Genomic DNA, 56,162 nt, shown 5'->3' on the forward strand with positions numbered 1-56,162 from the left:
CAGGCCGGGCTCACCGTGGTGGCGGTCGACAACGTCCCCGGGGCCTCACGCCTCGAGGATGTCACCCTGCCGCGGGACTGCCTGCTGATCTTCGGGCAGGAGGGACCGGGCATCACCGCCGATGCAGTGGCCGGCGCCGGCGCAGTGGTGTCGATCGCCCAGTTCGGTTCCACCCGCAGCATCAACGCCGCTGTCGCCGCGGGTATCGCCATGCACGCCTGGATCCGGGAGCACGCTGATCTCGAGCGGGCCTGGTGAGGAGGCGCGGGGCCGCAGCAGCAGCCACACGGCGACCGCCGCGGTGAGCAGCAGGGCCGCCCCGACGCCGGAGGCGATCGCCAGGCCGTCGGTGAACGCGGTCTTGGCCGCGGCGAGCAGGCCGNCCGCCTGATCTGCGGGCAGTTCGTCTGCGGCGCGCAGGGCGCTGGGCAGTGAGTCCCGGGCGGTGGCGGCGACGTCGGCCGGGACGCCGGGTGCGATCACGACGGTGCGGTAGACGGCGGTGACGATCGACCCCAGCGTCGCGATCCCCAGCGCCATGCCGAGTTCGTAGGCGGTCTCGGAGACCGCCGCCGCCGAGCCGGCACGTTCCTTCGGCACGCTGGCCAGGATGACGTCACTGGCTACGGTGAAGGCCAGGCCGAGCCCGACGCCGACGACGAACAGCGAGATGCCGAGCGGCAGGTACGGCGTGACCGGCGTGAACAGTTGCAGCGACGCCATCAGCGCGGCCATCGCGACACCGACGAGCGCCAGCCCGGTGGTGAGTACCAGGCGCGGTGAGACGTACCGGACCGCCACCCCCGCGAGCACCCCGAACACGGTCGCGGTCACCGCGGCGGGCAGTTCGGCCAGGCCCGCCTTCAGCGGCCCGTAGCCGTGAACCAGCTGGAAGTACTGCGACAGGAAGAACACCAACCCGGACAGGCCGAGCACCGAGAGCAGGTTGGCGGACACCACGCCGGAGAACACCGGGTTGCGAAACAGTCGGACGTCGATCAGCGGCACCGGAAGACGCAACTGGCGCCGGACGAACAACGTCAGCGCAACGGCGCCGACGACGCCGGCCAGAACAGCGTCGATCCGCAGGCCGTGCGAGATGGCGGCGAACCCCTCCTTGATGCCGTAGACGACACCGAGCATGCCGACCATGGACAGCGCCACGCTGGGGATGTCCCACGGGCCCGGTTCGGGGTTGCGGTGTTCGGGCAGCAACACGACGCCGCCGACGACGAGCACCAGCATCACCGGGATGTTGATCAGGAAGACCGATCCCCACCAGAAGTGTTCGAGCAGTACCCCGCCGACCACCGGGCCCAGCGCGGCCCCTGCAGAGAAGGCCGATGCCCACACGCCGACGGCGATGCTGCGCTCCCGCTGGTCGGGGAACAGCCCGCGGATCAGGGCGAGGGTGGCAGGTGCCAGGGTGGCGCCTGCCATACCCAGCAGCGCCCGCATCAGGATCAGCATCTCCGGGGTCGACGAATACGCCGTGGCCACCGAGACGATCGCGAATGCTGTTGCGCCGCAGAGCAGCAGCCGCTTGTGTCCGATGCGGTCCCCGAGGCTGCCCATGGTGATCAGCAATGCGGCCAGTACGAACGAGTAGAGGTCGCCGATCCACAGGATCTGGGTGCCGGTGGCACCGAGGTCGGCGCTGATGAATGGTGTCGCCAACGCGAGGACCGTGCCGTCGACACCGATGAGCAGCACCGCCATGGTGAGGATGCCGAGCGCGAACCAGCGGCGGTTCATGAGGTCTGTACTCCGTGCAGTAGTAGGTCGGTGATGAGTCGGTCGAAGTCACGGTCGGCGACGCGTCCCGCGCGCACCGCCCACGCTGTGCCCTCGACCAAGCTGTAGAACGCCTCGGTGAGCCATGCCGCCGTGAGGTCTGGGCGGAAGTCTCCGTCGCGCTGTCCGCGCTGGAACAACAACGTGATCTCGCTGTCGATCTCCTGCCAGACGTCCAGCGTGTGGTCCAGGTCGAGTTCCTGGCTCTGGCTGTAGAGCAGGGCCAGGTAGGGCGACACCGGCCGGCACGCCGTGACCAGTCGGCGTAGCGCCTCTGGCGCCGGATCCTCGTGGAGGCGGGCAGTGCGCAGCACGTCGCCCATCTCGGCGATCGCGAGGCGTTCGAGCGCCTCCATCAAGGCGGCCTTGCCGGCGAAGTGCCGGTGCAGTGTCGCCCGGCTGACGCCGACGGCGGTGGCGATCTCGTCTTGAGTGGCGTTCGGGCGACGGCCGAGGAAGTCGGCCGCGGCGCGCAGCAACTCCTCACGCGTCGATGGCATGAAACAACTATAGCTCAGATGAGACAAAACTGTCTCATTCCGAAATGGCCGCAGTTGAGGCAGGATCAACACCATGGATCAGTTGTGGGCCAACCGCGCCGCCAGTGCGGAAGCGGCCGTCGCGAAGCGGCACCTCAAGAAGTTGTGGGGGCTGCCGGGCACCCAACTCGGAGTCGTGGCCTGGCCTGCCGCCGGGCAACACCGGCGTTTCGGCACCTGGCACTACTGGTGGCAGGCCCACCTGTTGGACAACCTCGTCGATGCCCAGGTGCGCGATCCCGACCCCGAACGGCTGAAGTCGATCACCCGGCAGATTCGCGGTCATCGACTGCGCAACCTCGGTTCCTGGGTCAACGACTACTACGACGACATGGCCTGGCTGGCGCTGGCACTCGAGCGGGCGGGCCGCGTGACCGGAGTGGGCCGGCCCAGGGCCCTCGACAAGCTCGCCGATCAGTTCCTCGGCGCCTGGGTGCCCGAGGATGGTGGCGGGATCCCGTGGCGCAAGCAGGATCAGTTCTTCAACGCCCCCGCCAACGGCCCGGCCGGGATCTTCCTCGCCCGCTACGAGGGCCGGTTGCGGCGCGCGCAGCAGATGGCCGACTGGATCAACGAGACCCTGATCGACCCGCAGACCCACCTGGTCTTCGACGGCATCAAAGCCGGCTCGCTGGTCCGCGCGCAGTACACGTACTGCCAGGGGGTGGTCCTCGGACTGGAAACAGAACTCGCCGTGCGCACCGAGGACGCCCGGCGCGCGGTACGGGTGCACCGGTTGGTGGCCGCGGTCGCCGAGCACATGGCACCCGACGGGGTGATCAAAGGCGCCGGCGGAGGCGACGGCGGATTGTTCAACGGGATCCTGGCACGCTATCTGGCGCTGGTGGGCACCTCGCTTCCTCGGCATACCGACGAGGACGAGAAAGCCTGTAAGACAGCGCGTTCAGTGGTTCTCGCGTCGGCGCGGGCCGCGTGGGAAAATCGCCAGACGGTCGAGGGCCTGCCGCTGTTCGGCGCGTTCTGGGACCGGGCCGCCGACATCCCGACGGCAGGCACCAAGGACGCGGAGTTCGCGCAAGATGTTGATGGCGCCGTCAACTCGTCGGCGATCCCGGAACGTGATCTGTCCGTGCAGCTCGCCGGGTGGATGTTGATGGAGGCCGCCCACGGACTCGATGCGCAGGAGGCGGAACCGGAGATCCACGTCGGTGAGTGAACTGCCGGCCCAGCGGGGGTTCCCGCTGCTGCCTGCACGGCTCAACCGCGGCAGCAAGGCCACCAAGACCACGGACAACACCGCGGCGGCGTTGCTGCTCGCGTTCACCGTCTTCGCCATTCTGTGGGCGAATTCACCGTGGGCGCAGAGCTATTCGGACTTTCTCGACACACACCTGGGTGTCACCGTCGGGGTCCACCATTTCGAGATGACGGTCAAACACCTCGTCAACGACGGGCTGATGACTTTCTTCTTCTTCATCGTCGGCTTGGAGGTGACCCGAGAATTCAGCATCGGCGAGCTGACCGACCGGTCCAGGGCCGCGGTTCCGGTGGTCGCTGCGGCCGCGGGCCTGATGATCCCGGCAGCGGTGTTCCTGCTGTTCAATCCCACCGGGGAGGACGCCCACGCATGGGGCGTGGTGATCTCCACCGACACCGCCTTCCTGGTCGGCGCATTGGCCATCATCAAACCCAAGTTCCCTGCCCGGGTGCGCATCTTCTTGCTCACCCTCGCCGTGGTGGACGACGTCGGAGCCCTGGTCGCGATCGCGCTGTTCTACTCCGACAGCATCCAGGTCGGTCCTCTGATCGTGGCGGTGACGCTGCTCATCGCGCTGGCGCTGGTGCGCTTCCTGCCGCCGGGCATGCGCGGGCCCGCATACGCGGTGTGTGGGGTCGCGTTGTGGATTGCCCTGTACCTGGCGGGAATCCACCCGACACTGGCCGGCGTTGCGGTGGCGCTGCTGATTCCGGTGTTCACCCCGGAACGTGGGCCTGTGGAGCGGGCCGTACATCAGATCCGGGCCTTCCGGCAGTCTCCGAACTCCCAATATGCCCGCGCGGCCAGCCGGTCTCTGCGGGACTCGATCTCGATCAACGAGCGACTGCAGACGACGGTGGGGCCCACGGTCTCGTTTGTGGTTCTGCCACTGTTCGCGTTGGTCAACGCCGGGGTGCGACTGGACGAAGAGAGCCTGTCGACGGCGCTGCAGTCACCGTTGACGTGGGGGATCGTCGCCGGTCTGGTGATCGGGAAGTTCGTCGGCATCACCGGAGCCACCTGGTTCATGAGACGCACCCGGTTGGGTGAGCTCGCGCCCGGGCTCACACTGCGCCGCGTCGCGGGCGGCGCGGCCCTGTCCGGGATCGGCTTCACCATCTCGCTGTTCATCGTCGACATCGCGATCTTCGAACCCGACCGCCAGGATCAGGCGCGCATCGGCGTGCTGGCGGCCTCGATGATCGCGTTCGCGCTGGGATGGACGATCTTCCGGGTCACCGACTGGTTGAGCCCGCCCGAACCGGTGGGGCTCAAGCTGCTCCGGCCGGTCGATCCGGAGCGCGATCACATCCGCGGCAGCGACGACGCGCCGCTGACCCTGGTCGAATACGGCGATTTCGAATGCCCGTTCTGCAGCCGGGCCACCGGAGCCATCGACGAGGTGCGCGCGCATTTCGGTGACGAGTTGCGCTACGTGTGGCGGCACTTTCCGCTCGAGCGGGCTCACCCTCGCGCCTTCGACGCGGCGCGGGCCAGCGAAGCGGCCGCCCTTCAGGGCCGGTTCTGGGAGATGGCGTGCGAACTGTTCGAGCATCAGGACGACCTGGAGTGGGCCGACATGTACCGGTACGCGGTGACCGCGGGGTGCGATATCGAGCAGTTCGATCAGGATGTGCGGGTGCACTCGTCGAAGGTGCTGCACCGGGTGACCGACGACGCCGAGGACGCCGAGGAGATGGATCTCAACGCCACCCCGACAGTCTTCGTGAACGGCAAGCGGCACATCGGGCCGTGGGACGCTGCCAGCCTGATCCGTGCGCTGGAGCAGGGGCGCTAAGTCGTCTCACCCGATTCCATGGGCGGTGTCGGGATACCCGCCTCCTTGGCGGCCTTGCGCCTGCGGTACCACTCGATGAGCATCGGCGTCACCGAGAGGATCACGATCCCGATGACGATGGGTTCGAGGAGGTTCTGGATCACTTCGAATCGGCCGAGCCAGTACCCAAGCACCGTCAGACCCACACCCCACACCACGGCGCCGACGGCGTTGTAGAGCGTGAACACCCCGTAGTTCATCTTCGCGGCGCCGGCGGTGATCGGCGCCAGCGTGCGCACGATGGGCACGAACCGGGCGATGACGATGGCGAACGGACCCCGCTGCTCGAAGAACAGGTGTGCCTCGTCGAGATACTTCTGCTTGAGGAACCGGGCGTTGGGCTTGAACATCGCAGTGCCGATGTTGCGGCCGATCCAGTAACCCACCTGGCCGCCGAGGACCGCGGCGATCGGAATGAACACCACCAGTTGCCAGAGCTGGAAGTTGGCGTCCACGGTGCCGTCCTGGGCGGCGGCGGCGGTACCGGCGGCGAGCATCCCCGCGACGAACAGCAGCGAATCGCCGGGAAGCACCGGGAACAACACCCCGGACTCGACGAACACGACGACGAGCAGGCCGATCAGCGCCCAGGTCCCGAAGTAGCTGAGGAGGTTGATCGGGTCCAGGAAATCGGGCATCAGCGCGAGAGTGTCGACGACCACGGGTTCCAAGGGTACCGGCGGGCGGTCTGGGTCCCAGAATCCGCTCGATCGCCTTAGGCTTGAGCATGCCCACTCACCAGGCCGTCCAGCTCGAATCCGCCAACGCTTCGCTCACCCTCGTCGAGGTCGACACACCGCACACGGCGTCCGGGCAGGTGCGCATCGCGGTCGCCGCGTGCGGTGTCTGCGGCACCGACCGTGAGTTCTACGCCGGCCACTTTCCCGGTCTGCAGTGGCCGCTCACGCTGGGCCACGAGATCGCGGGAACCGTGGCCGAGGTCGGGGAGGGTGTCGAGGACTTCGCGGTCGGCGACAGGGTGGCCGTCGGATGGTTCGGCGGCAACTGCAACCGTTGTATCCCCTGCCGTAAAGGCGCATTCATGCAGTGCGAACGCATGCAGGTCCCGAGCTGGCACTACCCGGGCGGCTACGCAGAATCGGTGACGGCGCCGGCCACCGCGCTCGCGCGGATCCCGGACGGGCTGTCGTTCGTCGAGGCCGCACCGATGGGCTGCGCAGGCGTGACCACGTTCAACGGGCTGCGCCACACACGTGCCAAGGCCGGCGACCTGGTCGCGATCCTCGGTGTCGGCGGGTTGGGTCACCTGGGCGTGCAGTTCTCCCGCGCGATGGGGTTCGAGACGGTCGCGATCGCCAGGGGCGCCGCGAAGGCCGAGGAAGCCACCCGACTGGGAGCGCACCACTACATCGACTCGACAGCGCAGGACGTCGCTGCCGAACTGAAGAAGCTGGGCGGTGCCGCGGTGGTGCTGGCCACCGCGAACAACGCGGCTGCGATGGCCGCTGCGGTCGGCGGCCTCGGCCCGGCAGGTGAACTCGTCGCCGTCGGGGTCACCCCGGAGAACTTGCCGATCAGCCCGCTCGACCTGATCAACTTCGGGCTGTCGGTGGCCGGTCACCCGTCCGGCACATCGCGCGACGTCGAGGAGACGCTGCACTTCGCGCTGCTGTCCGGGGTGCGGGCGCTCATCGAGGAGCGCCCGTTGGCGCAGGCCGCCGAGGCGTATGCCGCGATGGACGAGGGCCGCGCCCGCTACCGGATGGTCTTGACCGTGTGATGTGAGACCGCGTGCCGAGCCTCTGTCTGCCCCGCTGATGCCCGGAAATGCGGTGAGGGCCGCGCCGGTTGACCTGGCACGACCCTCACCGCAATCTCCGCCTCGCTAGGGCTCGATGCTCGACGACACGATGTTGATCACCGACACTGTCTCGTCGCCGTCGTTGACGACGTAGAGATGCTCGCCAACGGCGTCGATCGCCAACTCGCGTGGGATGTCTCCGACCGATATCTCGTCGACCACGGTGTTGAAGGTGGCGCTGCCGGGGGTGGTGTCGATGACTGTGACGGTGTCATCGAAGGCGTTGGTCACGTAGGCGCGCGTGCCGTCGGGGCTGAACGCCACGGACTGCGGACCGTTGCCGACGACGATCGGAGACCCGATGGCGGTGTTGTAGGTGGGACTGGTCGGGTCGGCGTCGATGACGGTGACGGTGTCGTCGAAGGCGTTGGTGACGAGGACCTGTAGTCCGTCTGGGCTGACGGCGATGCCGGAGGGGGAGTCCCCGACCGGGATCTCGGCGCCGATGCTGGTGCCGTAGCCGGCGCTGGTGGGGTCGATGTCGAATATGGCCACCCTGTTGGCGCCGGCCCTCGGGATGGCGATGTAGGCGCGGGTGCCGTCGGGGGTGATCGCCAGTGCCCTCGGTGAGGAGTTCGCGACGGTGATCGGGCTTCCGATCAGGGTGTGGAAGGTGGGGCTGGCGGGGTCGATGTCGAGCACGACCATGTCGAGGCTGGACTGGTTGAGGATGATGGCGCGGCTGCCGTCGGGGCTGAATTCGATGTCGGTGGGCCCGTCGCCGACCTCGATCGGATCGCCGACCACGGTGTTGTAGGTGGTGCTCGTGGGGTCGGTGTCGATGACCAGCAGGTGCCCGTTGCCGCCCACGACGTTGTCGTAGGTGACGTAGGCGCGCAGGCCGTCGGGGCTGACCTCGATCTCGCGCGGGTTATAGATGTCAAACGGAATAGTCTGCAGCACAGTGGGATTAGCTGGATCAGAGACATCGATGACGGTGACCGAGGCGTTGTCCTCGTTGAACAGGTTGCCGCCGTTGACCACGTAGACCCGGCTTCCGTCAGGCGTCACGCTCACCCCGTTGGGATTCTCGCCGACATCGACCGTGCCGATCACGGTATTCGGTGGGTTGGTGGTGACGGGGTTGACGGTGAGGGTCACGGTGGCGGCGGCGCTGACCAGGTCGCCGTCGGTGGCGGTGTAGGTGAAGGTGTCGCTGCCGGTGTAGCCGGTGTCCGGGGTGTAAGTGAACGAGCCGTCCGGGTTGAGCACGAGGGTCCCGTTCTCCGGGCCATCACCCAATGCGGCGGTCAGCGAGTCGGAGTCGGGATCGGTGTCATTGCCCAGCACGCCCGGCGCCCCGACGGTCAGCACGCCGTCCTGGTCGACGGCGTAGCTGTCCGGGGAGGTGACCGGCGCCTGGTTGTCGGGTGCGGGCAGCGGGGTGATGGGAACGCCGATGGTGTTGGTGGCGGTCAGGCCACCGGGGTCGGCGGCGACCACAGTGAAGGTGTCGAAGCTGACGGGTTCGCCGAACTCCGGCCGGGTGGCCGGGGTGTAGGTGTAGGTGCCCGCGGCGGCGTCGATCACGACGTTGCCGTTGTCGGGTTGTGCGGTGACGGTGTAGGTCAGCGGATCACCGTCGGGGTCGGTGAAGCCGAGTGTTGCGGTGGCGACACCGGTTTCGGCATCGACATCCCAGATGCCGGATTGTCCGGCGACCGGGGCTTGATTGCCGGGTTCGGGCAGGGCGGTGACCGGCACGGTGATGGTATTCGTGGCGGTGGCCTGGCCGTCGGTGGCGGTGACGGCGAAGGTGTCGGTGCCGTCGGGTTCACCGAACTCGGGTCGGGTGGCCGGGGTGTAGGTGTAGGTGCCGGCGGCAGCGTCGATCACGACGTTGCCGTTGTCGGGTCCGTCGCTGACGGTGTAGGCGAGGATGTCGCCGTCGGGGTCGGTGAATCCCAGGGTGCCGGTGACGGCGCCGGTTACGGGGTCGAGGGTGGGAGTGCCGGGGGTGCCGGCCACCGGCGCGTTGTTCTCCGGGTCGATCGGTTGGCCGTAGACGGTGTTGCCGTCACCGGGCCCGGTATCGGCGACCAGGTTGTTGCCCAACGCCAGTGCGTTGTTGTCGGTCCCGGGGCCCGCCGCCGCGATTGACTGCTGTCCCATGACGAAGGCGAAGTTGTCCTCGCCGGCGGCGGACGCCGAGTTGTTGGCGCCGACGGCAAGCGCGGTGCTGTCCTCCCCGGCGGCAGTCGCCGAACTTCCGGTCCCCTGGATGCGAGCGACAGTTCCGTCGCCGACTGCGGTGGCCACGTTGCCGTCTCCGACAATTATGGCCCGACCGCCCGTCGCCTCCACCGCGTTGCCGTCACCGTAGATGGCGGCACGGGCCCATTCGTCGGCCGCAGCGCTGGTGGTCGCAGCATTGCCGTCGCCGACTACTCGCACCGTTGCGGTGCCATCGTTCCCGTCGCTGCTGGCCACGCTGCTGTCACCGACAATCCGGGTCGACGCATACCCGTCCATGTCGGCGTTGGCGACGGCGTCGTTGTTGTCCCCGAACATGGTGATGCGGGCGTACGAGTCGTTGTCGGCACTGGCTGACGATGAACTATCGTCGGCACTCATCGTGATGCTGGCACGAGAGCCGCCTGTCGCGACTGCTGTGGCGTCGCTGTTGGAGCCGGTGAGCTGTATATATGCGGTGCTGTCGCTCTCGCTGGCGAGAGACACCGAGTTGTTGTTGCCGTAAACCGTTGCGCTGTTGCGGTTTCCGCTGGAGAGAGCATCGTTGCCGTCGCCGTTGATCCGCACTGAGCTGGCGTTTCCGTTGGTGACGTTGACGATGTTGTCGTAGCCGCGTACCCGGGCGAGGTTGAAATTTCCTGCAGAGGCGATGGCGGCACTTTCGTCGCCGTAGGCGCGTGCGGTGTTGAACCAGCCCTCGGCGGCCGTGGCGGTGCTGTCGTCACCGTTCACGCGGGCCTTGTTGAAGTTGCCGTCCGCGGTGGCGCTGCCGTCATCACCGTCCACGATGGCCATGCTGAACAGGCCGGTGGCGGTCGCGGTGCTGTTGGCGCCCCACGCGATGGCCAGTGAGCCGAAGCCCTCCGAAGTGGCCATTGCGGTGCCGCGCTGCACCAGTGACACCCCGCCGATCGAGATGCTGACGTCCTGGTAAGTGGCCTCGATCTCGCGGCGCACCCAGGCCAGCACGGCCAACAAGCCGGGGGAGGGCGCCGGCGCTGCGGGCGCGGGATTGGGAGCCGCGAACGGTGCGAGCGCGGTGGACAGCATGGTGGTGGCCACGCTGATGAACGTGCCGGGCTGGGTCTGAAGGGCCTTGGCCGGCGCCTCCTCCACCACCGTGGTCGCATCGTCGGCGGGCTCGGCTGCGGCGGTGAAGGTGTCGGTGGGCGCACTCGAGCGAGACGTCTCGGCGACGGCGGCCTCGGCCGGAGCGGCGGCCGGGGTGCGGGTTGATTCGGGTGTCTCGACGAGTGCCGGCGTGGCAGCACGTGCAGGGCGCTTGGTTTGGCTGGTGGGCGTGGTGATGGCTGCGGGGGCCGGATCGCGCTTCGTGGGGGTGGGTGTCGGTGCCGGTTCAGCCGGCGTATCGGTGTCTTCGTCGACGGGTTCGGGCTCGTCCTGCTCGTCGGCATCGGACTCGTCGTCGGCAGGCGTGTCGGTCTCGTCCAGATCGGTGACGGTGTCGAGGTCATCGTCCGACTCGGTGTCGGTGTCGGTGTCGGTGTCGGTCGAGTCGTCGTCCGCGGACTCGTTGTCCGAGGAGTCGGTTTCGCGGGAGGACGCATTGTCCGACTTGCGCGTCGACGGCTTGGTGGTACCGGTCGACGACGAATCCGACGAATCCGACGAATCCGAGCCTGACGAGGACGAGCCTGACGACGACGAGCCTGACGACGACGAGCCGGAGGACGAGCCCGACGAGCTGGATCCACTGGAGGAGTCGGCCAGAGCCACGCCGGGGATGGTCGCTGCCGCCATCCCCAAGCCGAGCGCTACCGCTAATCCGCCAACTCGCGACACATACTTCGCCGACTCCATGTGATTGCCTTCCCGAACGGTGCCTGATGGTCACTTGACGCTAGGTCCGAGGCAGCGGGGGCGAATCGGGTGAAACCCTATCTATTGACCCTCGCGCAAGTGTCCTGGCGCGGGTCGCGCCGGGCGGTTGGCAGGCCGGCCGACGCGTAGGCGCAGTTCAGCGACTGTCGAAGCCGTGTGCGCTTCCGGTGAGCGCCCGCCCGGCTCGGCCGCAGATCGGCGACGGCACGCCGCGGGCGGCGATTCTTGCGATACTGGTCGGAATTGCACGTGAAGATGCCGAGAGGAACCCGTCATGCCCATCGCCACGCCCGAGGTCTACGCCGAGATGCTGGGTCGTGCCAAGGAGCACTCCTTCGCGTTCCCGGCCATCAACTGCGTCGGCTCGGAGAGCGTCAACGCAGCGATCAAGGGTTTTGCGGACGCCGGCTCCGACGGCATCATCCAATTCTCCACCGGAGGTGCGGAATTCGCGTCCGGTCTGGGAATCAAGGAGATGGTCACCGGCGCCGTGGCTCTCGCCGAGTTCGCGCACGTCGTCGCCGCCAAGTACGACATCACGGTCGCGTTGCACACCGACCACTGCCCGAAGGACAAGCTGGACACCTATGTCCGGCCGCTGCTGGCGATCTCCGCCGAGCGTGTCGCCAAGGGTCGCGACCCGCTGTTCCAGTCACACATGTGGGACGGCTCGGCCGTGCCGATCGACGAGAACCTGTCGCTCGCGCAGGAGCTTCTCAAACAGGCGGCCGCCGCCAAGATCATCCTCGAGATCGAGATCGGCGTCGTCGGCGGCGAAGAGGACGGCGTCGAGGCCGAGATCAACGACAAGCTGTACACCACGGCCGAGGACTTCGAGAAGACGATCGACGCGCTCGGAGCCGGCGAGCACGGCAAGTACCTGCTGGCCGCCACCTTCGGCAATGTGCACGGTGTCTACAAGCCGGGCAACGTCAAGCTCAAGCCGGAGATCCTGGCCGAGGGCCAGAGGGTCGCAACGGCCAAGCTCGGCCTCCCCGAGGGGTCCAAGCCGTTCGACTTCGTCTTCCACGGCGGGTCCGGCTCGCTGAAGTCCGAGATCGAGGACGCGCTCAACTACGGCGTGGTGAAGATGAATGTCGACACCGACACCCAGTACGCGTTCACCCGTCCGATCGTCGGCCACATGTTCAGCAACTACGACGGCGTGCTCAAGGTCGACGGCGAGGTCGGCAACAAGAAGGTCTACGACCCGCGCAGCTACTTCAAGAAGGCGGAGGCCGGGATGAGCGAGCGCGTCGTCGAGGCGTGCAACGACCTGCACAGCGCGGGCCGCAGCGTGACGGGCTGACCGCAGGCTGACGTCTGCAAAACGTGGATATCTAGCTGGCAGGCGCCTGGCAGATCTTCCACTGCTCGTCACGGAACTCCAGATCGAAGCTGCGCGTCGAGCGGGTCTGCGGTGCGTAGGCCATGAACGTGGTGACGTTGGCTTCGGCGTGGTCGCCGTTGACCACCACCTGATCGATGCTGGCGACGACGGGGTACTGCTTGGCCGCGGCCACCCGGGAGTGGGTGTCGGCCCACGCCTTCTCGTCGTAGCGGACGTAACTGTCCCGGGTTGCCCCGCAGGTGATGCTGCGCAGCGTGGACAGATCACCGTTCTGCACGGCGATGTCGAATTCCTCGATCGTGGAACGGACCATGTCCTCCTGGGACACCGCCGGGGTGGACGTGCGGGTCAGAAGGATCGTGCCGAGGATCGCGATGGCGGCCAGCGCCGCGATGACGACGATGATGGCCGCCACCCATCCCCAGCTGCGCCTTTTCTGGGGCGGCTTGGGGGCCTCACCGCGTGGCGGGATCATCTGGGGCGCAACAGGTTTCTGCGCAGCGGCGAACACCTCGGTGGCCGGGTCGTTGGGTCGGTTGATGATCTGCGTCGACCCGGCGTCGAATCCGGACGGGGCAGTGAACCGACGCTCGCCGGACTGCTCCTCGGAGGTCTGGTCGTGGGTCCCGGGATCGGCGGGCGCCATCACCTCGGTGGCCGGCTCGTGGTCGGTTTCCGGTTCCGGCAGGATCTCGGTCTCGGCGTCCGCGTCCGCCGGTGGTGTGCCCTCACCGGCGTGCTCAGCTGCGTCGGTGTTCTCGTCCGGTTGGTCAGGCCCTGTGGGGTTCGACATCCCTGCTGAAATCCTCCCTGGTCCTTCCCTGGCTGATGCTAGGGCGAAGCTTAGCCATCCGCAGTGACGCGCGCCGACGGCCGCACTGCACAATGGGTCCATGACTCGGATGGGTGATCTTCTCGGACCGGAACCAGTGTTACTGCCCGGTGATCCCGCGGCCGAGGCCGAACTGGACGCCGCGGAGAACCCGGCCATCGTGGCCGCGGCACACCCCACGGCGTCGATCGCCTGGGCGCTGCTCGCCGAGGACGCGCTGCGCGACGACAAAGCCGTCACCGCATACGCCTACGCCCGCACCGGGTACCACCGCGGGCTTGACCAACTCCGCCGCAACGGGTGGAAGGGCTTCGGTCCGGTGCCGTTCTTCCACGAGCCCAACCGCGGTTTTCTGCGGTGCGTCGCCGCGCTGGCCCGAGCGGCCGACGCGATCGGGGAGACCCCGGAGTATCAGCGGTGCCTGGACCTGCTCGACGACTGCGACCCGTCCGCCCGCGGGCAACTCGGGCTGTCCTGACAACACCCCGGCTACCGGGTGTTGCTTTCGCACTCACAGTCCGCGGCGGCGTCGGGCGGTTCCACCTGAACCGTCGAGTGGCCGAGGCCGCGTGCAGTCAGCACGGCACGGGCGTCGTCGAGCACCAGCGCGGAGTCTCGCTTGCTGGTCAGGTGCGCGGTGACCATGTCCTTGCCCGGTACCAGCGTCCAGACGTGCAGATCGTGGACTTCGGTGACACCCTCGACGCCGCGCAGAGCGGCGTGCAACTCCTCCACGTCGATGTGGCTCGGTGACGTCTCGGACAGGATCCGCAACGCGGCCCGGGCCAGCGAGATGGCCCGGGGCAGTACCCACAGTGCCACCAGCACGGCGACGACGACGTCGGCGTACGGCCAGGACGTCGTCACCGTGACGATGCCGGCGATCAGCACCCCGATGCTGCCGACGGTGTCGGCGAGAACCTCCATGTAGGCGCCCTTGACCGCGAGGCTGTCCTTGGAGTGGGACCGCAGCAGGGCCACGACGGCGACGTTGGCGAGCAGGCCCGCGAGCGCGACGACGATCATCGGCACCCCGGGAATCTCCGGAGCGTCTCCGAGACGTTCGAACGCCTCGTACAGGATGAAACCGGCCATGCCGAGTAGCAGCGCGGCGTTGGCGACCGCGGTGAAGACCTCGGCGCGGTGCCAGCCGTAGGTCCGGGACGGGGAGGCGCTGCCCCGCCTGGCCAGCAGCACCGCGGTCAATCCCATGAACATCGCCACCAGGTCGGTGAGCATGTGGCCTGCGTCGGCCAGCAACGCGATCGAGTTGATCGCCAGTGCTGTGGTCAGTTCGACGACGAAGAAGATCGACAGAATTCCGGCCGCGATGAGCATTCGGGAAACGCGGGCGTCGGCATGCCCATGATCGTGTCCCGCACCCATGGGCTGAAATATATGCGGAAAGTCGCATATATGACAAGCCTGGCTGCTCTGCCGGGCGCTCGGTAGCATCCGACGGTGACGGAAAACTGGGAGTCTCCTGTGTACTACCTGGTAGCCACCGCCGGTTTTCCGAACTACGGCGACGAACTGATCCTCGACGGCTGGTTGCGTCACCTACGGGAGGTCGCGCCGAACGCCGACGTCTGGGTCGACACGCCCTCCCCCGGCCCCAGCCAGCTGCTGTTCGGGCAGGCGCACCCGCGGGTGCGCTTCGTCGACACCCTGTGGCGACTGTGTTGGGAGGCGCCGTCTGACGACCCGTGGGAGCTCGCGGCCTGGGTGCAGCACGCCGTCGCCAACCCCGGCATGGCGCCCCGCTGGCACCAGGGCATCGCGCTGCTGCACCGACTCGACGTCGTGCACGTCGTGGGCGGCGGCTACGTCAACGCGATCTGGCCGCGGCACGTCGGTCTGCTGGCGGGCGCGGCTGCGGCGGCACGCCATTCGGGCGCGCGCGCGGCGATGACGGGGCAGGGCCTGGTGCCGGAGCCGCCAGGTGCCGCGCCGCTGCTGGGCGCGCTGGCACAGCGCTTCGATGTCGTCGACGTGCGCGACGCGGAATCCGCCGAGCTGCTCGGCGTCGAGGCGGGAGTCGACGACGCGTTCCTGTCCCTCGGGCAGCACCGGGTGTGCCGCCCGCAGGATGTCTGGCCGGACTCCCGTCCGCCGGAGGTGATGGTGTGCCTGCAGTCCGACATGAACGATGCCGGCACCGGCACCGGCGCCGTCGCCGGTGCCGCGTTGTCGATGTTGCGCCAGTGGCAGGTTCGCGGCGAGGACGTGTGCGTGGTGGAAGGGATCCCCCGGGTCGACCGGGAGGTCTACGCGCTGATCGAGCATGAGCTGCCCGGCGCGCGCTTCTTACCGTTCGTCGACGTCTGGGCAGCGGGTCTGCCGGTGTCGGCGGCTCAGACGTGGATCTCCACCCGGTTCCACCCTCACATGCTGGCGGCGGCGGCCGGGGCGTCCGGTGTGGCGATCTCGATCAGCCCGGGCTACTACGCCCCCAAACACCGGTCGCTGGTCGCGCTCGGGTCAGGCTGGACGATGATGGAGGATCTGGGCAAGGTGCCGGAACGCCCGAGCTCCGGTGGGTTCGCGCCAGAGACCGTGCGCCGGCTGAGTCGGCAGAAACGCGCCGTGGCCGAGGCCCTCTACGGGTAGCCCGCGCTACAGCCAGGCCGACCAGAACCTGGTCAGCTGGCTGCCGACGGACGACAGCGCGGAAGGCACCCCCGACAGGTCGAACAGCCAGTAGACCGCCGAGAAGAACCACTGGTTCAGTCCCGGCGCGACCAGCAGGATCAGCAGGAGGAAAAAGCCCCACTGTTTGGCAGGCTGCACCGCGCGCTGCGTCTCGGCGCTCAGGTGCGGCTCCAGCGCCCCGTAGCCGTCGAGGCCAGGGATGGGCAGCATGTTCAGCAGCAGCGCGGTGATCTGGAGGAAAGCCAGGAACGCGACGCCCGCCCAGAACACCGAATGCGCGGGGTCGTACCACAGCCGGATCAGCACGAGCAGCGCCACCGCGAACATCAGATTGACGGCCGGGCCCGCGAGGCTGACCAGTGTCTTCTGCCGACGCGTCATGAAGGCCGTCTGCACGTAGACCGCGCCGCCCGGCAAGCCGATACCGCCGAGTGCGATGAACAGCACCGGAAGTCCCAGCGACAGCAGCGGATGGGAGTACTTCAACGGGTTGAGGGTGAGGTATCCGCGCACGGCGACGTCGCGGTCGCCGAACCGCCACGCGCTGTAGGCGTGACCGAACTCGTGCAGGCACAGCGACACCAGCCAGCCGAAGATGACGAACACGAAGACGCCGACGTAGGCGATCGGCCGGACCTGTTGCGCGGAATACCACGCCACGGCCCCACCGGCTGCGGTGAGGGCGACGATGGCCAGAAAGATCGGGCTGGGACGCACCGACTGGTGAAGTGGGCGAATGCTCACCTCATGAAGCTACCCGCAGCCAACCCTGGGTATGGCGGTAGAAGGTCGAGCGACGTACGGGTCGCGGCGCCGGTTTCCCGTCGCGGACCACGAGTGCGCCGGTGGTTCCCAGCTGGGCGGCCCGGCCCGCCACCCATTGCTTCGGCCGGAACCGCCCCGACAGCGTGCGGGCACGAAGTCCGGGCATCGCGATGGTCGGCTCGATCCGTACGCCCGTCACCTCCCCGTCGAAGAGCACCTCGTCGTCGACCACCGCTTCGCCGCGGACCGTGCGGGCGTCCTGAGGCGGCAGCCAGTGGGCCGTGGCGGTGATAACGGTGCCGGTCTCGTCGCGGATCAACGGCACCCGGGTCGCGGTGCCGGTCAGCGCCCGTCGCCCCTGCCACCACCGCGGCGCATGCGCCACCTCGACATCGAGCCGGTCGGCGCGCAGAAGTCGGGTCAGCACCGTTGCCAGATCGACGTGCGAGCCGACCACGACGAGGCGGCGGCAGTCGGGAAGTTCGTCGATGACCGCGTCGGCGTCGACGACGGGAACGCCGCGCAGCACCCGGGGAATCCGGCGCCCGCCGAACAGCAGAACCGCGACTTGCGAAGCGTCCAATCTGCTCCTTGTAAACGGGCCTCGATCAGGTCGGATAGGGTGGCTCACCGGCTGCACAGTATTTGAGCGCAGTACCAGCAGGAGACAGCGGGAGAATATGCCATGCCGGCAATCGTCCTCATCGGCGCCCAGTGGGGTGACGAGGGCAAAGGTAAGGCCACCGACCTTCTCGGTGGCCGCGTCCAATGGGTCGTCCGTTACCAGGGGGGCAACAACGCCGGTCACACGGTCGTTCTTCCGTCGGGGGAGAATTTTGCGCTGCACCTGATCCCGTCGGGGATCCTGACCCCGGGCGTCACCAACGTCATCGGCAACGGTGTGGTGGTGGATCCGGGGGTGCTGCTCGCCGAGCTGCAGGGTCTCGAGGCACGCGGGGTGGACACCGAACGGCTGTTGATCTCTGCCGACGCCCACCTGTTGATGCCTTACCACGTGGCGATCGACAAGGTCGTCGAACGTTATGCGGGTAGCAAGAAGATCGGCACCACCGGCCGCGGCATCGGCCCCTGTTATCAGGACAAGATCGCCCGCATCGGGATTCGGGTGGCAGACGTGCTCGACCCCACGCTGCTGGCCGAGAAAATCGAGGGCGCACTGGAATTCAAGAACCAGGTGCTGGTCAAGATCTACAACCGCAAGGCACTGGACTCCGCCGAGGTGGTCGATGCGCTGCTGGCGCAGGCGGAAGGCTTCAAGCACCGCATCGCCGACGCGCGGCTGTTGCTCAACGCAGCGCTGGAGCAGGGGGAGACGGTGCTGCTCGAAGGCTCGCAGGGCACGCTGCTCGACGTCGACCACGGTACGTACCCCTTTGTCACGTCGTCGAATCCGACCGCAGGCGGCGCGTCGGTCGGATCGGGCGTCGGCCCGACCCGGATCACCACGGTGCTGGGGATCCTGAAGGCGTACACCACGCGCGTCGGCTCCGGGCCGTTTCCCACCGAATTGTTCGACGCCAACGGTGAATACCTGGCGAAGACGGGCGGTGAGATCGGTGTGACCACCGGCAGGAGGCGCCGCTGCGGTTGGTTCGACGCGGTGATCGCCCGTTACGCGACCAGGGTCAACGGCATCACCGACTACTTCCTCACCAAGCTCGATGTGCTGTCCAGCCTGGAGACGGTGCCGGTGTGCGTCGGCTACAGCGTCGACGGTAAGCGCACCGATGACATGCCGATGACCCAGAGCGACATCGCCCGCGCCGAACCGATCTACGAGGAACTCCCGGGGTGGTGGGAGGACATCAGCGGGTGCCGGACGTTCGACGAGCTGCCCGCCAAGGCGCGCGACTATGTTCTCCGGCTCGAAGAGCTTGCCGGGGCTCATGTTTCGTGCATCGGTGTCGGGCCCGGCCGCGAACAGACGATCGTCCGGCGAGACATCCTGGCCCCGAAGTGACCGCCGACGCGAGGAGCGACAAGGCGGGAGATCCGAGGGCGGTCGATCCCGAGTACGACCGGCACGGCGGTTTCCCGAACTTCGAGCCGGCGCAGCCCGGGCCCGGTTTCGGGCGGTTCCTGTCGGCGATGCGCCGCGCGCAGGACCTGGCGGTATCGGCCGATCCCGACACCGACGCCTGGGAGCGGGCCGCCGACCTCGCCGAGGAACTCGTCGGGCTGCTCGGCCCCTTCGAAGCACCCGAGGGCGTCGGCCCGGCCAACCGGGTGCCCAAGCTGCCGGGCGCCGGCAGCCTGCTGATGCCGCCGTACAAGGTGATCAGCTTCGAGCCCGACGGGGTGGAGCTGGAGGTGACCTTCAGCCGTTTCTCGGTCGGCGGCAACTCCGCAGTCCACGGCGGGGTGCTGCCGCTGCTGTTCGATTCGGTGTTCGGGATGGTGATCCATGCCGCCGGCCGCCCGATCAGCCGGACCGCCTTCCTGCACGTGGACTATCGCAACGTCACCCCGATCGACACCGTACTGACCGCGCGCGGTTGGGTGCGGGAGGCCGAGGGGCGTAAAGCATTCGTCAACGCCGAACTACGGGATCCGCAAGGCCGACTGCTGGCCGAGGCGAACGGGCTGATGATTCGGCTCCTTGCCGGCCAGCCCTGAGTGCGCCCGGGGGGGTGAATGGAAAAGGGGATTCGCGAGTACTTCCTGATCTGGTGGCGGCAGCCGTTCGAGTTCGATTGGACCGCAAGGCATTTTCGCGCCCGCGGGGTGTTGCGGGTGCATCAGGTGTTCTTCGGTTGCTTCTGCCTCCTCTACGGCCTCACCGCGCTGTTGACCATGGTGTGGGGCTATGCCGACGACGGGCCGGTCGGCGGCCGGTGGCTGGTGCTCATCGTGGCCGTGAGCTCAGCGGTGCTGGGTGTGCTCTGGATTTTCGGTCCGTGGCCGACCGAGCGCCAGTCGGCGGCGTTCGTGATCTATGCCGACCTCGCTGTGGTCACGGTGATCGCCTGTTACGAGGACGCGTTCCTGGCGATGCCGGGGCTGGCACTGCTGGCCGCCAACGGCATCTACGTCGTCATCGCGCACGGTCCGCGCGCGCTGCTGCTGCATCTGGCGTTCACCGTCGCGGCGTTTGCCTGGTTGTACGCGATGTCGATCACCCAGGGCACGGCAGCGGTCTCGTTGATCACGGTGCGCCTGCTGGTGTTGATACCGACCGTGGTCGGGGTTCCGGTGATCGTGCACTCGTATCTGCTGGCGCTGCGCATCGGTGCCGTCGACGCGATGTACGACCCGTTGACCAGGCTGCTCAACCGCCGCGGTCTCGAGGACGAGGTCGACGACCTGTTGGCGGCGGACGGCGGGCAGGTCGGGGTGCTGGCCGTGGATATCGACAAGTTCAAGGCCATCAACGACAGGCACGGCCATGAGGCCGGAGACCGGGTGCTCATCGGCGTGGCCAACGCCGCACGCGACGCGGTGGTGTCGGCCGGTGCCCGGGCGGTGATCGCCCGCACCGGCGGCGAGGAGTTCGTTGTCGTGGTGGACGACCGAGTTGTCGACGGACGGGCGGCCGTCGCGTTGCGGGTGGCCGAACTGCTCCACGAGAAGGTGGCCCGGTGCGACGGCGCCGCCGCGCCGACGGTCAGCATCGGCGCCGTGACCGCGGGCACGCGGGGCGACGTGCGGCGGACGGTCCGCGAGCTGATCGAGCGCGCCGACGCGGCGATGTATCGGGCCAAGAACGCCGGCGGTAACCGGACGGTGGTGGCCGGCGACTCCGTTGCGGCCGGAGAGTGAATGACCTGTACGGAGTTCGGGCCAAGCCGCGTTCCCGGGAGCCGCAACACACATATGCTGCCCGGCATGGCCGAATTTGCGCCCTCGCCGCCGCCGGAGCTCGAGCATGTCCCCTCCGCCGAGGGGCCCCTGCCGACTCCGGCCGATCTGACCGGCCGGCCGTACGCGCTACCCGTCGACACCCTCGGTGAACTCCACGGACCACTGTTCTATGCGGACTACAGCGGAGTCCGAAAGCTCTACGCGTGCTCGTTAGAACTGGTCGAAGAGCTCTGCGACGACAGCAGATTCGCCAAGAACCTGACCAGCTCACTCGCCGCGGTGCGCCCACTGGCCGGTGACGGATTGTTCACCGCGTTCCACGGCGAGCCGAACTGGCAGAAGGCCCACGACGTCCTGCTGCCCGGATTCAGCTACGCGGGTCTGCGCAATTACCACTCTTCGATGCTGGACATCAGTTGCCAGCTCGTCGACCGCTGGGACGACTGTGTGGGCCGGCAACCGGTGGACGTCTCCGGCGATTTGCAGAAGCTCGCGATGGATACGGTGGCGCTGGCCGGTTTCGGTGCTCGCTTCGAGTCGTTCGACCACGACGGCCTCGCCCCGATTCCGCAGAGCTTCACCAACGCCTTTGCTGCACTCGGAACACCGGCAAAGGCAACGGAATTCGAAGCCGAGCTGGTGAACCTGCACCGTTATTTCGACGAACTCATCAACAAGCACCGGGACTCCGGGAACGGCCAGGCAGACGATCTGCTGTACACCATGCTCGGACACGATTCGGAGGGTCGGCCGGTCCTCGAGCCCGAGAACATCCGCAACCAGATCATGACCTTTCTGATCGCGGGGCAGCTGACCACCTCGGAGCTGATGCCCAACGCGCTCTACAACCTCGTGCACCATCCTGCGGTGCTGTCCCGGGTACAGACCGAGGTGGACCAGGTGTTCGGTCCCGAGGACGACCACCTGCCCACCTTCGATGACATCGGCAAACTCGGTTATCTGCGGCAGGTGCTCAACGAGACACTGCGGCTGTCCCCGCCGGTACTGGGTTTCGACCGGATGGCGTTGGCGGACACGGTCATCGGTGGCAGGTACCCGGTCAAGGAGGGTGAAGCGGTCACCGTGCTGACGGGGGCGCTGCACCGACAGCCGGAATGGGGTGACAACGTCGAACTCTTCGATCCGGACCGGTTCGACCCGCTGCGCGCCGAGAGCCGCCCCACAGCGCTGTTCAAACCCTTCGGCACCGGGGAGCGGTCTTGCATCGGCCGCCAGTTCGCCCTTCATGAGGCCACCATGGCGATCGCCCGGCTGGTCCATCGCTACCGGCTGCTGGACTCCCGACACTATGTGTTGCAGTTCGACAGCGAGCTGAGCCGGCGCCCGATCGGCTTCTGTCTGGACTTGGTCCGGCGCACTCCCGCCGAAAGACGCCGCGCTGCGCTGACGGACTCGGCAACCACCGATCGAGCGGCCGCTCACCCGGTCTCACCGATCAAGGTCGGCACCACACTGGCGATCCTGCACGGCTCGAACCTCGGCACCTGCCGCGCTCTGGCCTCTCAACTCGCCGAGGAGGCCACCGATATGGGCGCTACCGCGACCGTCGGACCGCTCGACGACGCAGCCGGCGGCATGGCCGGGGCGGACGCGATCTTGATCGTCGCGTCGTCCTACAACGGCCAGCCCACCGACGACGCACGTGCGTTTTTCGCCTGGCTTCTCGGTGACGACGCCGAACTGGTCGACCAGCCCTACTTCGCCGTACTCGGCGTCGGAGACCACAACTGGGCCGAGACGTATCAGGCAGTGCCGAAACGCATCGACGAACGGTTGACCGAGCTGGGCGGCGAGCGCCTGGTTCCCCGGGCGGCGGCGGACACCTCCGGTGACCTGACCGGAACTGTCGAAGAGTTCTCCGCCGCCTTCTGGGCGGCTCTGTCCCAACGTTTCGGCGATCCCGACGCAGTGCCGGTGACCGACAGCAACGAACCGCTCTACGATCTGCGCACCATCGTCGGTCCGGTGACCGCGGCGATCGATGCCAGGTTCGCGGTGACACCGATGACCGTGTTGGACAACACCGAGCTGGTGAGCGGCGACAATGCGTTGGGGCAGGCCAAACACCATGTGCGCATCACCCTTTCCGAAGGCGTCGGATATCAGACGGGTGATCACCTGACCGTGCTCGCGGACAACCCGCCGGACGTCGTCGACGCGGTGCTCCAGGCACTCGACATCGACCCGCAACTCCGATTGTCGATCAACCCGCGGCGCACCTCTCGCCGGCTCATCGCGCTCGACCGCGAGGTCAGTGTGCGCGAGTTACTCACCCACTTCGTCGAACTGCGCAAGCCGGCCACGCGCAGCCAACTGGCCCGGCTCGCGGTCACCAATCCGTGCTTGCCCGAGCGGCAGCACCTCGAGGAACTCGCCGCGGCTTCCGAGCCGTGCGGGCTCAGCCCGCTGGAGATCCTGCACCAGTTCCCGGCCTGCGATGTCACCGGCGCGGAGCTGCTGGAACTGCTCGAACCGATGACGCCACGCCACTACTCCATCGCGTCTTCTTCACGGCTGTCGCCGGACGTCGTCGCACTCGTGGTCAGCGTGCTCGACGCGCCCGCGCGGACCGGCCGCGGTCTGTTCAAAGGGGTCGCGTCGAATCACCTCGCTGCTCTCGGTCCCGGTGCCCAGATCCGCGCTCGCGTGGACCCGGCGCGTCAGGCGTTCCGGGCGGGTGCCGACCCCGAGAAGAATGTGATCCTGGTCAGCGCCGGCACCGGTGTCGCCCCGTTCTGCGGATTCCTGGGAGACCGGTTGGCAGCCAAACAGGACGGCGCGCCGTTCTCGCCGGCGTTGTGCTTCTTCGGCGTCCGCGACCCCGATGTCGACTACATCTTCCGTGAGCAGTTCGAGGAAGCCGACGACCTCGGGATCGTGCGGATGCGTCCCGCGTTCTCGCGGGCACCGCAGGATGGAGTCCGTTACGTGCAGGACCGAATCGCCGCCGACGCGGATGAGGTCTGGGAACTACTCGGTGACCCCGCACGGGATGCTCACGTCTACGTGTGTGGTGACGGCGCAAAGATGGCACCGGCTGTGCGCCGGGCGTTCCTGGGCATCTACCGCGCCCGCACCGGTGCCGACGAGACACAGGCGAACGACTGGCTGACAGCTCTGGTCGAATCCGATCACTACGTCGAGGACGTGTGGGCGGGGTGAACACCCCCCCGGCCGCCGCGGCATGCCACGATGAGGCGGTGACGCATCCGGTCGACCGCCACCTCCGCCGCCTCACGACACCGCGGGCCGCGGCATTCGCCGGCGTGCTGTTCGCGCTACTGTTCGGGACGGTGCTGGTGTTGACCCGCACCGCACTGCCCGAGGGGGCAGAACTGGGCTCGCAGTGGGTCGACGGTTCCGGCGGGCAACTGCGAGTCGCCGTGGTGCTGATGCCTTTCGCGGGCATCGCGTTCCTGTGGTTCATCGGGGTGGTTCGTGACGGCCTCGGCGTGCTGGAGGACAAGTTCTTCACCACGGTGCTCGTCGGCAGCGGTCTGCTGTTCCTGGCGATGATCTTCGCGGCCACGGCAGTGGGGGCGGGCCTGCTCGCCAGCAAGGAGTCGCTCGCGGACGCAGACAGCCGCACCGAGGTCGCGGCTTTCGGCCAGGGGCTGCTCGTCGCGCTGTCCAACACCTACGCGCTGCGGATGGCCGCGGTGTTCATGATGTCGCTGGCCACCATCTGGTTGCGCACGCATCTGATGCCGGGCTGGTTGGTGATCGTGACGTACCTTGTCGCGCTGTCTGTTCTGATAGCCAGTGACGTCAGCTTGTGGATGACGATGGCGTTCCCGATATGGGTGCTGGTGGTCAGCCTGGTGCTGGTGGTTCGGCGATCGCCAGAGCACTCGACGGGCACAGCTTGACGGCCTCCCGGGTGCGCTCGACTTCGTCCGGCGGTACCTCGTCGACGAGCACCACCACGATGCCGTCGTCGTCCTGATCGAAGACGGCGCCGGCGACCATCACGCAGTTGCCGGCCTGGATGCACAACTCGCGGTCGGCGAGGACTCGCACCGGTCCGTCACTCATTCCAGTTCACCTCCAACGACTTCAGACCGTAGATGAAGTGGAACGACCGGAACTGCACATCCTCGAAATCCTCGGCGAGCGAGAGCGTGGGGAAGCGCTGCAGCAGCGCCGGGAAGGCGATCTGCATCTCCATCCGGGCCAGTGAAGCGCCCAGGCAGTGGTGCACACCGTGACCGAAAGCCAGGTGACCGAGCGCCCCGCGGCTGATGTCGAGGGTGTCGGGGTCGTCGATGAAGCGCCCGTCGCGGTTGGCCAGCGGCAGCGAGGCGAACACCAGCTGTCCGGCGGGGATCGACACCCCTGAGATCTGGACCTCGGTGGTGGTGATCCGTGGAATGGCGGAATGCAGGATCGACAGCCAGCGCAGCAGTTCCTCGACTGCGGGCGCCACCGCGGCCGGATCGTCGCGGACCGCTGCCAGCTGTGCAGGGTGACGCAGCAGGGCCAGGGTGCCCAGTCCGAGCATGTTCGACGTCGTCTCGTGGCCGGCGAGCAGCAGAAGGCTTGCGACGCCGATCAGTTCGTCGTCGGTGAGGTCGTCACCGTGCTCGCGGATCAGCATCCCGAGGATGTCGTCACCGGGGTGGGTTCTGGCCGTGTCGACCAACGAGCCCATGTAGTCCCTGCCCTGACGCTGCAGCTCGATGCGCTCGTCGACCGGAACGGACAGGTCGAGCTGGCGGGCGCTTCGCTGCTGGAAGTCGTCGCGGTCTGCGTAGGGCACGCCGAGTAGCTCGCAGATCACCAGCGACGGGATCGGCAGCGCGAAGTGTTCCACCAGATCGGCCGGCGGACCGGCAGCCGCCATGGCATCCAGTTGGCGGTCGACGATCTCGAGGATCCGCGGCTGCAGGCGCTTGATCCGCCGAATCGTGAACTCCGGGGTGAGCATCCGGCGCAGCCGCTGATGTTCGGGCGGATCGAGGCCCAGCAGGTTGCCCGCCCTGGCACGGGCCTGATCCTCCTCGGAGACGGCCGGCGCCCCCGGCACGACGAAGCCGGGCGGGCGGGCGTTGGAGAAGCGTGCGTGATCCGACAGCACGGTCTTCACGTCCTCGTGGCGGGTGACGAGGTAGACCTGCATCCCGAACGCGTTGGTGACAGTCCGCACGCCCGTGGTGTCGCGGATATCGCGCAGTTCCGGCGTCGGATCGAAGGCCTCGCGGCGCATATGCAGTGGCGGCGGCTCGGCGTCGGCGGTGCGGGCCTGACTCATCTGTCGACGCTACCCGCTGGCCGCCCCGGCGCGGTGTCGGCCGACGTGGCGGCCCTCGTCGGACTTGTCGCCCCCACCCTGGAGTGCGGGCCACCAGATCCGTGGCCCGATGAGGGTGAACAGCGCCGGGATGATCACGGTGCGCACCACGAACGTGTCCAGCAGGATGCCCAGCCCGACGATGATGCCGACCTGGGTGAGCACGATCAGCGGCAGCACGCCCAACACGCAGAACACCGCGGCCAGCACGATGCCCGCGCTGGTGATGACGACACCGGTGGCCGACACCGCCCTGACGATGCCGTCGCGGGTGCCGTGCTCGGGGGTCTCCTCCCGCGCGCGGGTCACCAGGAAGATCGTGTAATCCACGCCGAGCGCCACCAGGAACAGGAACGCGAACAGCGGTGCGGTGTTGTCCAGCGCCGGGAACCCGAACACGTGCACACTGGCCCAGCCGCCGAGTCCCAGCGCGGCCAACGCGCTCAACACCGTGACCGCGACCAGGACCAGCGGCGCCAGCGCCGAGCGCAGCAACACGTACAGCACGAGCAGGACAACGGTGAGAATGGCGGGTATGACCACGGCGCGGTCGCGTCCCGCCGCTGCGGCAGCGTCGCGCGCCTTGGCGTCGGATCCGCCGACGACTGCGTCGGCGTCCACCTGCTGAACCGAATCCCGCAGTGCCTCAATCGTGTCGAAGGCCTCGTCGGAGGCCGGTTCGGCGTCGAGAACCACCGACCACTGGCTCAACCCGGCGCCGGGTGCGGTCCCCGCCGGCCGGACCGATACGACGCCGGGTGTGCCGTCGATGGCGCGTTGCACGTCCGGGGCGCGGTCAGTCGGTGCGATGACGACGGCAGGGTCGGTGAGGCCGCTCGGGAAGTGCGCCGCCAGCGTGTCGTAACCGCTGACCGATTCGGCCTGCACGCGGAACTGTTCGGTCTGGGACAGGCCGATCGGGGTGCTGAGCAGCCCGGTGCACAGCAACGCCAGGGCGCCGATCGAGACCGCCGCCACCCGGGCGGGCCGCCGCGCGACCGCCGAGGCCACCCGGTGCCAGACGCCGCTATCCGTGAGGGCCCTGGCCCCTACCTGGGGGATGAACGGCCAGAACAGTCTGCGGCCGAACAGACCCAGCAGCGGAGGCAGCACCAGCAGCACGAACACCGCCGCGACCACCAGACCCGACGCGGCCTGCACCCCGAGGCTGCGGGTGCTCGGCGACTCGGCGAACACCAGGGTCAGCAGGGCCAGCACCACGGTCGCGTTGCTGGCGAGGATGGCGGGTCCGGCGCGCCGCACGGCTGTCTGCAGGGCGTCCTGATGGGCGTCGTTGCGGCCCAGTTCTTCTCGGTACCGCGAGATCAGCAGCAGCGCGTAGTTGGTGCCCGCGCCGAACACCAGAACGCTGGTGATCCCCGACGTCGACCCGTCCGGTGTCATCCCCATCGCCTCGGCGACCGCGGCGCCGACGACGGCGGCGACCCGGTCGGCGAACCCGATGACCAACAGCGGCACCAGCCACAGCACCGGCGAGCGGTAGGTGATGATCAGTAGCAGCGCCACCACCGTCGCGGTGACGATCAGCAGCGTGACGTTCGCGCCGGAGAAAGAGTCGGCGATGTCCGCGCCGAACGCCGGACCCCCGGTGACCTCGGCACGCAGGTCGCCGGGCAACTCCTCAGAAGCCGCGGTGCGCAGTTCGGTGACCGTGTCGCTGAGCGCGAACCCGGACAGGTCCGCCTGCAGCGGAACCGTCGCCACCGCCGCCCGGCGGTCGTCGGAGACCTGCACGGGCGGGCCGGCGTCACCGGCGTCGGCGGCGGCGAGCATCCGCTGGCGCGACAGATCGGCGGCATCGATATCGGCGGGGGTCAGCGCGGCGCCGTCGTCGCGGCTGATCACCAGGATCACCGGGGCCCGGTCGCCGCCGGGGAACTCGGCGCGCAGGGCGTCGGCACGCGCCGACTCCGCGCCCGGTGGTACCGCCACCGGTGACTGTTCGGCGGAGTCACCGCCGCTCAACAGCCCCATCAGCGCCACCGACACGGCGATGACGACGAGTGCGAGTGCCCAGGACAGCCGACGAGCCATGGAACCGAATATTTCAGATAATTAACAATTAAGCAATCGAAGATTCTGACTAAGCTGGATCCGTGCAAGATGTGGATCGCGAGGGGCTGGAGGCGCAGATCGCCGCCGATGTGCGTGCGCTGACCGCCGAATCCGACCAGATCGGGCACAACTTCGCCGGCCGGCACGCGATGACGGCCAACGACTTCCGCGCGCTGCTGCATGTGATCGTCGCCGAGACGGCCGGAGAACCGTTGACGGCCGGTGAGCTCAGGAAGCGGATGGGTGTGTCGGGTGCCGCGATCACCTATCTCGTCGAACGGATGATCACCTCCGGCCACCTGCTGCGGGATTCCGACCCCACGGATCGCCGGAAGGTGATGCTGCGGGTCGCCGACCAGGGCATGGAGGTCGCGCGCGAGTTCTTCGCCCCGCTGGCCGACCACACCCGGCGCGCCCTGGCCGACGTCCCCGACGGTGACCTCGCCGCCGCGCACCGCGTGTTCGGCGCGCTCGTCGAGGCGATGGGCGCGTTCCGTGGGCAACTCGACAACCCCGTTGCGCATGGCGTGACTCATCCGGCCGAAGGTTCTGGCAGGGTGGTTGGTCGATGAATGACACGACGGACGGCGACTCGGTGAGCGCGCAGACGGCTTCGCCCGCACCCGGTTCGGCATCGGTGATGCTGCTCGGTGCCGGCGAGCGCAGTCGCGAGCTGACATTGGCATTCCAGCGTCTCGGTGCCGAGGTGATCGCCGTGGACCGCTACGCCGACGCGCCCGCCCACACGGTGGCCGACCGGACCGCCGTGGTGCGGATGACCGACGCCGAGGAGCTCACGGCACTGATCGACGAGGAGAAGCCGGGCTACGTCGTGGTCGACGCCAGTGCGGTCGCGACGGACGCGCTGTTCGCCCTCGCCGAGCGGGGCGACGTCGAAGTGTTCCCGACCCCGCGCAGCACCCGGTTGTCTCTCGACGGTGAAGGTCTGCGGCGGCTCGCGGCCGACGAACTGGGCCTGCCCACCGCCCCTTTCTGGTTCGCCGGCTCTGTCGAGGAACTCACCGCCGTCGCGCAGCACGCCGGCTTCCCCTTGGTGGTCAAGCCGGTCGCCGCCGCTCCGGGCGAGGGGGAGTCAGTGCTGCTGCGGCCCGAGGACGTCGAGCCCGCATGGCGCCGAGCCGTGGCCGGCGGCCGCTTGAGCCTGCAGCGCGTCATGGCCGAGACGGTGGTCGATGTCGACTTCGAGGTCACATTGCTCACGGTGCGCACCACTGGCCCCGCCGGGCCGGTGGTGCACTTCTGCGAGCCGATCGGCCACCACCAGCCTGGTGACGGGCACACCCTCGAAGCGTGGCAGCCGCAGCAGCTTTCGCTGGCTGCCCTGGACGCCGCGAAGTCGATCGCCGCCCGGATCGTGAACTCGCTGGGGGGCCGCGGCGTGTTCAGCGTGGAGTTGTTGGTACGCGGGGACGAGGTCTACTTCTCCAACGTCCGGCCCCGGCCGGACGACAGCGGGCTGGTGACGTTGCGCTCCCAGCGGCTCTCCGAGTTCGAGTTGCACGCCCGCGCCATCCTCGGTCTGCCCGTCGACACGATCATGATCTCGCCCGGCGCGATCCAGATGGAGTATGCATCCAGCGAGGCGCAACGCCCCGAGGACGCCGCACAGTTGCGTTCTGTGCTGGCGGACGCGTTGGCCGTGGCCGAGAGTGACGTGCGGCTGTTCGGTCACGCCGACGAGACGGTCCGCCGCTGGCTCTGGCTGTCCACCGCCACCGCTCCGGACCCGATCGTGGCCCGCGACCGGGCGCGCCGGGTGGCGGCGGCACTGGGCAGGCTGCGGTGACGGAGTGACCGAACCGTCGGACTCGTCGTCGGAGGGCGGCACCGCCGGCCCGTTCCTCGGAGCGTTGGTGATCATCGTCGCCGTGGTGATCGCGGTGTGGCTGTTCAACGTGTTCTCCGGCGACGACCTCACCGACGAGCAGCAGATCGGCTTTGCCGTGGTCGCGCAGAACGATGCGTTGCAGCGGCAGGACTATGCCGACTTCCGTGCCTACACCTGCGCTCAGGAGCAGGGAACGGAAGCGGAAGTGATGGACGAACAACGGGATTCGGCCGGCAAGCGAGGCGAGCGCTTCGTCGAAGGGACCGGCGGCGTGGTGATCGACGGTGACCGGGCCACCGCCGACATCACCTACTACTTCGACAACGACCCCGACGCCAAGGAGACGGTCGAGATCGCCTTCGTGCGCCAGGACGGGCTGTGGAAGGTCTGTTCGACCGGTCCCGGTTAGCTGTGGGACACTCACGACCGTGAGTTACGCGGGAGACATCACGCCTGACGAGGCCTGGAAGCTGCTGAGCGAGAACCCCGAAACAGTCCTGGTCGACTGTCGGACGGAGGCCGAGTGGCGCTTCGTCGGCGTGGCCGACCTCTCCAGCCTCGATCGTGATGTCGTCTACGTCGAGTGGAATCGCACCGACGGCACCCACAACGACGCGTTCGTCGACGACCTGCTGGGCGCGGGCGTCACCCCGGGGGACCGCCCGGTGGTCTTCCTGTGCCGCTCGGGCAACCGCTCCATCCCCGCCGCCGAGGCGGCGACGGCGGCCGGGATCGGCCCGTCCTACAACATGCTGGACGGCTTCGAGGGCAACCTCGACGAGCAGAAACATCGCGGCGGCACGGGCTGGCGCGCTCTCGGGCTGCCCTGGAGACAGTCGTGAGCGACGACCCTTCCGTGCCCTCGGTTCGGGTGCCGACCCCGCTGCCCGACGGCGTCAGCCAGGCCACCATCGGCGTCCGCGGTGGGCTGCTGAGGTCGGGCTTCGAGGAAACCTCCGAGGCGATGTATCTGACGTCGGGGTATGTCTACAAGACGGCCGCCGATGCGGAGAAGGCGTTCACCGGGGAGATCGACCGCTACGTCTACTCGCGCTACGGCAACCCGACGATCTCGATGTTCGAGGAACGGTTGCGGCTGATCGAAGGTGCGCCCGCCTGTTTCGCGACGTCGTCCGGGATGTCGGCGGTGTTCACATCACTGGGCGCGTTGTTGGGTGCCGGTGACCGGTTGGTCGCCGCGCGCAGCCTGTTCGGGTCGTGCTTCGTAGTCTGCAACGAGATCCTCCCGCGCTGGGGGGTGGAGACGGTGCTGGTCGACGGTGACGACCTGTCCCAGTGGGAAGAGGCACTCTCGGTCCCCACCCAGGCGGTCTTCTTCGAGACGCCGTCGAACCCGATGCAGCAGCTGGTCGACATCGCCGCGGTGTGCGAGATGGCACACGCCGCCGGTGCAAAAGTGGTGCTGGACAATGTCTTTGCCACCCCGATCCTGCAACAGGGCTTTCCGCTCGGCGTCGACGTCGTCGTCTACTCCGGCACCAAGCACATCGACGGCCAGGGCCGGGTGCTGGGCGGGGCCATCTTGGGCAGCAAGGAGTACATCGACGAGCCGGTGCAGAAGCTGATGCGCCACACCGGCCCGGCGCTGAGCCCGTTCAACGCGTGGACGTTGCTGAAGGGTCTGGAGACGCTGGCCTTGCGGGTGCAGCACCAGAATTCGTCGGCGCACCGGATCGCCGAATTCCTCGAGGCCCACCCGTCGGTGAGCTGGGTGAAGTATCCGTTCCTGGAGTCGCATCCGCAGTACGACCTGGCCAAGCGTCAGATGACCGGCGGCGGCACGGTGGTGACGTTCGAGCTCGAGGGCGCCAGCAAGGCACGTGCCTTCGAGGTGCTGGACAAGTTGCAGGTCATCGACATCTCCAACAACCTGGGCGACTCCAAATCGCTGATTACCCATCCGGCCACCACAACCCACCGGGCGATGGGTCCGGAGGGACGTTCCGCGATCGGGCTCGGCGACGGCGTGGTGCGGGTCTCGGTCGGGTTGGAAGGGACCGAGGATCTGATGGCCGACCTGGACCGGGCGCTGAGCTGAGTGTCCCGAAAGTCCGACGCGAAGAAGGCGCGACGCCGGAAGCGCCAGGCGGCCCGCGCCCTGGCATTCTCACCCGACGATGTGCAGGAACGCGTCGCCGAAGTGGTCGCCGATCTCGAGGGCTTCGATGCGCAGCTCACCGAGCGCGGTTGGGTCTTCAGCGAGGACACCGACGACGACACGGGGGTGCTCTGGTTCTGGCCCCCGTCGTACGCCGAGGTGGCCGATCCCGACATGGCCACTGCGACGGTCGTCGCGCTCATCGAAGCCGAGGGCGGCGACATCGCCCATGTGGTGTTCGTGGGGGCCGACGAGGACTACCAGTTCGGGCTCGACGAAATCTTCGAGCACATCGAGGTCATCGAGTCCTACCGGGCCGGCGAGCCGCTTCCGGTGTTCGACTGAGCCTGCTTCGGCCCTTCGACCACACCCTGCGCGGCCCGCGCACGCTGTTCGTAGCCCTGCCGCTTCGTGTTGTCGAACTCCAGGAACACGTTGTCCAGTCCGAGTTTCCGATTCATCCAGCGACGCCCGCGCGGGCCCAGCATCTGGGCGGCCTGCGCGGTGAAGCGCAGGAACGGCGGCACCGAGACGTGGGTCTTCGGCTTGTCGAGGGTCTTCACGATGGCCGCCGCGATGTCCTCAGGCTCTACGGGTTTGGTGCCCGGCGTCTCCCGCGTTCCCGAGATCAGCTCGGTGTTCGTGAACGGCGGCATCACCACCGACACGTGCACGCCGTGTGGCGCCATCTCGTCGGCCAGCGCCGCGGACAGCCCGACCACGCCGAACTTGGCACCGACGTAGACGACCTGGCCGGGAACCGGGATCACCCCTGACAGCGAGGCGATGTTGATGATGTGGCCCCGCCTGCGGCTGACCATGTCGGGAAGCACCAATTGGCATCCGGCGATCACGCCGTAGAGGTTGACCTCGATCGAGGAGCGGATCGACCCCTCGGACTGCTCCAGGAACGGGCCGATCGGCATCACGCCGGCGTTGTTGATCAGCACGTCGATGTGGCCGCCACCGTCGGTACGGGCCTTGTCGAGGAACGTTGCGAACGACTCCCGGTCCGTCACGTCGAGTGGGTAGCCCGAGACCGACCCGAGCTTGGTCAGCTGGGCCACCGCGGACTCCTGAAGCGCCACGTCGCGGTCACCGATGACGACGCGAGCACCCCGCTTGAGCAGTGCTGTCGCGGTCGCATACCCGATGCCCCGGGCCGCGCCGGTGATGGCGATGGTCTTGCCCTGGATGTTGTCCATGCGGCCAAACTTTACACATGTCAAGTTTTTGGCAAAAGTCCCCTCGGAAGTCCCCTCATTCGACGACGTCGCCCGTCGCCGGGCCGAACAGGAACAGGTGGTCGAGAACCGGCGCCGGGTCGCTCGACCAGGCCATCGCAGCCAGCTGAGCGCGACTTCGGCGCCCCGTCCGCCACCGCAGTGCCTCGAACCGCGTGGTCTGCAGTCGGATCTCGGTCCCGTCGACCGGACCGCTGCGGTACTCGCCGTCTTCCACGACGATCCGCAGTGGTACCGGCGGGCGCAATAGCGTGAGCAGGCGGTCGGCGGTCCAGCGCACCGACTCGGCATCCCGCGCCCCCGGTTCTCCGATCGCGCTGCGGATGTCGTGTTCGTGGCATGCGATATCACCGAGCGGCGGTTCCAGGCCGGTGCTCTCGGCCAGTTCCCGGAGCCGAGCAGTGGCGGAGGCCCAGATCATCAGGATCTCGGCCTCGTCGCACCCGCTGAAGCGGGCGACGTGCTCGGCCGTCTGTTCGTCCGTCGGCGCGCCGGACAGTCGTCCGTCCGCCCAATCCTGGGCGACCGCGGTCATGTGTGAAACCACGTCGCGCACCGACCAACCTGGGCACGCCGGGACCTGGCCCTCCCAGGTGGCGGGCGGCGCGTCGGTCAGCAGGCGGGCGATCCGCATCTGGGTGTCCTGGTAGACATCGGCGATCTCTGATGCCTCACGAAGCGGCACAGTGACCACACTCCCGCTGCTCGCCGTAGGTGTCGTGCCAGCTCCACCACTCGTAGGGCGCGGACTGCGGGTATCCCGGCGGCGAGTCCTCCCAGCTTTCCTGTCGTCCCAGGGCGGTCATGTCGAGGAAGTTGACCGTGTTGACGAACGCCTCGTCGCCGCGGTTGTTGATGAAGTACGTGCGGAACACCCGGTCCTCGCCGTCGACCTGCCAGCGGATGAATGCGTTGGTGCCGTGCCACTTGTCGACGTCGAAGTCGACGTCGAAAGCGCTGCCTTCATCGGGAAGCATTGTGTACCAGGGGATGTCCCAGCCCATGCGCTCCTTGATCAGCGCCAGGTCCGACTGTGACCCGCGGGAGGTGTAGACCAGGGTGGTGTCCCGGGCGTTGAGATGGGCGAGGTTGCCGATGTGGTCGGCCATCAAAGAGCAACCGACACATCCGTGTTCAGGCCACCCGTCCACGTCGGGATCCATGAATGCGCGGTAGACGATCAGTTGTCGACGCCCGTCGAACAGGTCGAGCAGGCTCACGGTGCCGCCGGGGCCGTCGAAGCGGTAGTCCTTGTCGACCGGTGTCCAGGGCATCCGCCGCCGCATGGCGGCGAGCGCATCGCGGGCCCGGGTGAACTCTTTCTCCTTGGCCAGCATGTTCTCGAGCGCTGACTCCCACTGCTGCCGGGACACGATCTCGGGTGCCTTCATGGGGTTTCCCTCCGTCCGGATATTAAACGAATTCGTTGAGCATTCTGGACTCCAGAAGAACATGCATGGGCGCTATAGTCAACAGAATGGTTGAAGATCCGCTGCTGGACCGTGCGTACGCCGCATTGGCCGATCCCACCCGCCGGTGGCTGCTGGAGACGTTGCGCCAGGGTGATGCGCGGATCACCGATCTGGCTGCGCCACTTCCGATGACGTTCGCGGGGGTGTCACGACACGTCGGCGTGCTGGAGTCGGCCGGCCTTGTCCGGCGCGAGGTGCGCGGCCGCGAGCACTGGTTGTCCGCGCGACCGGACGGTCTCAAGTCCGCGCAGCGGTGGATCGATGAGCAGACGGACTTCTGGTCCACCCGCGCGGACGCACTGTCGGCGCGGCTGCGCAAGAAGGGGCGTGGCCGGTGACCAGCCCGCCCGTGGTCCGTGTGCAACGGGTGATGCCCGCCAGGCCCGAGGAGGTCTTCGATGAATGGCTGGACCCGGAAGCGTTGGCGGACTGGATGTGTCCGCGCCCGGTCAGGTGTGTCGCGATCACCGTCGAACCCCATGTCGGTGGCCGTGTCCGGTTCGACGTCGACGACTCGGGATCGCTGGTGCTGATCACCGGGCAGTTCCTCGACATCGATCGGCCGCGGTTGTTGCGCTTCACCTGGAGTCACTCGGGGTGGACGGATCCGACGGTGACGAGCATCGTCAGCGTCGCGTTCGAACCCGCCGGCGAGGATCAGACGCTGATGTCGATCGAACACTCGCTGTTGCCGCCGGAGGCGATCGAGGATCACGACCTCGGGTGGACGGCCACCGCCGATCAGCTGATGGCACTGCTGCCGCGGCGGTGATTTGTCTGCAGCTTCCCGTCGGTGGACCCACCTATACTCGAACACATGTTCGACGACTCGCTTCCTGGCCCAGACGGGCTCAGCGGTCTCAGCGATGCTGCGCTGGCCCAGGCCGCTGCGGGCTGGGCGGGCGCAGCGGCGGCGGCCGAGGCGCGGAAGCTGGCGGTGATCGCCGAGGTCGAACGCCGCGCCCGTTGCGCTGCGCAGCATCCGAACTGGGTCGTCGACGACATCGACGCCGCCGCTGCCGGGCTGTCGTGCGCCCTGACGATCAGCCACGGCCGAGCGTTGGGCCAGATCGGGGTGGCGGTCACGCTGCGTGACCGCCTCCCGAAGGTCGGGGCCCGGTTCCTGGCCGGGCACATCAGTGCGGCGATGATCTCCACGATCGCCTGGCGCACCCACCTGGTGTGCGATCCGGTCGCGTTGGCCCGCATCGACACCGCAATCGCCGACCGCGCCCCGGCCTGGGGCCCGCTGTCGCAGAACAAATTGGAAAAAGCCATCGACTTCTGGGTCGAGCGTGACGACCCCGATGCGGTACGCCGGGTCCGCAATGCAGTGCGCGGCCGCGACTTCGTCATCGGGGACCGTGACGACGCCACCGGCACCGTGAGCGTGCACGGGCGACTCTCGGCGTCCGACGCGGCGCTGCTCGAGCGGCGCCTGAGCGCCATGCTCGCCACGGTGTGTGACGACGACCCACGCACCCTGGCCCAACGCCGCGCCGATATTGTCGGCGCGATCGCCGCCCACGCCACCGCGCTGGGGTGCCGATGTGACAACCCCGAGTGCGGCGCCGACACCGTTGACAGCCGAGCCCGCAACGTGACTATCCACGTCTTCACCGACAAAGAAAGCCTCGACGACAGTGTCGACCCGAAACTGCACGGGCCTGGCGTCGACGCCCCACCCAGAACCGAACCCGCGGCCGCGAGGCCCACTGAACCGGCAGCCGCGAAGTCCACGGAACCGGCAGCCGCGAAGTCCACGGAACCGGCAGCCGCGAGGTCCACGGAACCCGCGGCCGCGAAACCGGTTCGGCGGCGGCGCTCCGCGGCATTGATCCCCGGGGCCAAAGGTGCGATCGTGCCCCCGGCACTGTTGGCCGACCTGATCGCCCACGGTGCCAGAATCCGCTACGTCGCCGTTCCCGGCCCCTGTCCGGAGGACCGCTACCGCCCCTCGACCGCGCTGCAGGACTTCGTCCGCACCCGCGACCTGNCCTGCCGATTCCCCGGCTGCGACCGACCTGCAACGTACGCCGACATCGACCACACTCAGCCCTGGCCCAGCGGGCCCACCCACCCCACCAACCTCAAGTGCTACTGCCGTCTGCACCACCTGATCAAAACCTTCTGGGTCGGCTGGAGCGATGCCCAACACCCCGACGGCACCGTGGTGATCACCACCCCGTCGGGCCTGACTTACACCACCAAGCCGTTCGCGAAACTGCTTTTCCCCCAATGGAACACCACCACCCCACCACCTCCCGACCAACCAGCGTCCGACCCACCAGCAGCACCCCCACCGGCCCGACCCGGCCGGCACCTGATGATGCCCAGCCGCCGCCGCACCCGCGACGAATCCCGCACCGCCCGGATCGCCGCCGAACGGAAACTCAACGCCGCCGAACGCTCGCGGGAAAGCGCATCGACCGCACCGACCCCACCGCCGGGCCATCGAGACCCCGACTACCAGTTCCACCCCGCAGACCACATCCCCGACTACGGCGACGACCCGCCACCCTTCTGAGGGAGTGCGCCGTGGAATGCGGCGTGACGGCATGCGTTAGACATGGGGGTGATGTCCAAGCCTGCCGTGGGTGCCCTGCGCTTCGTAGCGGTCACCCAGGATGATCCGCTCGCCGCGCCGCTGATCGACGAGCTCGCGGTCGAATACGCCGACCGGTACGGGGGAGCCCGGGACAAGGTCCACGCGTGGTTGCGTGGGTATCCCAGCGCGGAGTTCGAGGCGCCCGGCGGCGGTCTGCTGATCGGTCTGCTCGACGGTCAACCCGTCACGGGCGGGGCGTTCCGCAGATTCGACGTGACGACCGCCGAGCTCAAACGCATCTGGACCGACAGCCGCCACCGTCGCCGCGGGCACGCCCGGGCCCTGGTGGCCCGCCTGGAAGACGAGATCGCCGCGCGGGGCTATTCGCAGATCTACCTCACAACCGGCGATCGGCAACCCGAAGCCGAGGCGCTGTACCTGTCGATGGGGTACACGAGACTGGCAGAGCCGCTGCCCGCAGAGGGCGAGGTCTACCCGATCGCTTTCACCAAGGCGCTGCCGCTCGACCTATAGGCTTGCCTGTGTGTCGGAGTCGACCATCGGTTGGTTGTTGCTTGCCGCTGCCGCAATGACATTCGTGTTCGGCGGGCTGTCCCGAGTGTTCATCGGCCGCCGCCGTGACACCAAGTGGGTCCGCCGACTCGTGCACGTGTTCCGCCGCACCGGCGTCGCTCGGGTGCTGTTCGGCCGCTTCGAGGAAGACGTGCTCGACGACGACGAACTCGACACGATGATCCTGATGCCCGCCATCGTGATCGCCTGCGGCCTGACGCTGACGGCGGTCTTCCTGCTCGGCTACGACACGCTGGCCTGATTCACGGCTCCGCCGTGGGAAGCCTGATTCACGCCTGAAGCGCCTTTTCAGCCGCCTCGCGGACCGGGCCCCGCCACACCGGCCCGTGACCAGGTAACAGCACCTCGGCATCAAGTGTGGCCAGCGCGGTCAGGCTCCTGCGGCAGCTCTGCTCGTCATGGTTGAACACGGACGGCAGCAGCTGCGGTCCCGGCCGCGGCGCGACCGGGTGATCGGTGACGAGAGCGTCGCCGCTGATCACCACCCCGTCCACCACGTAGGAGCAGTGCCCGCCGGTGTGACCGGGCGTCGGGATCGCCTTCGGCGTCCCGGGCAGTTGCGCAGCGATGTCCTCGGTCAGCGGCGCCGCGGTCGGGATGCCGGCGTGGGTCAGGCCGCCCTTGCGGATGATCGAGACCGACCACTTCAGCCATTTCGGTTGCCAGACGTGCGCGGCGACATCCACCGGGGAGGCTTGCTCGAGGTACTCGCGCTTGGAATGGCCCACCTCGTCCGCGTGGCAGTACACCGGGGTCCCGTGGGTCTCGGCGAACCAGATCGCCGTTCCCAAGTGGTCGACGTGCGCGTGGGTCAGCAGGATCGCACGAACGTCGGGCGCGCCGAACCCCAGCCGGCCCAGTGAGTCGAGGACATCCGCGCGGTTGCCGGGGAAGCCCGCGTCGATCAGCAGCACACCGCCGTCGCCGGTGACGAGCGTCCAGTTGACGAGGCCGGTCTGGGCGAAGTGGACGCGGTCGGTGATGGCTGTCAGAACCGGTGGCATGCGGCGAGTGTAGAAACATAGGTATGGCTGAACTGAAACTGGGCTACAAGGCGTCGGCGGAGCAGTTCGCGCCGCGTGAACTCGTCGAACTGGCCGTCGCGGCCGAAGAACACGGCATGGACAGCGCGACGGTCAGTGATCACTTCCAGCCCTGGCGTCACGAAGGCGGTCACGCACCGTTCTCGCTCGCCTGGATGACCGCCGTCGGGGAGCGCACCCAGCGGCTCGTCCTCGGCACGTCGGTTCTGACCCCGACCTTCCGCTACAACCCCGCCGTCATCGCCCAGGCCTTCGCCACCATGGCGTGCCTCTACCCGAACCGGATCTTCCTCGGTGTGGGCACCGGTGAGGCCCTCAACGAGATCGCCACCGGATACGAGGGCGAGTGGCCCGAGTTCAAGGAACGCTTCGCCCGGCTGCGGGAGTCGGTCAAGCTGATGCGCGAGCTGTGGCTCGGTGACCGCGTCGACTTCGACGGTGAGTACTACAAGACCAAGGGCGCGTCGATCTACGACGTCCCCGAGGGCGGCGTGCCTGTCTACATCGCGGCCGGCGGACCCGTCGTCGCCAAGTACGCGGGCCGCGCAGGCGACGGCTTCATCTGCACCTCCGGCAAAGGTGAGGAGCTGTACAAGGACAAGCTCATCCCCGCCGTGCAGGAGGGCGCCGAGAAGGCCGACCGCAACTCCGAGGACATCGACCGGATGATCGAGATCAAGATCTCCTACGACACCGACCCCGAGCTGGCGTTGGAGAACACCCGGTTCTGGGCGCCGCTGTCGCTGACCGCCGAACAGAAGCACAGCATCGACGACCCGATGGAGATGGAGAAGGCCGCCGACGAGCTGCCCATCGAGCAGGTGGCCAAGCGCTGGATCGTCGCCTCCGACCCGGACGAGGCCGTCGAGAAGGTCAAGGACTACGTCGGCTGGGGACTCAACCACCTCGTCTTCCACGCACCCGGTCACGACCAGCGGCGCTTCCTGGAACTGTTCCAGCGTGACCTGGAACCGAGGCTGCGACGCCTGGCCTGACACCGCGAACCGGGCGAGTTCATGCGGATTCTCGCGTCGGTACTGGGTCTGCTGTCGCTGGCGGTCGCGCTGGCGGCGTACGGAGCTCGCTACCTGCCGATCTCCGGCCACCCCACCCTGATCGCCGCCGCGGTGGCGCCCTACCTGGTGCTCTCCGCGCCGGTGGCGGTGCTGCTTCTCGCTCTGGGTAGACGCTGGTTACTCACCGTGGTGGCGTTGGCGGTGACGGCGGCGCTGGTCTGGGTGTACGTACCGCGTTTCCACAGCCCGCCCGTCGACGCTTCCCGGGCAACGGCTTCGGTGCAGGTACGGGTGTTGACTGCCAATCTCGGTATGGGACAGGCCGATCCGCCGGCTCTGGTGACGCTGGCCCGCGACACCGCCGACATCGTGGCCGTCCAGGAGATGACCCCGGAAGCTGCCGACGGGCTCGTAGCCGCCGGGATGGACGCGGCGTTCCCGCACCGGATCGTCCTGCCCGCACCCCTGGCGTCCGGCATCGGCATCTGGAGTCGCCACCCGATCGTCGACTCAGGCCGGATCGACGGTTACGCCCTGCCGATGTTGGGCGCCCGGATCCGGATCCCCGGGGTGGTGGTCGACACCACTGTGCTGTCCGTTCACCTGGCAGCGCCGTGGCCGCAGCCGATCGGGCAATGGCTGCAGGACATCGCGCAGCTGCCCGACACGCTGCGGGAGGTGGGGCAGGCCGCCGGCGCAGGCGCGGTGATCGTCGCCGGTGACTTCAACGCCACCACGGACATGGCTCCGTTCCGGCGGCTGCTGGGCCAGGGATACGCGGACGGCGGCGCGCAGGCCGGAGCCGGGCTGGCCCGCACCTACCCAGGAGACGGCAAATGGCCGCCACTGCTGGGGATCGACCACGTCCTGGTGAAGAACGCCGCGGCGGTGTCGGCCACAACGGTGGTGGTACGGGGATCGGACCACCGCGGGCTGCTCGCCACGCTGCGGGTGCCGGTGGACATGACAAGCAGTTGACGGCAGGCTTTGACACGTGCCCGATGCGCCGAGCTCTCCGATGTCCGCCATCTACGTAGCGTCACCGGAGGGTGATACCGGGAAATCGACCATTGCGCTGGGCATCCTGCACCGGCTTGCCGCGACGGTCGCCAGGGTCGGGGTCTTCCGGCCGATCACCCGGCTGGGTGAGGGACGCGACTACATCCTCGAACTGCTGCTCGATCACACGACCGCAGGCCTGGCCTACGAGGACTGTGTCGGGGTCAGCTACCAGCAGTTGCACGACGACCCCGACGCCGCGCTCGCCGAGATCGTCGACCGTTTCCACCAGGTCGCCGACCAGTGTGACGCGGTCCTGGTCGTGGGCAGCGATTACACCGACGTCGCAGCACCCAGCGAGCTGTCCACCAACGCCCGCATCGCCGCGAACCTCGGGGCGCCGGTGGTGCTCGCCGTCAAGGCCAAGGGCCGCACCCCCGTTCAGGTCGCGCAGGTGGTCGAGGTGTGCATGGACGAGATCGCCGCGCAGCATGCCAGAACCGCCGCGGTGGTGGTGAACCGGTGTGAGCCCGGAAAAATGGTCGATGTCGCTGCGGCGCTGCAGAATCTGGGTCCCAGGACCTATGTGTTGCCCGAGGAGCCACTGCTGGTCGCGCCGTCGGTCGCCGAACTGCAGGCCGCGGTCGAGGGCACGGTACTGCGGGGTGATCCCGAACTGCTGACCCGCGAGGTGCTGGATGTCCTGGTAGCCGGGATGACGGCGGAGCACGTGTTGGAGCGGTTGACCGAAGGTGTTGCGGTGGTCACCCCCGGGGACCGCTCCGATGTGGTGCTGGCCGTACTCAGCGCCCATGCCGCAGAAGGCTTTCCGTCGTTGTCCTGCGTCATCCTCAACGGCGGTCTGGCGTTGCATCCGTCGATCGAGTCGCTGGTGTCGGGTCTGGGTCTGCGGCTGCCGATCATCGAGACGCGGTTCGGCACCTTCGAGACGGCCAGCAGGGTCGCCGCGACCCGCGGCCGGGTGACCACCGGGTCGCACCGCAAGGTCGACACCGCGCTGGCGTTGATGGACACCCATGTCGACACCGGGGATCTGTTGGCGCAGTTGGCCATTGCCACCCCTTCTGCGGTGACACCGCAGATGTTCACCTACCGGTTGCTCGACCGGGCTCGCGCGGACCGCAAGCGCATCGTGTTGCCCGAGGGCAACGACGACCGCATCCTCAAGGCCGCGGGTCGGCTGCTGCAGCGCCAGGTTGCCGACCTGACGATTCTCGGCGAGGAGACGCAGGTGCGCGCCCGCGCCGCAGAGCTCGGGGTCGACCTGTCCAGTGCCGTGGTGCTCGACCCGCAGACCAGCGAGTTGTGCGACCAGTTCGCCGAGCAGTACGCGACATTGCGCGCCCACAAGGGGGTGACCGTCGAGCAGGCCCGCGAGATCATCCACGACGTCTCGTATTTCGGCACCATGCTGGTGCACAACAACATGGTCGACGGCATGGTGTCCGGGGCCAGGCACACCACCGCGCACACCGTGCGCCCGTCGTTCGAGATCATCAAGACGATGCCCAATGTCTCCACGGTGTCCAGCATCTTCCTGATGTGCCTGGCCGACGAGGTACTGGCCTACGGAGACTGTGCGATCGTTCCGGACCCGACCGCCGAACAGCTCGCCGACATTGCGATCTCCTCTGCCCGTACCGCCGCACAATTCGGCATCGATCCGCGGGTGGCGATGCTCTCGTACTCGACCGGGTCCTCCGGCACCGGTGCCGACGTCGACAAGGTCAGGAAGGCAACGGAATTGGTGCGGTCCCGCGAACCCGATCTGCTGGTGGAGGGCCCGATCCAGTACGACGCCGCGGTGGAACCGTCGGTGGCGGCGACGAAGATGCCGGAGTCGAAGGTGGCGGGGCACGCGACGGTGCTGATCTTCCCCGACCTCAACACCGGCAACAACACCTACAAGGCGGTCCAGCGCAGTGCGGGCGCCATCGCCATCGGCCCGGTGCTGCAGGGGCTGAACAAGCCCGTCAACGACCTGTCCCGCGGTGCGCTCGTCGAGGACATCGTCAACACTGTCGCCATCACCGCGATCCAGGCTCAGGGGTGAGGTCATGACACGCACCGTCCTCGTCCTCAACTCCGGCTCGTCGTCGGTGAAACTGCAGTTGGTGGACCCGGACTCGGGAGCGTCGCTGGCCGAGGGGATCGTCGAACGGATCGGGGAGGATTCCTCGTCGGCCGAACTCACGGCCGGGCAGACGACGGTCTCCCGCGAGCAGCGGGTGGCCGATCACGACGGGGCGCTGCGCCTTGCCTTCGAGTTGTTCGAGGAGACCGGGACCCGGCTCGAGGATCTCGGCCTCGTCGCGGTCGGGCACCGCGTCGTGCACGGCGGTCCCGACCTGTACCGGCCCACGGTCGTCGACGACGCGCTGATCGTGCGGCTCGAGGAGTTGGCGCCCCTGGCTCCGCTGCACAACCCGCCGGCGATCCTCGGCATCGAGGTCGCCCGCAAGGCGCTGCCCGATATCCCGCACGTCGCCGTGTTCGACACCGCCTTCTTCCACGACCTGCCGCCCGCGGCCGCCACGTACGCCATCGACCACGAGATCGCCACCCGGTGGAACATCCGGCGGTACGGCTTCCACGGCACGTCGCACCAGTACGTCAGCGAGCAGGCCGCGGCGTTCCTCGGTGTGCCGCAGGACTCACTGAGCCAGATCGTGCTTCACCTCGGCAACGGGGCCTCGGCCTCGGCAATCGTCGGCGGCAGGCCGGTGGAGACCTCGATGGGGCTCACCCCGATGGAGGGGCTGGTGATGGGGACCAGATCCGGCGACATCGACCCCGGCGTGATCACCTACCTGTGGCGCACCGCCGGCATGAGCGTCGAGGACATCGAGTCGATGCTGAACCGCCGCTCAGGCGTGCGGGGTCTCGGCGGCGAGGTCGACTTCCGGGTGCTGCGCCGGCGGATCGATTCCGGATCCGAATCAGACCGGGCAGCAGCACAATTGGCCTATGACGTGTACATCCACCGGTTGCGGAAATACATCGGCGCCTACTTCGCCGTCCTCGGGACCGTCGACGTCATCACGTTCACAGCGGGCGTCGGTGAGAACGACGCCGCGGTCCGCCGCGATGCGCTCTCTGGTCTGGCGGCGTTCGGGATCGAACTCGACGAGCACCTCAACGACAGCCCGGCGAGAGCGGCCAGGCGCATCTCCCCGGACGGCTCCCCGACGACGGTGCTAGTGATTCCCACCAACGAGGAGCTTGCGATCGCCCGGGCGTGTGCGCAGGTACTTGGCGGCTGAAGGGTCGCGGGCCACGGGGAGTTCGCGGGCCGGGTCGCAGATCCGTAGCAGCCGCCCGACGTGCGGGCCGGCCAGCAGCGACCACGGGACGCCGACCCGGGAGCACATGACGTTGATGTTGGACAGCGCGGCAAACCCGGACGCGGCGAAGAACTCCACGGTCTGCAGGTCGAGGATCAGCTGTCGGGACCCGAAGATCCGTCGTTCGACGTAGCGGGCGAGCGCGCAACTGTTGGTCGCGTCGATTTCCCCGTGAATGGTGACGAGCACTTTGGACGGCGGCAGCTGGCACGCCGAGAAGGTGGCGCGGTGGTGTTCTTCGCGCAGATCGAACGATGTCGGGTCCGGGCGGTACACCCGCTGCGTGCTCGGAGCCGGCAGTGATTCAGGTATGGACATGGTGGCCTCCGTCAGCCGAAACCTGGAATTCGTACTGTGGATGCCGTCAGGGAAGCTGGCCCTGGCTTCTCAAAGCCGTCGATGACGTCACCAAGTTGTTCTGCTGTACTGGCTGGCCCATCAACCAGGTTGGCCCACGATACTACGGAATCCGTGGCTTGACCATAAGTCTGCCGGAACGGACAGAAACCTCTCTAGCTGCGATTTTGCTGCACTGTCTAGATAATTTTTGTGAGGTCCGGCAGCTGCATTGTCATAATTGACACATCAGCAACTGATTCCGCAATTGCTGGCGTGGCGCCCGGCTCAGAACGTGGACATCGGACGCACGCTGTTGGCGAGGTCGATCAGCGCGTAGCGATGCGCCTGGGTCGGCGCGACCCTGGCGAGGTTGCGCAGCGACGACTCGACGCCCAGCTGCAGGCCGTGCTCGGTGAACGGGAACCCGAGGATGTGGTTGGTGCTGGCGGTGTTGTCCGCGAGCCAGTCCATCGCGGTTCCGAGAACCAGCGCCCGGATCTGGAGCACCCGGGGCTCGGTGTCGGGCAGCGCCTCCACCCGGCGGGCGGCGTTGCGGATCTGCTGCTCGGTGATCTCACTCGCGGAACGGCCGGACAGCAACGTGACCGCACTGGTCAACCGTGCCGTCGTGAAGTGCCTCGAGGTGGCCGGCACCTCGTCGAGGGTGCGGACCGCGGCATCGCGCGCGCCCTGGGCGGACTGGGCCCGCGCCAGCCCGAATCCGGCCGAGATGATGCCGTGGTCGGTGGACCAGACGGTGTCGTAGAACTTGCGTTCGGGCGCGATCGACGCGTCCGCGCCGGCCAGCTCGGCGGTCGCCGCCAGCGCCAGCTTCGGCGCCAGCTCGCCGGGGAGGGTGTCGAGCACCTCGGTGAAATGTTTGATCGCCGAGTCATAGTCGGCGGTGAGCAGCTCGGAGACGGCGCGGAACCACACCAGCCGCCACGGCCAGCCCGCCCGTTCGGCGAGGTCGTCGAGCTTGCGGGTGGCTTTGGCGACGTCACCGAGGTCCAGCAGCGCGCGCACCTCCATCAGCGGCAGCTCGATCGACTCGGACAGGTCGATCCCTTCGGAGTCCAGAGCCCCGTGGCGCGCGGCCCGCAACGAATCCAGCGTCTGCACCGGCTCGCTGAGCACCGTCGCCGACAGCACGGCCGCGCCGACGTCGGTGGGATCGACCAGCGGAACCTGCAGGGCCCTGACGATCTCCTGCGCGGTGAGCTTCTCCGAGTGGACCTGGCCGTCGAGGTAGACATCGGTGTGGGCGACCAGCAGATCCACCCCGAACGTCGACCGTGACGGGCTGAAAACCGTTGACAGGCCGGGGCGCGGCACCCCGGTGTCCTGTGCCACGACTTCGCGCAGCACACCCATCAGCTGGCTGGACATCTCCTCGGCGGTGCGGAAGCGCCGCCGAGGGTCGGGGTCGGTCGCACGGCGCAACAACCGGCCGAAGGAATCGTATTCGGCCAGCACCGGATCGTCCTCGGGCAGTCCGTCGACGTAGCGACCCTTGCGGGTCCGCAGATGCAACGTCAGCGCCGCCAGGGTGCGGCCGACCGTGTAGATGTCGGAGGCGATGGTCGGACCGGTGCGCACGATCTCCGGCGCCTGGTAGCCGGGGGTGCCGTAGAGATATCCGAAAGAGTTGACCGGCGAGACCGCGCCGAGGTCGATGAGCTTGAGCTGGTCCTCGGTCACCATGATGTTCTCGGGCTTGAGGTCGTTGTACACCAGCCCGTTGACGTGCAGATAGCCCAGCGCGGGCAGGATCTCGAGCATGAAGCCGATGGCTTCGGCGACCGGGAGCCGGGTGCCCTCGGTCTGCTTGAGACGGGTGGCCTGTTTGAGGGACGACCCACCGACGTACTCCATGACGATGTAGCCGACGGGGTTGCCGTGCTTGTCGTCGTGTTCGACGAAGTTGTAGATCTTGACGATGCCGGGGTGGGTCACCTCGGCGAGGAACTGCCGCTCGGCCATCGCGATGGCCTGCGCCTCGGCGTCACCGGAGTGCACCAGGCCCTTGAGCACCACCGGGCGGTCGTTGACGTTCTTGTCGAAGGCCAGATACACCCAGCCCAGCCCGCCGTGCGCGATGCAGCCCTTGATCTCGTACTGGTCGGCCACGATGTCGCCGACACCCAGTTGTGGCAGAAAGGAGTACGCGCTGCCGCAGTGCGGGCACCAGCCCTCCGACAGTGCCCGCCCATCTGCTGTCGACCGGCCGACGGGCCGCCCGCAGTTCCAGCAGAACCGCTTGTTCTCCGCCACCACCGGGTCGGTCATCAGCGCCGCCAACGGATCCACGGCGGGCACCCGCGGGATCTCCACCAGGCCGCCCCCGAGCCGGCGGGTCGGCGACACCGTGCGGGTCAGCGTCGTCGGCTGGTCCTGCGGTTCGGTGTCACCGGTCTGCAGCGAGTCGCTGTCGTCGTCGTCGAAGTTGGGGCGGAACACTGCCTGTGTGGACATCGGGCGCATCGTCGGCGCCGACTCCATGTCGAGTTCGTCCAGGCTTGCCGGCTGGGTGCCCGGGTCGTCCTCGTGGTCCTCTGGCGGCGCTGCGCTCATCAGTCCGAGTACCTTGCCGGCGGCGCCTGTGGTGTTGGACCCAGCACCGTCAACCACTTGCGGTACAACGTGTTCCAGGTGCCGTCCCGGCGGATGCGTTCGAGGGTGCCGTTGACGAACCGGACCAGGCCGGGGTTGTCCAGGGCCACCCCGATACCGTACGGCTCCTCGCTGAGTGAGGGCCCGACGATGTGCAGATACGGATCCTGGGCCACCAGCCCGGCCAGTATCGAGTCGTCGGTGCTGACCGCGTCGACCTGGCGCTGTTGCAGCGCGACCAGGCAGTCGGCCCACGTGACCGCGCCGACGACGATCGGCGGCGGCGTGATCTCCTGGATCCGCTGCAGCGACGTGGTGCCCTTGGCGACGCAGACCCGCTTTCCGGACAGGTCGGACGGGGTCCTGATCGGCGAGTTGCGCGGCGCCAGGATCCGTTGGTCGGCGGTCAGGTACACCGTGGAGAAGTTGACCTGCTCCTTGCGCTCACACGTGATGGTCATGGTCTTGACCACCACGTCGACCTCGTTGTTCTGCAGCGCCTCGACACGGTCTGCCGACGACAAAATCCGGTACTCCACCTGCGACGGGGTGCCGAAGATGTCGCGCGCGATCTCTCCGGCGATGTCGACGTCGAACCCGGTGATCTCGCCGGTGATCGGGTCGCGGAAGCTGAACAGGTTGCTGCCGATGTCGAGCCCGACCACCAACCTGCCGCGGTCTCTGATGTTGGCGACCGCCTCCTGCGCCTCCGCTTCGGTGTCGAACGGGCGCAGGCTGGCCGTCAGGTCGCAGCCGTCCTGGGCCGTCGGTGCCCGCGCCGGCTCCGGCGGCAACTCCTCCATCCCGGCCGGCGTCGGTGGCGCCAGCGTGACGTTGGGTGTGGAAGCCGTCGGCGCGGCCTCGGCGCACCCGCTCAGCAGCAGCGTCGCCGCCGCCAGAAACGTTCCCAGTGTCCTGTTCATGTGCCCCCGCTACCGATACTCGCTCAGTCTCGGCCAGATTCCCAACGCCACGGCGATGGCCGCCGCGACGCTGAGCGCGGCGGCACCGACCGTGGCGCCCGAGAGCACCCGGCGGGCATTGACGATGTCGCCGCGCAACTGGTTGCGGCTCTGCTCGATGCCCTTGGTCAACGCCTCGTCGAGCTTGTCGAACGCGGGCGTCGCGTCGTCCTCGCCGCCCCCCAGCGCGACCTGCGTCGCCGCCTGGTAGTTGCCGACCGCGATGTACGCGGTGATCCGATCGTCGGCGGCACGCCACCGGTCGAGCAGTTCATCGGCGTCGGTGAGGTCGGTCTTGTCGATCGCGTCGTCCCGCGCCATGTATCGGGCCAACTGCTCCTGCATCGCCTCGATCCGCTGGTAGTACGACTGCTTGCGGATGTTCTCGTCGCCGCGGCGGATCAGCGACAGGGTCTCGTCGGCGCGGGCCTGCTGGGCGGTGATCGCCAGGTTGGTGACGGTCTTGAGCGACTCGGCCGCGGTGTCCTTGGCGCTTCGGCTGTCCGACGTCGAGATCACCAGCGCGGTACCCACCCAGATCAACATGATCAGCACCGCCAGCCCGCCGGCGACGAACCCGATGTTGACCCGTCTTCGGGTGCGCTTGGCCAGCCACCGGTTGGCGAACACCCCGAACAGCAGTGTCGCCACCACTACCAGGATCACCGGGCCGGGGATCTCGGTCGAGGCGGTGGTCTCGGCGTCCACCCGCGCCGAGGTCTCCTCGTAGAGCCGTTGGGCATCGGGCAGGATCTGCTGCTGCATCATCGACGACGCTTCGGACAGATACGACGAACCGACCGGGTTGCCCGCCCGATTGTTGGTGCGCGCGGTCTCGACCAGCCCGGTGTACACCGCCAGTCGGGCGTTGATGCGGCCGAGCAACTGCACCATAGGCTCATCGGTGAGCCCGCTCGATGCCCGCGTCGCCGCCACCGCGGCGTCGGTGATCGCCTGCTCGTAGCGCTGCCGCACCGCGCGCGGTTCGACGCCGGCGATGAACGCGGTGGCCGCCGCGGCGTCGGCGACCGACAACGTGGTGTAGAGCTGTCCGGCGGCGAACGACAACGGCTCGGTGTGATCGAGAACGGTGGTCAACGCCTGCTGCCGGTTGTTGATCGTCGTCGACGTCGCGAACGCGCTGCCGATCACCAGTGCGGCCAACACGAATCCGATACTCAGGATGCGGCCGGGTGTCGTCCACAGGAACCACCACCGTGGATGCGACGGCGTTGTCGGTGACCGCGACGCAAGAGGTTCGGTCGAGGGATGCGCCAACTCCACAGTCACGGTTGCGCGGACCTCATCTTGGTCTCGATCTCTCTGGCTTTCGTATCGACTTCACCCAAACTCTATAAAAGAAGTCTAAGAGCAAGCCGTGCGAACTGTGTGCATTCGAGGACGGCGGTTCCCTATCCTGAACGCGTGCGCGGGGACGGTGACGGCTGGGTGGTGTCGGCCAATGGTGCGGCTTACTGGGGCAGGCACGGTGCGGCGGGACTGTTGTTGCGGGCACCCCGGCCTGACGGCTCGGCGGCGGTGCTGCTCCAGCATCGGGCGCCGTGGAGTCACCAGGGGGGAACCTGGGGGCTGCCCGGCGGCGCCCGCGACAGCCACGAGACACCCGAACAGGCCGCGATGCGCGAAGCACACGAAGAGGCCGGGCTTCCCGCCGATCAGCTGACCGTGCGCACCACGGTGGTGACGGCCGAGGTGTCGGGGTGGTCGTACACCACCGTCATCGCCGACGCCGAAGAGCTCCTCGACACCGTCCCCAACCGGGAGAGCGCCGAACTGCGCTGGGTGGCCGAGGACGAGGTGACCGATCTGCCCCTGCACCCGGGTTTCGCCGCGAGCTGGGAACGGCTGCGCAGCCTCGCCGCTTCGATCCCGCTGACGGTCATCCGCGAGAGCTGAGCAGTCCCCTGAGCTGCTCGGCAGCCGCCTTCGGGTCGTCGGCGGCCGTGATCGCGCGCACCACGACGATGCGGCGCGCCCCGGCGGCCAGCACGTCCGGCACCCGGGCGGCGTCGATGCCGCCGATGGCGAACCACGGCTTGTCGGTGCCGGTCGCGTCCTCGAGGGCGCGGGCGGCGCGGACCAGGTCCAATCCCGGCGCGGGGCGTCCCGGCTTGGTGGGGGTCGGCCAGCACGGTCCGACGCAGAAGTAGTCGACATCTTCGGCCATCGCGGCTCGCACCTGGTCGACGTCGTGGGTCGAGCGACCCACGGCGGTGTCCCCGACGATGGTCCGCGCAACCGGGAGCGGCAGGTCGTCCTGGCCCAGATGCAGGATGTCCGCACCGGCCGCCAACGCGATGTCGGCGCGGTCGTTGGCGGCGAGCAACGCGCCGTGGCGCCGCGCCGCATCGGCGATCGTCGCCAGTGCCTCGATCTCCTGCTGGGCCTCCAGCGGCCCGAACCGCTGCTCACCGGGGGAGCCCTTGTCCCTGAGCTGGATGATGTCGACCCCGCCGGCCAGTGCCGCCTCGGCGAACTCCGCAAGGTCACCGCGTTCGCGGCGGGCGTCGGTGCACAGGTACAGCGACGAGGACAGCAGCCTGGTGCGCGGCGAGGAGTCACTCACACTGCGAAACGCTAACCGCGTACCGACGTAGGCTGGTAACCGACCACACGGGAGTCCCGGGTACGGGGACTGAGAGTGAGCGCGCCGCTCTTACCGTCGCACCTGATCCGGATCATGCCGGCGAAGGGAGGAGAAGATGCCGACAACCCGCAGGACCGCCAGGACACTGGCCGTCGTCGGCGGCGGCGTCATCGGGCTGGCGGTCGCCCGCCGCGCCGCCCAGGACGGCTGGCAGACCCGGGTGCACCGGGCCGAACAACGCGGCGCCTCCTGGGTCGCCGGCGGGATGCTCGCGCCGCACAGCGAGGGTTGGCCCGGTGAGGAACGGCTGCTCCGGCTCGGCCTGGAGTCGCTCGAGCTGTGGCATCGGGGATTTCTGGACGGACTGCCGCCCGAGGTGGTGACCGCGCGCCAGTCGCTGGTCGTCGCGGTCGACCGCGCCGACGCCGCAGATCTGCGGACGGTCGGCGAGTGGTTGTCCGGTCAGGGCCATCCCGTCACGCTGACGAACTCCGCACGCGACATCGAACCGCTTCTCGCCCAAGGCATTCGGCACGGATTCGCCGCTGACACCGAGCTGGCGGTGGACAACCGGGCCGTCGTCGACGCGCTCGCCGCGCACTGCGAACGGCTCGGCGTGCAGTGGGCGCCACCGGTGGACGATCTCGCCCACCTCGACGCGGACACCGTCGTCATCGCCAACGGGATCGACGCGCCCGCGCTGTGGCCCGGGCTGCCGGTCCGCCCGGTCAAGGGCGAGGTGCTGCGGCTGCGGTGGCGTCGCGGATGTGTGCCGGTGCCCCAGCGGGTGATCCGCGCGCGGGTGCATGGCCGCCAGGTGTATCTGGTGCCCAGGGCCGACGGTGTGGTGGTCGGCGCGACGCAGTACGAACACGGCCGCGACACCGCCCCCGCGGTGGCCGGCGTGCGGGAACTGCTCGACGATGCCTGCGCGGTGGTGCCCGCGCTCGGTGAGTACGAGTTCGCCGAGTGCGCCGCCGGGCTACGGCCGATGACCGCCGACAACCTTCCGCTCGTCGGCAGGCTCGACGAGCGCACCCTGGTGGCGGCGGGGCACGGCCGCTCCGGGTTCCTGCTGGCCCCGTGGACGGCCGAGGCGATCGCCGCGGAGCTGCGCGGTGCGCCGCTACCGGACACCGACGAACTCGAGGTGGCGCGATGAAGGTCGTGGTCAATGATGAGACCGTGGAGATCGACGATCAGATGACAGTGGCAGGACTGCTGGAATCGCTCGGATTCCCGGAGAAGGGCATCGCGGTGGCAGTTCGAGGCGAGCGCAGCGACGGGAAGTACGACGACTGGTCGGTGATTCCACGGTCGCAGTGGAACATTGCGCTCAACGACGGCGCGAAGGTGGAAGTGGTGACGGCGGTGCAGGGTGGCTGAGACGGCAGTGGGAATCGGATCGGGCAAGTTGAGCATCGCGGGCCGCGAATTCGGCTCGCGGTTGATCCTCGGGACCGGCGGGGCGGCCAACCTCGCGGTGCTCGAGGACGCGTTGATCGCCTCGGAGACCGAGCTCACCACGGTGGCGATGCGCCGGGTCGACGCCGACGGCCGCACCGGTGTGCTCGAACTGCTGGCGCGGATCGGGGTCACCCCGTTGCCCAACACGGCGGGCTGCCGCGGTGCGGCCGAAGCGGTGATGACCGCGCAGTTGGCGCGCGAAGCCCTCCAGACGAACTGGGTGAAACTCGAGGTCATCGCCGACGAGCGGACACTGCTGCCCGACGGTGTCGAATTGATCAGGGCCGCAGAGCAACTGGTCGACGACGGGTTCGTGGTGCTGCCCTACACCAACGACGACCCGGTGTTGGCCCGCCGCCTCGAGGACACCGGCTGCGCCGCGGTGATGCCGCTCGGGTCGCCGATCGGCACCGGGTTGGGCATCGCCAACCCGCACAGCATCGAGATGATCGTCGAACAGGCCTCGGTGCCGGTGATTCTCGACGCGGGCATCGGCACCGCGAGCGATGCCGCACTGGCGATGGAACTCGGCTGTGACGCCGTGCTGCTGGCCAGCGCCGTCACCCGGGCCGCTGATCCGGCCGCGATGGCGGCGGCGATGGCGGCCGCGGTCAAGGGCGGTTACCTGGCCCGCCGGGCGGGTCGGATCCCGAAGCGGTTCTGGGCACAGGCCTCCAGTCCCGGGCTGTGATGAGCGCAGAACGCTATGTGGCGCTGGGTAGTTCGATGGCCGCCGGGCCCGGCATCCAGCCGCGGGAGGCGCGTTCGCCGCGGGCCGCCGGACGGTCTGCGGCCAACTATCCGCACCTCGTCGCGCGCTCACTGGGTCTCGACCTCGTCGACGTCACCTACTCGGGGGCGACCACCGCGCACGTCCTCATCGAATCCCAACGCGGGGTGCCGCCGCAGGTGGACGCGCTCGACGGCACCGAGGCGCTGGTGACGGTGACCATCGGCGGAAACGACGCCGGCTACGTCCCGATGCTGTTTGCGGCGGGGCTGCCCCGATTCGCACGGTCGGTCCCGTTCGTGGGTGCGCGGTTGCGCGAACTCCTCGACCCCGCAGCGCGAGACCGGGCCCTCGCGGAGGTCGGCGAGTCTCTGGTGGAGGTCGGACGGACGTTGCGCCGCCGTGCGCCGCACGCGACCGTGCTGTTCGTGGACTACCTCACGCTGCTGCCGCCCCCCGGCGTGGCGGCGCCCCCGCTGCGTGAGGCCGATGTTGCGCTGGGCCGGCGGGTGGCAGCCACCCTGGAGCGGCTGACGGCCGACGCGGCAGCGCAGACCGGGTGTGGTGTGGTGGGTGCCGCCGAGGCGAGCCGGGAGCACCACGCGTGGTCGGGCCGGCCGTGGACCACCCGGTTCGGCTGGCCGGTGCCGCGCCGCCCGGCGCCGCTGCACCCGAACGCCGAGGGGATGCGTGCGGTCGCCGAGATGGTGGTCGCCGCCGGTCCATGATCAAACTGTCCTCGCTGACCAAGACCTACGGAGCCACCCGCGCCGTCGACGATCTGACGTGCACCATCGAGCCCGGTGTGGTGACCGGATTCCTGGGCCCCAACGGCGCCGGGAAGACCACCACCATGCGGATCATCCTCGGGCTCGACCACCCGACGTCGGGGACCGCCACGATCGGTGGCAAGGCCTACCGGCAGCTCACCGAGCCGTTGCGCAGCGTGGGTGCGCTGCTGGACGCCCGGCAGGTGCACCCGAACCGGTCGGTGCGCAATCACCTGCGCTGGATCGCGGCGACGAACCGCATCCCGGCCGGGCGCATCGACGAGGTACTGGACATGGTCGGTCTGACCGCCGTCGCGGGCGCCAGGGCGGGCACGCTCTCGCTGGGCATGAGCCAGCGACTGGGAATCGCTGCCGCACTGATCGGCGACCCGCCGGTGCTGCTGTTCGACGAACCGGTGAACGGCCTGGACCCGGAGGGCATCCACTGGGTTCGCACCCTGATGCGCACGCTCGCGGGTGAGGGCCGCACCGTCCTGGTGTCCAGCCACCTGCTCTCCGAGATGGCGAACACCGCCGACCGGCTGGTCGTCATCGGCAGAGGCAAGCTGATCGCCTCCACCACGGTGACCGAGTTCATCGGCAGCTCCGGGCGGGCCACCGTGTGGGTGCGCAGCCCACAGCTGGGCAGGCTGCGCGAGGTCCTGTCCGCCTCCGGGCTGAGCGTGACAGCCGAGCCGGAGGCGTTGGCGGTGCACGAGGCCACCACCGACGCCGTCGGGGAACTGGCCGCCCGGCACTCGATCACGCTGCACGAACTGCGCGCCGAGCAGGTCTCGCTCGAGCAGGCCTACCTGTCGTCGACGGACGATGCCACCGACTACCGAGGGGGCCGCCCATGGCCCAGCTGACCACGATGGCCGCGGTGATCAACGCCGAGCGGATCAAGCTGACCACGGTGCGGTCACCGCTGTGGTCGACCGCGGCGGTGGTCGTGCTGAGCCTGGGCATCGCCGCGCTGCAGGCCGCCGCGGCCTACGACCACGAACGGCTGACGGCGCCGACCGCGGCGATGGGCGTCGCGGTGTTCGGGGTGCCGGTGCTGATGGTGGTCGCAGCGATGACGGTGACGGGGGAGTATCGCACCGGGATGGTGCGCACCACGTTCCTGGCCAGCCCGGGACGGACGCTGGTGCTTGTCGCCAAAGCTGTTGTGGCGGCGGTGTTCTCGGGTGTGGTTGCCGCACTCATGGTTCTCGGGTCGGTCCTGGTGGCCGGCGTCGACGTCGACGCGGCGGCGTGGCGCACCACTGTCGCCGTCGCGCTCTACGCGGCTTTGGCGGCGGTGCTCGGGGTCGGGGTCGCGGCGCTGCTGAGGCACACCGCAGGCGCGGTCACCGTGCTGCTGCTGTGGCCGCTTCTGGTCGAGCCACTGCTGGGCAACCTTCCGGGAAGGGGCCCACAGATCGGGCCGTACCTACCGTTCGCCAACGTCTTCGAGTTCCTGGACGTGCAGTGGCTGTTCCCCAGCTACGCGATGCACTGGGGCCCGGGCGGATCGCTGGGCTATTTCGTCGTGATCGTCGCCGCCGTGTTCGTGGCGGCCGTCGTCGCGGTCAATCGCCGTGATGCCTGAGGATGGCCCGCTGATGCGGGGGTAATCCCCGATTCCTGCGGTCGGAGTCCGGCCTAGCCTCGCCGGGTATGGGCGTGAGTGGTCTTGAGCCGGGCTACCTGGCCGAGTGGTACCGGGGAGACCTCACCGACGAAGCAGTCGCCGCGATGGTGGCGGCGCTGCGGTCGGCGACCGGGGGGACGCCGGGAGCCGACGCGACGGTCCGGCTGGTCGTGGTGCTCGCGGTCCCTTCCGACGAGGTGGTCTACGGGTTGTTCACGGCGGCATCGGCACTGGCCATCAGCGACGTGTGCGGCCGTGCCTCGCTGCCGCCGGACAGGCTCACCTCTGACATAGGCGCTTGGGTCGCTAGGGTCGGTCCATGACGACGGTGGCGATACTCGGTGGCGGCGTCGGGGGTCTGAGCGCAGCCCACGAACTCGCCGAACGCGGGTTCGCGGTGACGGTGTACGAGGCTCGTGACGTCTTCGGAGGCAAGGCCCGCTCCATGCCGGTCCCGGGATCGGGGACCGATGGCCGCGCCGATCTGCCTGCCGAGCACGGATTCCGGTTCTTCCCAGGCTTCTACCGCCACGTCACCGACACCATGAAACGCATTCCCGGCGCCAAGGGGACCGTCTATCACCACCTGACGCCGTGCAGCGAGATCCTGATGGCCCAGGGCGACGGACGCAGCGAGCTCGTCTCCCCGATCAAGGTTCCAGGATCGCTCACCGAGTTCGCGGACGGGCTGCGCTTCCTTCGTGACCTGACGACGCAGGTCGGTATCCCGCTC

55 protein-coding genes, 1 pseudogene and 1 riboswitch (2 of these 57 cut by a window edge) are annotated in these 56,162 nt (G+C 68.3%); of the genes and pseudogenes, 36 read left to right on the top strand and 20 right to left on the bottom strand.

The features are described from left to right. Positions 1-258 carry the 3' portion of a TrmH family RNA methyltransferase gene (locus tag BEMPMBAN_RS08980; RefSeq protein WP_159230021.1) on the top strand. Its footprint begins 399 nt before the window's first position, so only the last 258 of its 657 coding nucleotides appear in the window; its start codon lies beyond the left edge, outside the window; the stop codon is at positions 256-258. Here BEMPMBAN_RS08980 and BEMPMBAN_RS08985 read toward each other — a convergent pair. Then, positions 148-1,755 (bottom strand): annotated as a pseudogene (locus tag BEMPMBAN_RS08985) (MFS transporter); the annotation flags it as partial. The gene BEMPMBAN_RS08980 and the pseudogene BEMPMBAN_RS08985 sit on opposite strands and share 111 nt — an antisense overlap. Further along, positions 1,752-2,294 carry a TetR/AcrR family transcriptional regulator gene (locus BEMPMBAN_RS08990; RefSeq protein ID WP_159230022.1) on the bottom strand — a complete coding sequence of 181 codons (543 nt, stop codon included), beginning with the start codon at positions 2,292-2,294 and terminating at the stop codon, positions 1,752-1,754. The gene BEMPMBAN_RS08990 and the pseudogene BEMPMBAN_RS08985, both read right to left, overlap by 4 nt. A gap of 73 nt (positions 2,295-2,367) precedes the next feature. On the opposite strand from BEMPMBAN_RS08990, the gene BEMPMBAN_RS08995 reads away from it, so the two are divergent. Both BEMPMBAN_RS08995 and nhaA read left to right on the top strand, forming a co-directional pair. Then, entirely contained in the window at positions 2,368-3,510 is a 1,143-nt protein-coding gene (locus BEMPMBAN_RS08995) for a glycoside hydrolase family 76 protein (RefSeq protein ID WP_159230023.1), read from the top strand. 1 nt (position 3,511) lies between these two features. After that, the gene (nhaA, locus tag BEMPMBAN_RS09000) at positions 3,512-5,350 is read left to right on the top strand and encodes a Na+/H+ antiporter NhaA (RefSeq protein ID WP_425294956.1); all 1,839 of its coding nucleotides are present in this window, start codon (positions 3,512-3,514) and stop codon (positions 5,348-5,350) included. Here nhaA and BEMPMBAN_RS09005 read toward each other — a convergent pair. After that, a complete protein-coding gene (locus BEMPMBAN_RS09005; RefSeq protein ID WP_159230312.1) occupies positions 5,347-6,027 on the bottom strand; it encodes a DedA family protein in 681 nt (226 codons plus the stop codon). The two genes, nhaA and BEMPMBAN_RS09005, sit on opposite strands and share 4 nt — an antisense overlap. Before the next feature lie 89 nt (positions 6,028-6,116). Here BEMPMBAN_RS09005 and BEMPMBAN_RS09010 point away from each other — a divergent pair, with 89 nt between their 5' ends. Continuing rightward, positions 6,117-7,130 carry an alcohol dehydrogenase catalytic domain-containing protein gene (locus BEMPMBAN_RS09010; protein WP_159230025.1) on the top strand — a complete coding sequence of 338 codons (1,014 nt, stop codon included), beginning with the start codon at positions 6,117-6,119 and terminating at the stop codon, positions 7,128-7,130. Positions 7,131-7,235: 105 nt separating this feature from the next. Here the strand turns inward: BEMPMBAN_RS09010 and BEMPMBAN_RS32930 are convergent, their stop codons facing one another. Then, a complete protein-coding gene (locus BEMPMBAN_RS32930; protein ID WP_159230026.1) occupies positions 7,236-11,225 on the bottom strand; it encodes a cadherin-like domain-containing protein in 3,990 nt (1,329 codons plus the stop codon). Positions 11,226-11,520: 295 nt separating this feature from the next. On the opposite strand from BEMPMBAN_RS32930, the gene fbaA reads away from it, so the two are divergent. Then, positions 11,521-12,555, top strand: a complete 1,035-nt coding sequence (gene fbaA / locus BEMPMBAN_RS09020; protein WP_159230027.1) for a class II fructose-bisphosphate aldolase — start codon at positions 11,521-11,523, stop codon at positions 12,553-12,555. A 31-nt stretch (positions 12,556-12,586) separates the two neighbouring features. On the opposite strand, the gene BEMPMBAN_RS09025 is transcribed toward fbaA, so the two are convergent. Beyond that, positions 12,587-13,390, bottom strand: coding sequence for an Rv0361 family membrane protein (locus tag BEMPMBAN_RS09025; RefSeq protein ID WP_159230028.1), 804 nt, complete (start codon positions 13,388-13,390; stop codon positions 12,587-12,589). Positions 13,391-13,490: 100 nt separating this feature from the next. Between BEMPMBAN_RS09025 and BEMPMBAN_RS09030 the strand changes: the two genes are divergently transcribed. After that, a complete protein-coding gene (locus tag BEMPMBAN_RS09030; protein WP_159230029.1) occupies positions 13,491-13,907 on the top strand; it encodes a DUF3151 domain-containing protein in 417 nt (138 codons plus the stop codon). A gap of 11 nt (positions 13,908-13,918) precedes the next feature. On the opposite strand, the gene BEMPMBAN_RS09035 is transcribed toward BEMPMBAN_RS09030, so the two are convergent. After that, the gene (locus BEMPMBAN_RS09035; RefSeq protein WP_159230030.1) at positions 13,919-14,815 is read right to left on the bottom strand and encodes a cation diffusion facilitator family transporter; all 897 of its coding nucleotides are present in this window, start codon (positions 14,813-14,815) and stop codon (positions 13,919-13,921) included. 75 nt (positions 14,816-14,890) lie between these two features. Here BEMPMBAN_RS09035 and BEMPMBAN_RS09040 point away from each other — a divergent pair, with 75 nt between their 5' ends. Further along, positions 14,891-16,039, top strand: coding sequence for a polysaccharide pyruvyl transferase family protein (locus BEMPMBAN_RS09040; protein WP_159230031.1), 1,149 nt, complete (start codon positions 14,891-14,893; stop codon positions 16,037-16,039). A 6-nt stretch (positions 16,040-16,045) separates the two neighbouring features. On the opposite strand, the gene BEMPMBAN_RS09045 is transcribed toward BEMPMBAN_RS09040, so the two are convergent. Both BEMPMBAN_RS09045 and BEMPMBAN_RS09050 read right to left on the bottom strand, forming a co-directional pair. Beyond that, the gene (locus tag BEMPMBAN_RS09045) at positions 16,046-16,825 is read right to left on the bottom strand and encodes a site-2 protease family protein (RefSeq protein ID WP_159230032.1); all 780 of its coding nucleotides are present in this window, start codon (positions 16,823-16,825) and stop codon (positions 16,046-16,048) included. Position 16,826: 1 nt separating this feature from the next. Then, positions 16,827-17,429, bottom strand: a complete 603-nt coding sequence (locus BEMPMBAN_RS09050; protein WP_159230033.1) for a peptidase M50 — start codon at positions 17,427-17,429, stop codon at positions 16,827-16,829. A 102-nt stretch (positions 17,430-17,531) separates the two neighbouring features. On the opposite strand from BEMPMBAN_RS09050, the gene BEMPMBAN_RS09055 reads away from it, so the two are divergent. From BEMPMBAN_RS09055 to BEMPMBAN_RS09075, 5 genes are all read left to right on the top strand, one after another. Further along, positions 17,532-18,827, top strand: coding sequence for an adenylosuccinate synthase (locus BEMPMBAN_RS09055; protein ID WP_159230034.1), 1,296 nt, complete (start codon positions 17,532-17,534; stop codon positions 18,825-18,827). Continuing rightward, a complete protein-coding gene (locus tag BEMPMBAN_RS09060; protein ID WP_159230035.1) occupies positions 18,824-19,483 on the top strand; it encodes a PaaI family thioesterase in 660 nt (219 codons plus the stop codon). The genes BEMPMBAN_RS09055 and BEMPMBAN_RS09060 overlap by 4 nt, the downstream gene beginning before the upstream one ends. 18 nt (positions 19,484-19,501) lie before the next feature. After that, on the top strand, positions 19,502-20,626 hold the full coding sequence (locus tag BEMPMBAN_RS09065) for a GGDEF domain-containing protein (protein ID WP_159230036.1): 1,125 nt from the start codon (positions 19,502-19,504) through the stop codon (positions 20,624-20,626). Between the two features lie 66 nt (positions 20,627-20,692). Beyond that, on the top strand, positions 20,693-23,851 hold the full coding sequence (locus tag BEMPMBAN_RS09070; RefSeq protein ID WP_159230037.1) for a bifunctional cytochrome P450/NADPH--P450 reductase: 3,159 nt from the start codon (positions 20,693-20,695) through the stop codon (positions 23,849-23,851). Positions 23,852-23,889: 38 nt separating this feature from the next. Then, complete coding sequence (locus BEMPMBAN_RS09075; RefSeq protein ID WP_159230314.1) at positions 23,890-24,558, top strand: hypothetical protein; 669 nt, start codon at positions 23,890-23,892, stop codon at positions 24,556-24,558. Here the strand turns inward: BEMPMBAN_RS09075 and BEMPMBAN_RS09080 are convergent. From BEMPMBAN_RS09080 to BEMPMBAN_RS09090, 3 genes are read right to left on the bottom strand one after another with little or no spacing between them, the layout of a single operon-like run. Further along, a complete protein-coding gene (locus BEMPMBAN_RS09080) occupies positions 24,503-24,709 on the bottom strand; it encodes a ferredoxin (RefSeq protein WP_159230313.1) in 207 nt (68 codons plus the stop codon). The genes BEMPMBAN_RS09075 and BEMPMBAN_RS09080 overlap by 56 nt on opposite strands. 7 nt (positions 24,710-24,716) lie before the next feature. Continuing rightward, positions 24,717-25,940, bottom strand: a complete 1,224-nt coding sequence (locus tag BEMPMBAN_RS09085) for a cytochrome P450 (protein WP_159230038.1) — start codon at positions 25,938-25,940, stop codon at positions 24,717-24,719. Positions 25,941-25,949: 9 nt separating this feature from the next. Then, positions 25,950-28,034: an MMPL family transporter gene (locus BEMPMBAN_RS09090; protein WP_159230039.1), complete on the bottom strand. Its 2,085-nt coding sequence runs from the start codon at positions 28,032-28,034 to the stop codon at positions 25,950-25,952. A 62-nt stretch (positions 28,035-28,096) separates the two neighbouring features. On the opposite strand from BEMPMBAN_RS09090, the gene BEMPMBAN_RS09095 reads away from it, so the two are divergent. From BEMPMBAN_RS09095 to BEMPMBAN_RS09120, 6 genes are read left to right on the top strand one after another with little or no spacing between them, the layout of a single operon-like run. Further along, the gene (locus tag BEMPMBAN_RS09095) at positions 28,097-28,627 is read left to right on the top strand and encodes a MarR family winged helix-turn-helix transcriptional regulator (RefSeq protein WP_159230040.1); all 531 of its coding nucleotides are present in this window, start codon (positions 28,097-28,099) and stop codon (positions 28,625-28,627) included. Beyond that, complete coding sequence (purT, locus tag BEMPMBAN_RS09100; protein WP_159230041.1) at positions 28,624-29,862, top strand: formate-dependent phosphoribosylglycinamide formyltransferase; 1,239 nt, start codon at positions 28,624-28,626, stop codon at positions 29,860-29,862. Before BEMPMBAN_RS09095 ends, purT begins: the two co-directional genes overlap by 4 nt. Positions 29,863-29,866: 4 nt before the next feature. Beyond that, the gene (locus BEMPMBAN_RS09105; RefSeq protein WP_159230042.1) at positions 29,867-30,313 is read left to right on the top strand and encodes an Rv0361 family membrane protein; all 447 of its coding nucleotides are present in this window, start codon (positions 29,867-29,869) and stop codon (positions 30,311-30,313) included. Positions 30,314-30,332: 19 nt separating this feature from the next. Then, positions 30,333-30,746 carry a rhodanese-like domain-containing protein gene (locus BEMPMBAN_RS09110; RefSeq protein ID WP_159230043.1) on the top strand — a complete coding sequence of 138 codons (414 nt, stop codon included), beginning with the start codon at positions 30,333-30,335 and terminating at the stop codon, positions 30,744-30,746. Further along, positions 30,743-31,963, top strand: a complete 1,221-nt coding sequence (locus BEMPMBAN_RS09115; RefSeq protein WP_159230044.1) for an O-succinylhomoserine sulfhydrylase — start codon at positions 30,743-30,745, stop codon at positions 31,961-31,963. The genes BEMPMBAN_RS09110 and BEMPMBAN_RS09115 overlap by 4 nt, the downstream gene beginning before the upstream one ends. Continuing rightward, the gene (locus tag BEMPMBAN_RS09120; protein ID WP_159230045.1) at positions 31,964-32,368 is read left to right on the top strand and encodes a hypothetical protein; all 405 of its coding nucleotides are present in this window, start codon (positions 31,964-31,966) and stop codon (positions 32,366-32,368) included. On the opposite strand, the gene BEMPMBAN_RS09125 is transcribed toward BEMPMBAN_RS09120, so the two are convergent. From BEMPMBAN_RS09125 to BEMPMBAN_RS09135, 3 genes are read right to left on the bottom strand one after another with little or no spacing between them, the layout of a single operon-like run. Then, positions 32,332-33,228 (bottom strand): SDR family oxidoreductase, encoded by an 897-nt coding sequence (locus BEMPMBAN_RS09125; protein WP_159230046.1) that lies wholly within the window; start codon positions 33,226-33,228, stop codon positions 32,332-32,334. The genes BEMPMBAN_RS09120 and BEMPMBAN_RS09125 overlap by 37 nt on opposite strands. Positions 33,229-33,283: 55 nt before the next feature. Beyond that, a complete protein-coding gene (locus BEMPMBAN_RS09130) occupies positions 33,284-33,961 on the bottom strand; it encodes a maleylpyruvate isomerase N-terminal domain-containing protein (RefSeq protein ID WP_234897378.1) in 678 nt (225 codons plus the stop codon). Further along, entirely contained in the window at positions 33,939-34,658 is a 720-nt protein-coding gene (locus BEMPMBAN_RS09135; protein WP_159230047.1) for a DUF899 domain-containing protein, read from the bottom strand. The genes BEMPMBAN_RS09130 and BEMPMBAN_RS09135 overlap by 23 nt, the downstream gene beginning before the upstream one ends. A gap of 86 nt (positions 34,659-34,744) precedes the next feature. Here BEMPMBAN_RS09135 and BEMPMBAN_RS09140 point away from each other — a divergent pair, with 86 nt between their 5' ends. From BEMPMBAN_RS09140 to BEMPMBAN_RS09160, 5 genes are all read left to right on the top strand, one after another. Next, positions 34,745-35,077: an ArsR/SmtB family transcription factor gene (locus tag BEMPMBAN_RS09140; RefSeq protein WP_159230048.1), complete on the top strand. Its 333-nt coding sequence runs from the start codon at positions 34,745-34,747 to the stop codon at positions 35,075-35,077. Next, positions 35,074-35,511: an SRPBCC family protein gene (locus tag BEMPMBAN_RS09145; RefSeq protein ID WP_159230049.1), complete on the top strand. Its 438-nt coding sequence runs from the start codon at positions 35,074-35,076 to the stop codon at positions 35,509-35,511. The genes BEMPMBAN_RS09140 and BEMPMBAN_RS09145 overlap by 4 nt, the downstream gene beginning before the upstream one ends. A gap of 45 nt (positions 35,512-35,556) precedes the next feature. Then, positions 35,557-37,266, top strand: a complete 1,710-nt coding sequence (locus tag BEMPMBAN_RS09150; protein WP_159230050.1) for an HNH endonuclease signature motif containing protein — start codon at positions 35,557-35,559, stop codon at positions 37,264-37,266. 51 nt (positions 37,267-37,317) lie between these two features. After that, positions 37,318-37,821, top strand: coding sequence for a GNAT family N-acetyltransferase (locus BEMPMBAN_RS09155; protein ID WP_159230051.1), 504 nt, complete (start codon positions 37,318-37,320; stop codon positions 37,819-37,821). Between the two features lie 10 nt (positions 37,822-37,831). After that, on the top strand, positions 37,832-38,122 hold the full coding sequence (locus tag BEMPMBAN_RS09160; RefSeq protein ID WP_159230052.1) for a hypothetical protein: 291 nt from the start codon (positions 37,832-37,834) through the stop codon (positions 38,120-38,122). A gap of 28 nt (positions 38,123-38,150) precedes the next feature. Here BEMPMBAN_RS09160 and BEMPMBAN_RS09165 read toward each other — a convergent pair whose 3' ends face one another. Then, positions 38,151-38,885, bottom strand: coding sequence for an MBL fold metallo-hydrolase (locus tag BEMPMBAN_RS09165; RefSeq protein WP_159230053.1), 735 nt, complete (start codon positions 38,883-38,885; stop codon positions 38,151-38,153). Positions 38,886-38,908: 23 nt separating this feature from the next. On the opposite strand from BEMPMBAN_RS09165, the gene fgd reads away from it, so the two are divergent. Genes fgd through BEMPMBAN_RS09185 form a run of 4 tightly spaced genes read left to right on the top strand, consistent with a single transcriptional unit; the run spans position 38,909 to position 44,223 of the window. Next, on the top strand, positions 38,909-39,919 hold the full coding sequence (fgd, locus tag BEMPMBAN_RS09170; protein ID WP_159230054.1) for a glucose-6-phosphate dehydrogenase (coenzyme-F420): 1,011 nt from the start codon (positions 38,909-38,911) through the stop codon (positions 39,917-39,919). A 21-nt stretch (positions 39,920-39,940) separates the two neighbouring features. After that, positions 39,941-40,918 carry an endonuclease/exonuclease/phosphatase family protein gene (locus BEMPMBAN_RS09175; RefSeq protein WP_159230055.1) on the top strand — a complete coding sequence of 326 codons (978 nt, stop codon included), beginning with the start codon at positions 39,941-39,943 and terminating at the stop codon, positions 40,916-40,918. A gap of 40 nt (positions 40,919-40,958) precedes the next feature. Further along, positions 40,959-43,013, top strand: coding sequence for a phosphate acetyltransferase (gene pta, locus BEMPMBAN_RS09180; protein WP_159230316.1), 2,055 nt, complete (start codon positions 40,959-40,961; stop codon positions 43,011-43,013). A gap of 4 nt (positions 43,014-43,017) precedes the next feature. After that, the gene (locus BEMPMBAN_RS09185) at positions 43,018-44,223 is read left to right on the top strand and encodes an acetate kinase (RefSeq protein WP_159230056.1); all 1,206 of its coding nucleotides are present in this window, start codon (positions 43,018-43,020) and stop codon (positions 44,221-44,223) included. Here the strand turns inward: BEMPMBAN_RS09185 and BEMPMBAN_RS09190 are convergent. The 4 genes from BEMPMBAN_RS09190 to glnX all read right to left on the bottom strand — a co-directional run bounded on the left by BEMPMBAN_RS09190 (position 44,158) and on the right by glnX (position 49,508). Continuing rightward, entirely contained in the window at positions 44,158-44,622 is a 465-nt protein-coding gene (locus tag BEMPMBAN_RS09190) for an STAS domain-containing protein (protein WP_159230057.1), read from the bottom strand. The genes BEMPMBAN_RS09185 and BEMPMBAN_RS09190 overlap by 66 nt on opposite strands. 306 nt (positions 44,623-44,928) lie before the next feature. Further along, entirely contained in the window at positions 44,929-47,217 is a 2,289-nt protein-coding gene (locus tag BEMPMBAN_RS09195) for a serine/threonine-protein kinase PknG (RefSeq protein ID WP_159230058.1), read from the bottom strand. After that, complete coding sequence (locus tag BEMPMBAN_RS09200; protein ID WP_159230059.1) at positions 47,217-48,179, bottom strand: glutamate ABC transporter substrate-binding protein; 963 nt, start codon at positions 48,177-48,179, stop codon at positions 47,217-47,219. Before BEMPMBAN_RS09200 ends, BEMPMBAN_RS09195 begins: the two co-directional genes overlap by 1 nt. Positions 48,180-48,188: 9 nt before the next feature. Continuing rightward, positions 48,189-49,508, bottom strand: coding sequence for a protein kinase G-activating protein GlnX (glnX, locus tag BEMPMBAN_RS09205; RefSeq protein WP_159230060.1), 1,320 nt, complete (start codon positions 49,506-49,508; stop codon positions 48,189-48,191). 135 nt (positions 49,509-49,643) lie between these two features. Between glnX and BEMPMBAN_RS09210 the strand changes: the two genes are divergently transcribed. After that, entirely contained in the window at positions 49,644-50,135 is a 492-nt protein-coding gene (locus tag BEMPMBAN_RS09210; protein WP_200845925.1) for an NUDIX hydrolase, read from the top strand. Here BEMPMBAN_RS09210 and thiE read toward each other — a convergent pair. Beyond that, complete coding sequence (gene thiE / locus BEMPMBAN_RS09215) at positions 50,119-50,805, bottom strand: thiamine phosphate synthase (RefSeq protein ID WP_159230062.1); 687 nt, start codon at positions 50,803-50,805, stop codon at positions 50,119-50,121. The two genes, BEMPMBAN_RS09210 and thiE, sit on opposite strands and share 17 nt — an antisense overlap. A gap of 37 nt (positions 50,806-50,842) precedes the next feature. Then, positions 50,843-50,951, top strand: a riboswitch (TPP riboswitch). On the opposite strand from thiE, the gene thiO reads away from it, so the two are divergent. From thiO to BEMPMBAN_RS09255, 8 genes are all read left to right on the top strand, one after another. Next, the gene (gene thiO / locus BEMPMBAN_RS09220) at positions 50,942-51,988 is read left to right on the top strand and encodes a glycine oxidase ThiO (RefSeq protein WP_159230063.1); all 1,047 of its coding nucleotides are present in this window, start codon (positions 50,942-50,944) and stop codon (positions 51,986-51,988) included. (Overlaps the previous riboswitch by 10 nt.) After that, positions 51,985-52,212, top strand: coding sequence for a sulfur carrier protein ThiS (gene thiS, locus BEMPMBAN_RS09225; RefSeq protein ID WP_159230064.1), 228 nt, complete (start codon positions 51,985-51,987; stop codon positions 52,210-52,212). Before thiO ends, thiS begins: the two co-directional genes overlap by 4 nt. Positions 52,213-52,225: 13 nt before the next feature. Beyond that, positions 52,226-52,984 carry a thiazole synthase gene (gene thiG / locus BEMPMBAN_RS09230; RefSeq protein WP_159230317.1) on the top strand — a complete coding sequence of 253 codons (759 nt, stop codon included), beginning with the start codon at positions 52,226-52,228 and terminating at the stop codon, positions 52,982-52,984. Continuing rightward, on the top strand, positions 52,984-53,751 hold the full coding sequence (locus BEMPMBAN_RS09235; protein WP_234897379.1) for an SGNH/GDSL hydrolase family protein: 768 nt from the start codon (positions 52,984-52,986) through the stop codon (positions 53,749-53,751). The genes thiG and BEMPMBAN_RS09235 overlap by 1 nt, the downstream gene beginning before the upstream one ends. Next, the gene (locus BEMPMBAN_RS09240) at positions 53,748-54,662 is read left to right on the top strand and encodes an ABC transporter ATP-binding protein (RefSeq protein WP_159230065.1); all 915 of its coding nucleotides are present in this window, start codon (positions 53,748-53,750) and stop codon (positions 54,660-54,662) included. Before BEMPMBAN_RS09235 ends, BEMPMBAN_RS09240 begins: the two co-directional genes overlap by 4 nt. Next, a complete protein-coding gene (locus BEMPMBAN_RS09245) occupies positions 54,650-55,387 on the top strand; it encodes an ABC transporter permease (RefSeq protein ID WP_234897380.1) in 738 nt (245 codons plus the stop codon). The genes BEMPMBAN_RS09240 and BEMPMBAN_RS09245 overlap by 13 nt, the downstream gene beginning before the upstream one ends. A 68-nt stretch (positions 55,388-55,455) precedes the next feature. Continuing rightward, complete coding sequence (locus tag BEMPMBAN_RS09250; RefSeq protein ID WP_159230066.1) at positions 55,456-55,752, top strand: hypothetical protein; 297 nt, start codon at positions 55,456-55,458, stop codon at positions 55,750-55,752. Next, on the top strand, positions 55,749-56,162 hold the 5' end (the start) of the coding sequence (locus tag BEMPMBAN_RS09255) for a hydroxysqualene dehydroxylase (protein WP_159230067.1). Its footprint extends 1,320 nt past the window's final position; 414 of the gene's 1,734 nt are visible here — the first part of the coding sequence; its start codon is at positions 55,749-55,751; the stop codon falls past the right edge of the window. Before BEMPMBAN_RS09250 ends, BEMPMBAN_RS09255 begins: the two co-directional genes overlap by 4 nt.

Source organism: Mycolicibacterium austroafricanum, assembly GCF_902705885.1.
Taxonomy (GTDB): domain Bacteria; phylum Actinomycetota; class Actinomycetes; order Mycobacteriales; family Mycobacteriaceae; genus Mycobacterium; species Mycobacterium vanbaalenii_A.

Coding starts and splice junctions, on each gene's coding strand:
- BEMPMBAN_RS09055 (WP_159230034.1), top strand. CDS start 17,532: ATGCCGGCAATCGTCCTCATCGGCGCCCAGTGGGGTGACGAGGGCAAA.
- BEMPMBAN_RS09065 (WP_159230036.1), top strand. CDS start 19,502: ATGGAAAAGGGGATTCGCGAGTACTTCCTGATCTGGTGGCGGCAGCCG.
- BEMPMBAN_RS09135 (WP_159230047.1), bottom strand. CDS start 34,658: ATGAAGGCACCCGAGATCGTGTCCCGGCAGCAGTGGGAGTCAGCGCTC.
- purT (WP_159230041.1), top strand. CDS start 28,624: ATGAATGACACGACGGACGGCGACTCGGTGAGCGCGCAGACGGCTTCG.
- BEMPMBAN_RS09125 (WP_159230046.1), bottom strand. CDS start 33,228: ATGGACAACATCCAGGGCAAGACCATCGCCATCACCGGCGCGGCCCGG.
- BEMPMBAN_RS09165 (WP_159230053.1), bottom strand. CDS start 38,885: ATGCCACCGGTTCTGACAGCCATCACCGACCGCGTCCACTTCGCCCAG.
- BEMPMBAN_RS08995 (WP_159230023.1), top strand. CDS start 2,368: ATGGATCAGTTGTGGGCCAACCGCGCCGCCAGTGCGGAAGCGGCCGTC.
- BEMPMBAN_RS09195 (WP_159230058.1), bottom strand. CDS start 47,217: ATGAGCGCAGCGCCGCCAGAGGACCACGAGGACGACCCGGGCACCCAG.
- BEMPMBAN_RS09185 (WP_159230056.1), top strand. CDS start 43,018: ATGACACGCACCGTCCTCGTCCTCAACTCCGGCTCGTCGTCGGTGAAA.
- fgd (WP_159230054.1), top strand. CDS start 38,909: ATGGCTGAACTGAAACTGGGCTACAAGGCGTCGGCGGAGCAGTTCGCG.
- BEMPMBAN_RS09235 (WP_234897379.1), top strand. CDS start 52,984: ATGAGCGCAGAACGCTATGTGGCGCTGGGTAGTTCGATGGCCGCCGGG.
- BEMPMBAN_RS32930 (WP_159230026.1), bottom strand. CDS start 11,225: ATGGAGTCGGCGAAGTATGTGTCGCGAGTTGGCGGATTAGCGGTAGCG.
- BEMPMBAN_RS09070 (WP_159230037.1), top strand. CDS start 20,693: ATGGCCGAATTTGCGCCCTCGCCGCCGCCGGAGCTCGAGCATGTCCCC.
- BEMPMBAN_RS09005 (WP_159230312.1), bottom strand. CDS start 6,027: ATGCCCGATTTCCTGGACCCGATCAACCTCCTCAGCTACTTCGGGACC.
- BEMPMBAN_RS09245 (WP_234897380.1), top strand. CDS start 54,650: ATGGCCCAGCTGACCACGATGGCCGCGGTGATCAACGCCGAGCGGATC.
- BEMPMBAN_RS09240 (WP_159230065.1), top strand. CDS start 53,748: ATGATCAAACTGTCCTCGCTGACCAAGACCTACGGAGCCACCCGCGCC.
- BEMPMBAN_RS09190 (WP_159230057.1), bottom strand. CDS start 44,622: ATGTCCATACCTGAATCACTGCCGGCTCCGAGCACGCAGCGGGTGTAC.
- BEMPMBAN_RS09035 (WP_159230030.1), bottom strand. CDS start 14,815: ATGGGTGCGGGACACGATCATGGGCATGCCGACGCCCGCGTTTCCCGA.
- BEMPMBAN_RS09200 (WP_159230059.1), bottom strand. CDS start 48,179: ATGAACAGGACACTGGGAACGTTTCTGGCGGCGGCGACGCTGCTGCTG.
- BEMPMBAN_RS09250 (WP_159230066.1), top strand. CDS start 55,456: ATGGGCGTGAGTGGTCTTGAGCCGGGCTACCTGGCCGAGTGGTACCGG.
- BEMPMBAN_RS09155 (WP_159230051.1), top strand. CDS start 37,318: ATGTCCAAGCCTGCCGTGGGTGCCCTGCGCTTCGTAGCGGTCACCCAG.
- BEMPMBAN_RS09030 (WP_159230029.1), top strand. CDS start 13,491: ATGACTCGGATGGGTGATCTTCTCGGACCGGAACCAGTGTTACTGCCC.
- BEMPMBAN_RS09175 (WP_159230055.1), top strand. CDS start 39,941: ATGCGGATTCTCGCGTCGGTACTGGGTCTGCTGTCGCTGGCGGTCGCG.
- thiS (WP_159230064.1), top strand. CDS start 51,985: ATGAAGGTCGTGGTCAATGATGAGACCGTGGAGATCGACGATCAGATG.
- BEMPMBAN_RS08990 (WP_159230022.1), bottom strand. CDS start 2,294: ATGCCATCGACGCGTGAGGAGTTGCTGCGCGCCGCGGCCGACTTCCTC.
- BEMPMBAN_RS09010 (WP_159230025.1), top strand. CDS start 6,117: ATGCCCACTCACCAGGCCGTCCAGCTCGAATCCGCCAACGCTTCGCTC.
- BEMPMBAN_RS09140 (WP_159230048.1), top strand. CDS start 34,745: ATGGTTGAAGATCCGCTGCTGGACCGTGCGTACGCCGCATTGGCCGAT.
- BEMPMBAN_RS09085 (WP_159230038.1), bottom strand. CDS start 25,940: ATGAGTCAGGCCCGCACCGCCGACGCCGAGCCGCCGCCACTGCATATG.
- BEMPMBAN_RS09025 (WP_159230028.1), bottom strand. CDS start 13,390: ATGTCGAACCCCACAGGGCCTGACCAACCGGACGAGAACACCGACGCA.
- pta (WP_159230316.1), top strand. CDS start 40,959: ATGTCCGCCATCTACGTAGCGTCACCGGAGGGTGATACCGGGAAATCG.
- fbaA (WP_159230027.1), top strand. CDS start 11,521: ATGCCCATCGCCACGCCCGAGGTCTACGCCGAGATGCTGGGTCGTGCC.
- BEMPMBAN_RS09090 (WP_159230039.1), bottom strand. CDS start 28,034: ATGGCTCGTCGGCTGTCCTGGGCACTCGCACTCGTCGTCATCGCCGTG.
- thiO (WP_159230063.1), top strand. CDS start 50,942: ATGCCGACAACCCGCAGGACCGCCAGGACACTGGCCGTCGTCGGCGGC.